Below are 57,671 nucleotides of genomic sequence, written 5' to 3' on the forward strand. Positions count from 1 at the left end.
ATAAACAGGAATTCCTGCTGGTATAGAAGGAATTGAAACAATTTTTTCTTCATAAGTAGTTGCTGCAACATTAAGCTGTGCTTCTGTCCATGAGGCTAAAACCACGTTAAAACTACTAATATCCGGTTGATTTGCAGTTGAAATTCTAACCTGATATGTTGCGCCTCTGTTTGTAAAACTTCCTTGCTTTGTCCAAAAACGAATTTCACCATTGGAAGGAGTTAAAAATTGAGGCGTAATCAGGAAATATTCTGCTGTAACTCCGACAGTACTATTTAATGCCGGATTTACAAAAGCGCCTCCACTAGCTAAATAACCACCTGCCGGAGTTGGTGACCAGTTATTAGTTGGTGCAGTTGCCAAATTACTATTAACTGCCCAGGTTCCCGGAATGCCACTTTCAAAATATTCTGGCGGAAGCTGACCATAACTTAAATTAGTCATGATTAGGAAAAACAAAGCAAAAATTCGCTGAAGAACTATTTTGCTCATAGCCCCATTTTCATTAACATAGTTTTTTTGAAAAATACCATGATTAACTTTTGGAAATGTAGTCTCAAAAAAGGGATAATTTTTCTGCATTTTTAAATTATTTTAGTTGTTGGTGTTAATTTTAAGTTCTTTTTAAACTCTTATCCTTTTTTGAAAGATAAAAGGCTATTTTGAATCAAATAATACTGCTTTTTGAAGCAAAATTCATTGCTTTTTTTAAATTATGAAATCATTTGCGAATCGCTCGTAGCCCTTGATTTCAGTAATAAAGACAATAAACAGGTAATGCTTTTAATTTGCTTACACTAAGATACGCAAACAATAATTGAGGAAAAACCGTTCTACTTTATAATTTACTGAATTTATAAAGTATAAAAGGAAGATTTGAGGTAAAAATTGAAGAAATTAAAGACCTAAGCGTCTTTACTTTTTTGATTTTGGAGTAGGTAAATTTGACTTTTAATTGTCTCGATTTCCTTCCTTTTTCTTTTGATAATTACGTAGAAAAACAGAACAATCAAAATTAAAAGTAGTAGTAAAATTAATAATAGGTAGTAAAATTTAGTTGATAATTCCGCTTTCTTGGTTTTAAGTTCTGATTCTTTATCGCCAATAGATTCGCTTACAGAAATACGCTCTGTATTTTTAATTAACTTTTGAGTGGCTACAAATTTTAATTGGTAAACTTTAAATTTATCCAATTGATTTAAAGCCAGATAATTTTCGGCCAAGCCTCGATAAATTTCCTGATTTAATATTAAATCATCTACATCTGAAGAAAGATTCAAGGCTTTATTTAAAGCTACTACAGCTTCAGTATTCTTTCCTTCAAGTGTAAAAACTTTGGCAGAACCTTTCAAGGCAAAAGCTTCCAGACTTTTAGCATTTGCTTCTCTGGCAATTTCAGCTGCCTGCACAAAATTTTCTAAAGCCAATTTATTATTCTTCATCAACAGATAACAATTCCCTTTATTGTAAATGGCAATGCTCATCTTAGTAGCAGATTCCGATTTGTCCTTTACCTTCATTAACTCAGCAATACCACGGTCTATATAGGTTACAGCTATCGCACAGCTTAGCTTTTCCTTGTAAATAAAACCTCTGACAACATAATTTTTTCCCAACTCCATGTGAATGGAATCTTTATATGGATATTCTGCAATCAATTGTTCAGCCTGATCTAAATACTGTATCGATTTATCATAAACTTTCAGCTGATGGTATTGGATTCCTGTTTTATTAATGATGTTTATTTTAAGCAACTTATCATTGGAAAGAGGCAACAACTCCGATGATTTTATAAGATACTCGACTGATTTCTCGTAATCTCTTTTAGCAGAATAAGCATCCGATATTAATTTATAGCCCTTTATTTTATAATCAACATTGTCTCCGGATTGTTCAACAACCTTTCCTCCCACTTTAATTACATGATCGGGTTTACTATAAATTTCATTGGTGGCGACTTTAAGAATACTGTCCAGCTTTTTATAGTTTTGGGCATGTAAAGGAGCAGCTGTCAGCAAGCCAACAACTAATACACACATCCAAAATTTAATTTTGCTGATAGCCATTATTCTAAAAGATTATTTTCTTTTTCCTGATTTAATAATTCAATAAATTTCACAGGTGATATGCCCGTAATCGTTTTAAATACAGTCGCAAAACTACTGTGTGATGAAAAACCACAGTTTTCGGCCAGATAGCTGATTTTATAATTGATGAAATTAGGATCTGTTTTTAGTTTTTCGATAATATAATTAACCCGTAATTTGTTTATGTAAGTATTGAAATTGACATTATAATGGGTGTTTATAATTTCAGATAGGTATTTTGTATTGGAATCCAGTTGACCTGCTAAAACGGCAAGCGAAATATCTTTATTGATAAAACGTTTGGAGCTTTCAAAGCGTTTTAACTTGTTTAATATATGCTCTTCTGTTTCTTTTAAAATCACATGCTTCTTAGGCTCACTCTTTTCAAGTTTTTTATCTGTAATACTAAAACTAGTCATGAGATTGCTTCGGGTTATTTCAATATAATTGATGATTTCAACTAACCTTTTCTTGTTTGCCGCTATTTTTTGCCAAAAGAAAAAGCTTATCAGTATCACAATTAAAAAGAGCCCGGATACTATATAAATTATTTTGATGTATTTGGATTTTTCATCAGAATAACCATCCGCATATTCATCCGAGATAAGGTTAAAACTGGTATTTATGGCTTCCTGCTCCTGACCTTCTGCTTCGCTTTGCAATTCAAAAAACTTCGAATTTATCAGTTTGTAATTGGCCACATCATTCGTTGCTAAATAAATTTCACTTTGCAGCTGATTGACTTTTATTTGCGAGAAAAGATTGCCAATTCGCTCCACATAACTCATCGCTTCCTTTGACAATGTAATGGCTTCTCCGTATTCTTTTTTTAGAAAATGAACACTTGCCAAACCATTCAGAACATCAATTTTAGCATATACATTCTCTACATTTTGCTGATTAAGATTACTCATTGCAAGTTCAAATTGCTTTTGAGCCAATGCTAAATTTTTCTGTTTCAAATACAATTGGCCTAAGGCGATGTTGTAATTTAACGCTATATCCTTGAAATCTTTTGTGATTTTAGCAACTGTAGGTTCCTCCTTTTTTAGCTCCTCAATTTTTTCCTGAAGTTTGCTTTCATCTAACAAAAACTTTGATTTTTCAATTGCAATTGCAACTTCTAAATACAATTTTAGCTTGTCATCAGACACAACAGTGCTTTCAAGTTTCTCTAAAATTTTCTTAGACTGCTTGTCAAGTGTCAGGTTTCTTAAGAGTGCTATTTTTGAAATATCAATATTGATTTTTTGCTCTTCTGTTAAATAGTCTCTGTAATTCTTCTCTTCATAAAGAAAATTTAAAGCACTACTATAATCGCCTTTTACGATATAGGCTTTAGAAATTAAATAATTGATTCGCGATTTATTACTGTCTGAAGTATTGGTTTTACTCAAAAGATATTGTGCAATTTTGAGTGCCTGATCAGGATTAGAATAAATTAAATTCTCAATATCATCTGCTAAATAATACTTATTTGAGGTTTGCGCATTAATTGTACTATGGATGACTCCAAATAAAAATAGGATATGAAAATATCTGTTAATAGGGGTTAGATATTTCATGCTTTTTAATTAACGCTGAATGTATGTTTTATAAAGGTTCAGCAAATATATATAATAATAGAAGATTTTTAAAGTGTTATAACAACAAAAAGCCCTCCCCAAAATGAGAAGGACTCTTTGCCCTTTAAAAACACCCTATGAAAAAACTTTCCTTTTATACTTAAAATACCCTATATTAAGTTTAAAAGCTTATAACCAAATCGTTAGCGATTTTAGTTTCTTTTAATCACTTTTACCACTTTTGAATTTCCATCAACAGTAGTAACTTTTACCAAATAAGTCGAAGAAGTTAGTGATGATAAATCAATCTGAACTTCATTCAAATTTGTTTTTCTATCCAATACCATTTGTCCGATTAGATTATAAACACTCACATTAGCAATGCCGTTTGCATAACTAAGTGTCAGAATTCCCGAAGTTGGATTTGGATAAAAACTAAAACTTGCATTGTCAAAACCAATAACGCCTAATTCAACAGTTACCGTAACTGCTAATGGTGCACTAGGACATCCTGAAGCTACATTTACAGCATAATAAATTGTTCCGCTGATTAACACTGTAGTAATAGCAAGAGGATTAACTTGTCCCAGTGCATCAGCTAAAGAACCATACCAAATCACATTCGCTGGACTAACTACTAAATCTTCTAAAGTAGCATCGTTTAAATCTGTTACGGAAATTATTTGTGTAGCATTTCCGGTTGGAGTAGCCGCTGAATTTATAGTCAACTCTAAAGTTTCTGTATGACATCCAACTGTTGAAGTATAGGTTCCACCAATTGTATAAGTAGCTCCGTTTACTGACCAAGTGTATGTATCACAAGCTGTAATGGTAGTTGTGTTTGTTGTACTTGGTGTAATAGTCAATTCTAATGTTTCTGTATGACATCCAACTGTTGAAATATACGTACCACCTGTTGTATAAGTAGCTCCGTTTTCTGACCAAGTATAGGTATCACAAGCTGAAATAGTCGTTGTGTTTGTAGTACTCGGCGTAATAGTCAATTCTAATGTTTCTGTAACACATCCAACTGTTGAAGTGTATGTTCCACCAGTTGTATAAGTAGCTCCGTTTACTGACCAAGTATAGGTATCACAAGCTGAAATAGTCGTTGTGTTTGTAGTACTTGGAGTAATAGTCAATTCTAATGTTTCTGTAACACATCCAACTGTTGAAGTATACGTTCCACCTGTTGTATAGGTAGCTCCGTTTACTGACCAAGTATAGTTATCACAAGCTGAAATAGTCGTTGTGTTTGTCGTACTAGGAGTAATAGTCAATTCTAAAGTTTCTGTATGACATCCAACTGTTGAAGTGTATGTTCCACCTGTTGTATAGGTAGCTCCATTTACTGACCAAGTATACGTATCACAAGCTGAAATAGTCGTTGTGTTTGTTGTACTTGGAGTAATAGTCAATTCTAATGTTTCTGTGTGACATCCAACTGTTGAAGTGTATGTTCCTCCAGTAGTATAAGTAGCTCCGTTTACTGACCAAGTATACGTATCACAAGCAGTAATTGTAGTTGTGTTGGTTGTAACTGTATTAACAGTTGCTATAACAGCTACTCTAGGAGAAGCACAAACTTCAGTAACATTCCATTCAAAGAAGTTATTGTAACTCGCGTCTGGAGTACCATCAAAACTGTTTACCGAACCTGTAAAGGCAATAGCGCCTGATGCTGTAGGAGTTGCTGCAGGGAAACTGCTTAATTTTCCAATCACGTTAGTAGAGCTCAGTCCATTAGTTGCCAATAATCTGTAACCCGTACCTGCTGGAATATTATAATCTAATACAACGGTATTGGATATCGAAGCAGAAATAGCTCCGGTATTAGTTGCCGGAGTAAATGTCACTGCAGTAGTTCCTGGAACCTGAACACCGTCTTTATACAATTTAATTGTAATTGGAGCACCTGCATCTGCAGCGCCTAAAGTTTGTTTCGGATATACTTTCACCGAATTTAAACGCACATTAGTAGCTGCATTAAATACAAGTCCGCTAAATGGTGACGTCTGCGTTGTAGTTCCTGCAAATACTTTACCCGCAGTATACGTAGAACTTGATTCTGTAGCAACATAATAAGTAGTTGTGTCGGCAACAGTAGGTGAATAAGTTCCACCTGTTGCTAATGAAACACCACCAGTTGCAACAGCATACCAATTGATAATTCCTGAAGCAGCCGTAGCCGCTAAGTTTGCTACACCAGGTCCACAAATTGCAGTTGGTGTCGTTGCATCAATTGCATTAGTAAATGTTATTTGAACCGGAGTCGAGTTAACCATAACAGGACCAAAAGGACAGGTTACTGTACAACGGTAATAAGTATTTGCTGTTGGTGTTGCCACATAAGTTGCAGCAGTAGCTCCTGAAATATCAGTATAATTAGCACCACCGTCTGTTGAAGCCTGCCATTGATACGTAATACCTGCACCAACTTGAGTGTTTTGTATACTCAACGCCACTGTTTGTGTACCACATAACGTTACTGGTGTTTGAACATTTGAGAAAGTTAATGCTGTTTGCGAAGTAGAAGATACTGTTGCTGCCTGTGAAAGCGTTAAAGTAGTTCCGCTAATGGCAGATACAGTAGTTCCTGCCGGAATACCAGTTCCTGTCACTGTTAAACCTACAACTATAGCAGCATTAGCAGCCTGTAAAGTAACTGTAGCAGATCCTGAAACTATTCCTGTACTACTTGAATTCTGTAGTGTTACAATTTGAGTTATTGTTGTATCAGCAATTGTATTTCCGGGATTAACTGTAGTACAATTTGGTGCTGTAGCATAAGCAAAGTTTCCTGTAAAGCTTGCACCTGGAGTAGCTGTTATTGTATTTACAGTATTAGGAGCTCCTGCAGTATAAACTGAAGTATTTCCAAATACATTGTCATAAGTTCCTTGGTCTGCAGTAGCTTGAACCACAAGACTTCCGTTGGTAACACCTGAATGTCCTACTCTCACATTGAAGTCAGTTAAAGTTCCTAAAATACCGACTCTTTCCACTGTCCATCTTGCTGCACTTAAGTTAGCAATGTTAGCAGTTGCTGTTCCTGAATTGGTATTGAAAGCTTCTACTTTGAAATCAGCACCACCGGTTACCGCTAAAGATATTGGTGAATAAACACCATCTTTTCCAACCGGATAGACCAAATAATTATTTGAAGCTGAAGTTGTCGCTATTCCTCTTACTAACGGACCGTTGATATAATTCGTGTTACTAAAAGTACCCGTAATGAAGCCATTAGATGACAAATTTGGATTACCCACATATAGCGGAGTAGCTGTTGAAGTATTAATCACCCCTGTAGTCATTGTAAGTGAACCTACTCTAAAATTAGGCATAGTAACCGTTACACCCAAAGCATTCGTATTATTTACATTCAAAGAGTTAAACGAAGCAAAAGCCAAACTGGTATTCAAATCGTTATAAAATGCACCACTACCAGAAACAATTTGTGGTGTTGTTGTTGCTACTGCCGCTCCATTTGAATAGTTGGCAAAGTTAACCGCTGTAAATGTTTGAAGGTTTGAAACTCCGTTGTTTTCAACATCACCACCAAAATAGATTGGAGTACCAGATCCAATTGGTCTTAAGAATGAACTTCCTGAAGCAATGCTAAACTTATTTTGAACGTTTAAGATTCCGATACTTTTACAAAATCTGTTAATCGCATCGGGCGCGTTGATTGTAAAATTACCTACAGATAAAACTCCACCTCCAGCAGCAAAGTTTGTATAAAAACCATTTGTAGTAACCGGAGCTTGATCTGTCGATACACCATCTCCAATTTGGATAGTATGATTAAGACCAGTTGCTTTGTGTACCGCTGAACTATAAACAAAAGCATAACTGCTTGCGTTACTGTCATATATTGTTATGGTTGCCGGAGCAACGATAGCGCCCGTAGGAGGCAAAGACAAATCGATTCTTGCACCGTTAATAGCAGTAATTGTTGTACCCGGTTGAATACCAGTTCCCCCAACAATTTGACCAACTTGTAATAATGGATTTGCAGCCGGTAAAACAAGTGTTGAACAATTTGGTGAAGCTCCTGAGAAGTCAACTGCGACTTGAGTTGTAATTGGTGAAGTTGTCAATCCGGATAAAGGCTGAGAGATAACAATCCCTCCTATTCCATTCAAATCAAAGCCCATGCTAACGATAGTCGTTCCTGCCTGGATTCCGTTACCTGAAATTACCTGACCTACTGCCAAACCACCAGAGTTAACATGTGCGGTATCAATATCAATCACATAGCTACCATCATTCATTGAAGCAAAATTTAAGACTGCTCCCGCAGCAATATCAGCTGTGATTCCTTGTGATATAACTAAGGTGATTGGAGCATTTGAAAGTTGACCGGCAGTTACAGAAACAATGGTTGTTCCGGGAGCAATTCCGGTTCCGGTTACAATTTGCCCTACACCATAAATAGCTTTGTTGCTATTGAAACCAGACATCACAATGGTTGCTGTACCTGTAGTAGCAGCTGCATTAGTTGTTTTGCTAAAAGTACCTGTAGCTCCATACGTATTTACCGGGAAAGTAGTAACCGAAGTTGCTGTAGTTTGTACTGCGTTATTGATAAGTGGATCAACAATCGTAATCGTCCCGCCTGTCAAATTGATTGAAGAAGTTTCTATTTTGAATAAAGAAGCACCTTGACCAACACTATTTGCAGCAACACCTCCGGCATTACCATCAACAACAATGTTACCGCCAGTATGGTTGAAAGTGCTCACTAATCTGTGGATTACATTACCATTAACCGTAAGTAAACCTCCTGAAACTGTATTTGTTCCTTCATTTGCAAAAACGGCATTGTTGTTTGTACAACCAACTGTTAAATCTCCTGAAGCATTAACTAAAGTTCCGCCTGCTGCAATAATAACACCCGCAGCATTATTTGCAGCTGAGTTAATGGTCACTGTATGTCCTGAAGCAATAGTCACAACATCCCCACAACCCGGAACTCCACTTGGAGACCAAGTCGCAGCATTATTCCAGTCGCCTGAAGCAGCCGAAGTTTTAGTTGTAGCAGCTTGTAATGAAGCCGCTCCGATACCTACATAAAATGGTGAAGTTGTTAAGTCGGCATCAGCGATACTTTTTCTTACTGCAAAAGGAGAAGCTGTACCGTTAACTTGTGTTCCAACTACAGCACCTGAGTTCATCACTCTTGAACTACCATCCAATGCACTGTAAGCACCAACGGCATAAAGTCCTAAAGTATAAGTCCCTGCAGCACTTACATAAGTACTTCCTGTTTTAGAAACTGTCCAGTTTCCATCATATCTATCGGTAACAGTATAAGAACCGTCTACTACAGAAAGACCTGTAGTCATTGTAGTAGCATCTGCATAGCTTATTGCTAATTCACCTGCTGTTGTAGCACCGCTGTTTACCAGAAATGCCCATCTGTTTTGTCCTGTTGCACTTAAGAACGGAAATAATACTGTACTGTTTGGATTATAATCAGTTCCCGGATCAATAACAGTTCCCATAGCTGATGTAGTATACCATCTTGAAATTTGTCCACCTATGAAACCATTACCTAAAGTACAGGTAAAATTACCTGAAGACATTGCGGCAAAGTTTCCGATATATATTTTATTAGCACCAAGCCCTACTCTGGCAGTGTTTAATCTTAGAATATTTTTGATTCTAACATTGTTTAGTTGCCAATCGATATTTGGAGTAGCCGTACTTGTATTATTAATTACCAATTGATTGATAATACCGGCAGTATTAGTTGTACCAGTAGCAACGACAGTACCTCCGATAAGACCTGTACCATCTGAAACGATAGTCTGAAGTGTAGAGCCAAATAAATTAAGTGAACCAATACCGACACCAGTATTTCCAACTGACACATCTAATCTTCCACCTGACGCTAAGTCAATATTATGACCTACTTTTAATGACTTTCCGTTTGTACCTTCATATACGTTAAATCTAGCACCCGAACCACTAACTAATAAGTCGTTGTTTACTGTGAATTCATCTGAAACAGTTCCGAATTGCAATACAGCTGCAGCACCGGCGATATAAAGATTGTTTGCTCCTAAATTTCTGCTGTCAATCGTTACTGTATGACCTGCATTAATAACTACGTCATCCGCAGGAGAAGGCACATAACCAAAATCCCAGGTTGCAGGGTTTGTAAAATTACCTGTAGCAACTGAAGCAATCTCATTTCCGCCAGCTCGTGAAACTACTGAAATGTTATCGATAGCCGCAGGAGGATTCGTTCCGCCGCCACTACTATTAGACCACATAAAAATTAATCGAGCCGTTGTGCCTGCAAAACTTGGTGGGATAAACCCAAATGCATTTTGAGTAATACCATTTCCTGCCGCACTATTATATGTAATTGATGTAGCTCCAGTAATAGTAGCCGGAACTGTTAATTGAACATCAGTACCTGTTGGTGTCACCGAAGTAGGTGCTACAAAAACCTGCCATGCTGTTCCCATTGCTTTCCAATTGAAAGTTAAAGCAATGTTGGTTTGACCAGCCGGAATCACAATATCTCTGTAGAAATAAACGGTTCTTGCTCCTGAAATCCCTGCACTTGAATTGGTTTCTCCATTATCTAGAGATACATAAGCTGAATTTCCTGTTATGGCACCCGAATTTACAGCGGTTCCTACTACCCATTTAACAGCACCAATTCCTTCATTGGCAACTGTCCATCCATTAGCTGCAAAAGTGCTGCCTGAATTAAATCCACCTTCAGCAGCTGGATTAATAAGTGTGGTTTGCGCCTGCATTCCCGATATTGAAAATACCGTCATTAAAATTAGTAAGGCAAAACCGTTTAGTAATTTGTAATTGTTAGACATAAAATATAAGTGTGTTAGTTAATTCGGAAATAAAATTATATAAATCATATCTATTATAATAAGGTAGTTCTTTTCAATTTAGCGAATTTTAAAAGTTAAAAACCTGCGAAACAGCCATGGGTAAGCCCCATAATTCAATAGAAATTAAATAAAATAACGTTTTTTTTTAAACCGTTAAAATTGAAGGGTTTTAGCGTATAAAAGAAGTAGTAATATGGTAATTATATAATATTCACCAAAAATTTTATAACAAGATTATGGTAATTAAACAACACATTTGTATTACATAATAAGTGTTTTATTTGTCAAGAGAAGAATGAAAATCACCAAATACTACTTTGGTACTAACAAATAACATTTGAGACTATTATATAAAACGTCCCGAGGATATCGGGACGTTTTTTTATGTTAAAGTGACTATCAAAATAACCTTTGGGGAAGACTTATTTGATTAGTATTTTTTTAGTGACAATACCTTTATCCGTATTTACTTTTACAATATAAGTTCCTGTACTTAACTCAGAAACCGGCAGTTGAATAAGTTTTTGATTTTGTTTGCTTGCTGTCCAATTCATCATATTTTGCCCTACCATATTGAACAATGCAACCGATTTCACAGTGGTTTCCTCCAACTCATTTTTGATATTTATCATGTTATCAGACTGTGAATTGGTAACTTCAATTCCGTAGTTTATTGTATCATCTTTTAGTGATCGAAGTGAAGTTGGGCTATTCGTAAATCGCAATGAAAATCTGTTCTCAAAGGTTCCAACGGGTAAACTGACTTTAAAGTTTTGTGTTTTAATACTGTTATAGGTATTGTCTTCGCTGTCATAAATGTATATCTCATAACGATCATTGAAATTTTCCAGTGAATCGAGTCCGAAAACAACAGTTCCGGCAGTAGCGTTTTTAACACCCAAAGGATAAATATTATTCGGATTAAAATAACCATCGCCGCTAATGTTTAATTTATTAGCTCCGTTAATGAAATACATATCATTAGTAGGTGTTTCGATGCTTAAACCATCATAACCCGCATCATATGCTGCAGTGGCATGCTGGTTCATAAAGCCCAACAGGATTTGTCTGTGATAATTGTCCTTTGAAGTATATCCCAGTTTTATTTTTGTAAATTGTTCCTGCTCAAAACTGTCAGGCGTATTATTATACATCGGATCAATAACCGAAGTTCTTCCTCCTCTATCCATTTTGAACATCGCATAAGAATTGACTGCATCATCTTCTTTAATAAATAACCTTTGACCATTATTGAATGTAATTGTTCCACCACTAGTTGAACCCGTTACAAAGAATCCCTGTCCAACCGGAATAAATCTTTTTGGTGTTTTACTGCTTGAACCCGCTCCACTTATCCCTGCCGGAGCAATTGGTGCTGTTCCACCTGTTTTTGTATAAGTAGCATAACCTCCCTGATATTGAATAGTCGTGTGCGAAGGATTCGTGTTATAATGCTCCCACAGATATAATGTTCCTGTTATACTTGAAGCATTGTCATCAATAAACTGATTGGCATCAATAGCTGATGGATAAGGATTTCCACAAAGGTTGAGATTATTTGGTCCAACCGTTGAAGTAATAGTTCCATTATTAGGTTTACCCACAAAAGTATAATTTTGATCAGCCGCTGCCGAACCACATCCTTTCATAGTGTAACCTTGTCCCGGTAATAATGTTCCGTTAGGACCAACCTGTGCCCAATTGGCATAGTTATTTGTTGAGTTTTGGAATTTAAATATCCAATAGCTGCTTAATGTTATAGGTGTCGTTGGGGAGCCATTTACTCCAGCTGTCCATTGTAAATTCTGTATGTTGTTTACATCAGTTGCATCTTTCATAACTCCGGCTACCGTAAATCCGTGATTAATTGTTGTATTGTTTATGGAGCTCACAGGAGAAGACCAATAGTTATAATTGTATTTTATAGACTGCCCTTGTTGATCTCTTTCCAGAGAACCAATACTGTTAGCATCCAAATCGCTATCAGTGGTTTGTATTAATTGAGACTTGCCTTGTAAATCAATTTTACCATCTAATTTTAAATAATGTGAAATCTCTATTTTACTGTCATTGGAAACCGTCAGTGTGTTATTATTCACCACCAGACCCAGTAATTTCTTGTTTCCTGTAGAACTCAAATTATGGCTGGTTTTGACAATACCCCAATCAATAGGTGTAACTCCATCCACAATTGACAGACTATTCGGAAGATATAAACCAGAGCTGTTTGCCCATGCTGCGCCGTTTGACCAAAGGTCATTTGTGGCAGTTTCATATGGTACTGGTGAAGATTGCAATGTTACAGTTACTTTATTTGGCACAAATAAAGTTCCTCTATTCGTATTTGATGAATCATCGTTAACATAAGTTGCTATAAAGGAATTCATAGAGTAATAAGCAATAAGATTACTCCAGTTTAAAGTACTTATATCATTTTTTGTAATTGTCGATGACACTATGCCTCCTTTTGTTCCGGTTCCGTTTTGAAAAATTTCCTGATTCATTATGAACCTCAGCTCATTCAATGTCAGCGCTTTATCCCAAAGCCTAAATTCATCGATATCACCTTTAAAATAATTTCGGGTATCTGACTTGCTTCTGTATTCTGCACCAATAGAGAAAGTATTGACATTGGCGGAAGGACTTGAAGAAGCAACAGTCGAATCTAATACACCGTCAATATATAATTTTACAGAACCTCCTGAATAGATGATTCCGATATTATGCCATACTGAAGTTGGTAATACTGTAGCAGAAGTTACTGTAGTTCCACCTGTCCAGGACACATTAATTTTGTTGTCTGTAGACAAATATACTCTGTAACCAGTGGTTCCATCATATTTAGAAGCAATCGTTCTATCATTGGATAACGTATTTTGACCTGTTGGCCGTACCCAAAACATCATCGTAAATGCATTGCTCAAATTGTTTACTGCATCAAATTTAATTCGGTCATCAACACCATCCAATGATACATGTCTTGAGGCAACCGTTTCATGAGCTACACCGAAAGTAAAGAATTTTGTACCATCAAAATCATACAGCGCTTCCTGATTCGCACCATTAGTATTTAAAAAAACAGCTTCAACATTTGTGGTAAAAGAGGCATCATCAGCTACTAACATAACGTAAGCATCATTACCTGATAAAGCAGGCAGGCCGCTCAAATCAGAAGTTGCTACAGCTGCTTTTGTAATTCCAACATTTCCACCTGTTTCTACAATTTTCCATTTTTTATTTGGAACATCAATAAGGGTTGTAACATTATTTCCTCCAAAAGTGACACTAATATCGCTACCCGAATCATTCATATTTCCTCCGTTCTCACCCCAAACCAAATATTCTCCATCAGTATCAAATGTATTGGTATTGGCAGTATTGGTTGAGGCGATAGTTCCCAATCCGATGGTTACAACTGAATTGGCAACTCCGTTTTTTGATTGTTTCTGATTTAGTTTAGAGATATCATCTCTACCGATACCCGCTATATTATAATTGTATCCGGCATTAGTAGCAGTGTTCCAAAGGGTAGTTCCTGTAGAACTTAAATAATTTTGCGAAGTTCCATTGGTACCTAAAGTGATACCATATTTAATCGCCAGATAACTTTGTATTTTTGCTCTTTCCGTAGCATCGTTTTTTCGGGAGCTGAAAGTTATGATTTCAGCCACTCTTCCATCTAAGCTTCCATCCCAACCTTCACTTCTTCCTATCCAAAACTGGCTGTTATTGACATTTCCATACGTTGCCGTATTTACTTCTGCAGTACCTACGCTATTTTCATTATAGCACAATTGCATTCCCGTGTTTGCCGTATTATTTCTCGCATTGATAATTCCGGCTGAAGAATAAGAGGCTGTTGTACTAACCTCACCTACTCCATATTTTGCACTGGTTCCCAATCCATAAGCCAGTACTTCATTGGTAAATCTTGTGGTAGAATTTCCATATCCAACACCAGAGGTATCCAACTCATTGATTTCTGAAACCTGATCGCCACAAAAAATATCCATACATGACAAACTTGCCGTCACAGAAACATCCGGTACAATCACGACAAACATATCGTTGGTGTAAAATCCGGAAGCTCCTCTTAAATATTGTCTTGAGGAGTCAGTATCCGTATAAACCTGGGAAGGTAAATTATAGTTGTTTGTAAAATCAACAACCGCATTAAAGTTTAAGTTATTGGAAGTATTGTTTTTATATACTGGTGATCCGACGGCGGCTGGTTTTATAGCGTTTGCTCCTCCAGCCTGAGTATACCAGGTAGAAACATTTGAATTATCGCTGACAGTAGTCGTTCCGTCAATCAAATCAGCTCTCAACCAAAGTTGTAAATCGTCCAATACACCTCCCGGACCATTAGTATATACTATGCCTGTTCCCTGAACACCAAAAGTGTATGAACTTTCATCACAGTCTATATTAGCTATAGTGATAGTAGCTGTTCTTGTGCCTGCGGCACTCGGATTAAATGTTATTGTAAAAGTAGTGCTGTTTCCGGCTGTAACCGACAAACCAGGGTTTGTGGTTACGCTAAAATCAGCAGCATTTGCCCCTGAAATAGTTGGATTCGATAAAGTTAAAGTAGAACCTCCGGTATTTTGTATTGCAAAAGTTCTAACAACAGTTCCGGAAGAAAGTTCCATAGAACCAAAATCTGTTCCGTCAACTGTTGATGGTGTAACGTCTCCATTGCTGATGCTTGTTGCATTTCCCTGTATATTAATTTCAGGATTGCTTCCTGTTCCGCTAATAGCAAAGTCATAAGTGTTTTCATCAGCATCACTATTAGCAATACTCAGGTTAGCAGTTCGTACACCGCTTCCGCTTGGGGTAAAAGTAACTACAAAAGTCGTACTACCTCCATAAACCACTGTTGAAGCTGGTAAAGTTGTCACCGAGAAATCGGCAGCATTGGTACCAGAAATGCTGATAGCACCAACACTCAAATCTCCTGCGGCAATATTAGCTATTGTAAATGTTTTGGTCAACGAACAAGTTGCCCCGGTAGTTGTGCCTAAATCTGTCCAGTCAGTAGTTGAAGGCGATGCATCTCCATCGGCAATGGTATTACCATTACCACTCACCGTAATTTCCGGTACTAAAGTATAGGTAAGTTTAACTTGTCCATTAGCTCCAACACCACCTGTGAATAAAGAAAATATAAGTCCGTACGCACCTCCACCTGCTCCACCAGGAGATATTCCTGGAGATCCATTTCCGACTAGTGCAGATCCATTTCCACCATCTCCACCGCCAGCTGGTGCAGTACCTCCATTATTATTTGCACCTGAATTTCCTGCAGCTGCTGTTCCTGCAGATGAACCACCACCGCCACCGATGATAAGTATGGCTGAACCATTGGCACCATTTCCTCCTGAATATTTTGTAGTTCCTATTGAAGCAGCAGCAGAACCTCCTGCCGCACCGGCTGTACTGTTATTGGCAACACTGCCTCCACCTTTGGCAAGAATAGTCGTTGCCGTATCAAACCAGGAATCACCTCCTGCAGCAGTAGTCGTAGCGCCTGTACCTACTGTAACCGTATAGGTATTTCCGGGAACAACAGTTACTAAACCGCTTGAATAAGCGCCACCGCCACCGCCACCACCGTATCCGATTCCATTTATGGTACCTCCTTTTCCACCACCACCCCAGGCTTCAACGGAAACCTGTGTAACACCGGCAGGCACCGTAAAGGTTGTACTTGTTGTGTAAGTTTGTGTAACTACCTGTCCCCTACCTATGGTAAATGATAGTAACATTAGGACAAGTAAAATTTGATTGTTCTCAGCTGTAAGTAGTAAATTTTTCATAAGCCTGACCATTTTAGTTTACAATTCATTATTTAAATGAAATTTTGTTTAAACTTTCATTTGTTTGTTGAGACGTTGTAAAAGTAGGAATGAATTTATATATTACCGATAAAATAGCATATTTAATCGATGAAATACACTATTTTGTAATATAATAGAATTTTTTTCTTACAATTTAAATAAAATATTTTATCGATAAACTTTAAACAAATTGAACAAAAAAAAGACTGCCATTTTCGACAGTCTTTGAACAAAATATTTATATTTAATGAAGAAACAACCTAAATAACTTAATTAAAACTCCTCGATAAATATACTACGGGGAGTTTTTTATCTTCCTTGCAAAGCCACCGCAATTATTGCTCCCACTTTTGCGTTGTTTTTTATCAAAGCAATGTTGGCTTCCAGACTTTCGCCTTCCGTATTATCAGCAATGAATTTTAATAAGAATGGAGTTACGGCTTTACCTTTGACACCTTGTTTGTTAGCTTCATCAAGTGCTTTTAGAATGTGTTTTTCAATAACTTCAGGTTCCATTTCATATTCCGCCGGAACCGGATTGGCAATCAACACCGAACCGTTTAGTGCTAAATCCCATTTGGTGCTTAAGAGTTGGGCAATTTCATTTGCGGTATCCAAACGAAGCGGCGATTTATAACCACTTTTGGATGAATAAAAACTCGGGAATTCGTCCTGCCCGTAGGTAACTACCGGAATACCCATAGTCTCCATATATTCCAAAGTAAGTCCAATATCCAATATCGATTTTACACCTGCAGCGATTATCGCTACATTGGTTGTCGCCATTTCGGTCAAATCAGCCGAAATATCCATTGTATCTTCAGCTCCACGATGCACACCACCAATTCCACCTGTGGCAAAGACTTTAATTCCGGCCATCGCAGCAATACGCATTGTAGCTGCTACTGTTGTGGCTCCCGGTAATTGTTGCGAAATCACATAAGGCATATCGCGTAAGCTTACTTTCCAAACGTCTATGGTTTGTGCAAAATAGTCAATATCATCTTTAGACAAACCTATCAAACACTTGCCGTTTCTAATAGCAATCGTAGCCGGAACAGCACCATTTTGTCTCACCACCTCTTCAACAGCTGCTGCAGTAATAGCGTTTTGGGGCCAAGGCATTCCGTGTGAAATAATAGTGGATTCTAAAGCCACAATAGGCAGGTTTTTATCCAAAGCATGTTGCACTTCGGGACTGATACTGATATAATCGTTTTTAATCATTATAATACGTTTTCTTATGTTTGTGTAGTGCTGAAGGTGTTAGCGATGTGTCAACAGTACCTTTTCTTTTTAGTGTTTCCAAAGCTAATGTGTGTCCCAATTGCAAGCAAGTCATTTCATCTTCCTCATTCACATAGCCAAAAACCCAACCTGCTAAAGCGGCATCTCCGGCACCGGTGCTGTCTACAATTTGAATTTGCGGCACCGACAAATCGATGCTATGTTTGGCTGTATATACTACGGAACCTTTTGCACCCTTTCTGAGCCAAATGGTTTCCACGCCTCTGTCAAAAAGGGAAACCAACAACTGTTCTTTTAATGTATCATTGCTGCACATTGCGACCAATTCCTCTTCATTAGGTGTAATCATAAAAACACCTTTTAAATCTAAAGTTGCTAATCTTGCAGCCTTGGCAACCGAAACAGGTTCTATGATAAGTTGCTTGTTGTGATTTTCTGCAAAATGGATTAACCATTGTATAGTCTTAATGTTCAGATTGGTATCGATAATCAATATATCAAAACTCTTGATATACTCCGTTTGCGTTTCTAAATAGGCGACTGAAATATACTTCCCGCAATTATCCTCGCAGACCGCCACATACAAATTGCCATCGGGTTGCAGTATGGAAACATATTTACCGGTAGCATCATTGGCTACTATAGAATGACTGCAGTCAATACCACTTTTATCAAAACTACTTTTTATAAACATCCCATCAGCGTCATTTCCAATAGCCGTAATAATAGCAGGATTGACTTCTAAAAGAGCCAAATGCTGTGCAATATTGCTAATTACGCCACCTATACTCGTTGTTTTCTGAGCAGGATTAGATGATGCCGGGATGATGCAGTTGTCACAGAAATACAACTCATCTACTAAAGAGGCACCTATACAGAGCACAGTTTTGTTCATAGAAACAAATGTAAAGAAATTTGTGAAGTGTAATTCGACTTCTAAAATTATCTTTTACGAGTATGACAATTGTCATTTATTAGCTAAAAAAGGTGAATTACTTTTGGTATCAAGAAAAGATTCAGCATGTCAATTTCATTAGTACAAAAATATAACGTTCCCGGTCCGAGATATACCAGTTATCCAACAGTTCCTTATTGGGACGAAACTTCTTTTTCGGCTGCAAAATGGAAACAAACCTTAGTGCAAAGTTTTGCCGAAAGCAATGCAGCCGAAGGCATCAGTTTGTATATTCATCTTCCTTTTTGTGAAAGTTTGTGTACCTTTTGTGGTTGTCACAAACGCATCACCAAACGCCATGAAGTAGAGCATCCGTATATTAAAGCAGTGTTAAAAGAATGGCAATTGTATTGTGAGTTGCTTCCTGAGAAACCCATTATCAAAGAAATACATCTCGGCGGTGGAACGCCAACTTTCTTTTCACCTGAAAATTTGGAGCAACTAATTAAAGGAATTCTTAATAGAGCCAAGATTGCCGCTGATTATGAATTTAGTTTTGAAGGACATCCCAATAACACGACAAGAACGCATTTAGAAGTACTTTATACATTAGGTTTCCGAAGAGTAAGCTTTGGTGTTCAGGATTATTCCGAAAAAGTGCAAACCGCTATTCACAGAATTCAACCGTTTCACAATGTCGCTAAAGTAACGTTTTGGGCACGTGAAATTGGCTATACTTCTATTTCTCATGATTTGGTTTTTGGTCTGCCATTTCAGACTTTGGAAAATGTGATTGATACCATTGAAAAAACCAATTCACTTTCGCCCGATAGATTAGCTTTTTACAGCTATGCTCATGTACCGTGGATTAAAGGCAACGGACAACGCGGTTTTAAAGATGATGATGTTCCAAAAGATGATGCCAAACGATTACTGTATGAAGAAGGAAAAAAATTACTGGCACAAAAAGGCTATCACGAAATTGGCATGGATCATTTTGCTCTGGAAACTGATAGCATGTACAAGGCTTTTAAAGAAAATAAACTGCATCGCAATTTTATGGGGTATACCGCTTCCAAAACGAAACTGATGATTGGCTTGGGTGTTTCTTCGATAAGCGACAGTTGGTATGCATTTGCCCAAAACGAAAAAGAACTAGAAACTTATTACGCTCGACTAAACCAAAACGAATTACCGGTATTCAGAGGACATGTATTGACACAAGAGGATTTAATTATTCGTCAGCACATACTCAATCTGATGTGTCAATTCAATACTTCCTGGAAAAAAAAGGAAAGCTATTTTTGCCACTTACCAATAGTCTTATCCCAACTAACCGAAATGGAAAATGATGGGTTAATCATCTTAACTCCGCATACGCTAACCGTAACCGAAAAAGGCAAACCTTTTGTGCGCAACATTTGTATGGCTTTTGATTTACGATTAAAACGTAACGCTCCCAAAACCCAATTGTTTTCCATGACGGTTTAGTTATTTTAGTATCTTTAGTTATTAAAATATAACGCTGTTGGATTATCTTGTTTACTTTATATTGCTAGCCTTGTTGGCCGAAATCTTAGGCACTGTTGGTGGTTTTGGCTCTTCATTGTTCTTTATTCCGATAGCGAGTTACTTTCTCGATTTTCATTCGGTGTTGGGAGTTACAGCATTATTTCATGTATCGAGTAATCTTACCAAGATTAGTTTCTTTCGTAAAGGATTTGATAAAAAACTCATCGTTAGTCTGGGAATTCCGGCGGTACTTTTTGTAATTATTGGTGCCTATTTAAGTCAATTTATCACTACTAAGTGGCTGGAAATAAGCTTGGCCTTCTTCTTAATCGCATTAAGTGTAACTTTCCTTATTTTTAAAAATATTGTAATCAAGCCTACCACTTTTAATAGCATCAGTGGCGGTATTGCTTCGGGTTTTATTGCCGGATTAATTGGAACCGGTGGCGCCATCAGAGGCATGACTTTGGCAGCATTTAATCTGAGAATGGAAGTCTTTATTGCAACTTCTGCCATTATTGATTTGGGAATTGATAGTAGCCGAACAGTAGTTTATGGACTAAATGGCTATATCCATAAAGATGATTTGTACCTTATCCCTATTCTCTTTGTGGTAAGCATTGTTGGGACTTATATCGGAAAGAAAATATTAGAAAAAGTGTCCGAAGAACAGTTTAAGAAAATAGTTTTGGTATTGATTTTAGTCACGGGAATTATAACTGCAATCCGTGTTTTTCAAACTATTTAAAAAAACCACGTCTTGCAACGTGGTTTCTTCAATTAACTTAAAACTATTTATTCAAATGCGAATAAATTTCATCTTTCATGTACAGTAATTTGGCTTTGAGTTCGTGCACAAAATTATCATTGGCAATTTCTGAGCCCATATTAATTCGGTGTATATGATGCTCGACTTCGTGATACTCATCAAACAATTTCCTGAAATTTTCATTGGAAACTTTTAAATCGTGAATTTTATCCTTGTGCTCAGGGAACTCGTGTAATAAATCGTGTTTTTCCATACTATCTCATTTTGGTTAAAGATTCTTATTTATGACAATTGGCCGCAGCCTGAACGAATAATTGAACATTACTTGGCGATATATAAGCAATGTTTAAGTCCATTCCTCTGAGTACAAAGAGCACTCCAATCACTACGGTAACTAAAGGTACGACTTTTTGTAATTTGTTTCGAAAAGGAAAGCTTAAAAAATTAGTAACATACACTACTGCACTCATCAACGGCACAGTTCCCAATCCGTAAAGCAACATATAGACTGTACTTAAACCAACATTTTGCATGGCGATAGCACCGAATAAGGCTGCATAAACTAATCCGCAAGGCAATAAGCCGTTGAACAATCCTATGGTAAAAAGCGCATCCGGAGTTTTTCTTTTGAACTGTTGACCCAAATTGGTTTTAACTTTAGAAATCAGTTTATAAATCGGTCTTGAAAAATTGTAACGGGCAAATATCTTTTCAGGTACCAAAGCCACTGCAATCATCAAAACGCCGACAACTATAGAGATGCGTTGTTGCACTCCAGCCAAATACAATCCTCTGCCAAGCAATCCAAAGAGAAAACCCAAAGTAGCATATGACGTTAATCTTCCGGCATGGTATACCATAATTTGAATTACTTTTTTGACTGGATTATTCACGGAAACAGGCAGCATCATAGCAATTGGTCCGCACATACCAATGCAGTGCAAACTGGAGATTAAGCCGAAAATGAAAGCTGTATAAAGCATGATTTATTGAAAATAAACTTCTTCCTTGTTCAGATAAGTTTTTCCGTTATAGGTCCACTCCACCGTAATATCCCAAAGACCGCCCACCAGATTCTTTTTAGGTATGAGCAAATCAAAACCAGATAATGTAATTGGGATAACAAAATCTAATTTTTGGTTAGACGGTCTGTACAGGGATACTTTTCCTTTAATTTTTTGGGTATCCAAATCCTTCGGGAAACTAACTATGATTCCTTCAGAGGTATTGCTTATTTTAACTTTTTCGGACAACGCATTAGCATTGTTTACGTATTCAATATCTTTTTGAACCGTGGCTTCCTTTTTATAATACTCCTCGGTGACTAACTCATTGTCATACTTGCTGTCCGATTGCACCCGGAATACAAAAAATAAAATAAAACTCATGAACAGCGCAAAGGCTATTACGATTCCTGTTCCCCAATTAATTTTTTTCATACCTTTAAATTTGTGCTAATCGAAACTTCGCGGTCCTAAGAAGTTAGTAGTTTCATTGTCGATTAACTTGTTATCATTATACACTTCCAATACTAATTTGGTTTTGTCGCTTTCAAGCACAGCTTCCTGAATTTCTATGAACAGCGTTCCTTCGGTAATGCCTTCCCTTGACACTTTGAAATAACGCGGTCCTACCATTTTAACTTTGCCTTTCGGCGATACTAATTCTATATGCACTTTATCAAAATTGATTGAAGTTTTATTGACAATTTTGAACGTATATACATTGCTAATTTTATCACCTTTGTGTTGAAACAATTGTCCCGGAAGGCGCAATACGGTTGCTTCAACTTCGTTTCTTAAAAATAGCATTCCGATGAAAACACCCAACAGAATTGCAAGTATTGCTACATAGCCTTTCATTCTGTTGGTAAAGACAAACTTTTCCTTTTTAACAATTTCATCTTCACTGGCATAACGGATTAATCCTTTTGGCAAGCCAACGTTTTCCATCATGCTGTCGCAAACATCAATACAGGCAGTGCAGTTCACACATTCTAATTGTGTTCCGTGACGGATATCGATTCCCGTCGGACAAACATGCACACACAAACTGCAATCGATACAATCGCCTTTACCTGTAGTGGTTCTGTCTTCATTTTTATTGAATTTGGCTCGACCGATTTCTTTTTCACCACGAACGTGATCATAAGCGACATTAATCGATTTGTTATCCAATAAAACACCTTGCATACGGCCATAAGGACAAGCAATAATACATACTTGCTCTCTGAACCAGGCGTAGATAAAATAGAATACGGCGGTAAAAATCAATAAAGCAATGAGCGTTGATGTATTATTGGCAGGTCCTTCACTAACTAACAGAATTAATTTATCGCTGCTGATTAAATAAGCCAAAAACACATTGGCTATCCAAAACGAAATCACAAAAAAGATAAACCATTTGGTCAAACGCTTTCTAATCTTTTCCGCATTCCATTCTTGTTTGGCTAAGCGTATTTGTGCTCCACGATCGCCGTCTATCCAGAATTCAATTCGACGGAACAGCATTTCCATAAAAATGGTTTGCGGGCAAAACCAGCCACAAAAAATGCGTCCGAAAGCAACCGTAAACAATGTTAATCCAACCACACCAATAATCATAATGATTACGAAGATGTGAAAGTCTTGTGGCCAAAAAGGAAATCCAAACAAATTAAAACGACGTTCCAAAACGTTGAACATCATAAACTGATGATGATTCACTTTAACAAAAGGCGCGGCAAACAGGAACAACAGCAAGAAATAACTCAGCCATTTTCTGCGTTCATACAACTTTCCTTTCGGAATCTTTGGAAAAATCCAGGCTCGCTTTCCTTTTGCATCGATAGTACTGATACTATCTCTAAAACTATCATCTTCTTCGTTGAGCATTATTTGGAGATATTAAGAACTTATTTATTCGCTACTTTGATGGTATCTATTGCTACAGCTTTTGTTGCTTCTTCTTTCCATTCTTTAGCTTCGGCTTCGGTTGGTTTTGGTTCCTTTGGATTTGAACCCTGAAGCGATAACACATAGCTGGATACTTTTTGAATGTCAGATGGTTTGATAGACGCTTTCCAAGATACCATTCCTTTTCCGTCTCGTCCACCTTCCATGATAGTGTTGAATACGTTTTTGATACCTCCACCGTTTATCCAGTATTGATCTGTTAAGTTGGGGCCGATTTGTCCTCCACCATCGGCGCGGTGACAGGCAATACAGTTGGTTTGGAAAATCGCTTTACCTGCAGCAAGGCTTGGTGCATCTGTTAACAATGTTACTTTGTCTTTGTTCATCGTATCAGGAGCCGTTTTCAAATAGGCATCTACAACTGCTTTAGCTTCTCTAACCTCGGTCAGATATTCCTGATCTTGGTTATAATCTCCCATAACATGAAAGCGCACTAAATATATTCCCGCGAAAATAATGGTTCCATAGAACAAATAAACCCACCAAGGCGGCAACACATTATCTAACTCACGTATACCGTCGTAGTTGTGATCTAACATCACATCGGCTTCTTCCTCAATGGTTTTGGTGCGAGTCAGCTTTTTCATGATGTTTTTATAGAAAGCACTTTCGGTAAACGGTACCGATTGCGCTTCATTCAGTTGTTTCTTTTGCTCTTCTGTCAGCAAATGATACGTCACATTATCAACTGCACTGATGACCATTTCGATGGCAATTAACAAGAATAGAAACACGACTAAAAATAGCGATACCATTGGGTATCTAATAAATGCCGGTTGGTTACCCGAGTCGATAAAATATTCCAATGCTGCAAAAACACTGGCAAAAATCAATGGTACTCTTACATATGCAGGGATTAATTTTTTCATGATTGTAAACTTTTGGATTATTAGTCTTTGAATGGCATTTCGCTTAATTCCTGAATCGTTTCTTTTTTATAGGTATACACCCAAAAGAACAATCCAACAAAAAAGGTGAAACAAATCAACAGCGAGATGATGGGATAAATAGCCACTCCCGAGATGGTTTCTAAATTGTGTTTTACAAACTTTAACATGGCTTTCTATTTATTGTTTTTTACTTTAATATCGGTTCCTAAACGTTGCAAATACCCAATCAAAGCGACTATTTCTCTGTCTTTCATTGGCACAAAAGCAACACCTTTTGCAGCTGCTTTGACTTTACTGGCTTCGTATGATTTAACAAAATCAGGATCGTTGTATAGGTTTTTCTCAATAGTTGAAGCCTGCTTTTCGATACTTGATTTAGCATTGGCAATGTCAGCATCGGTATAAGGAACACCAAGTGTTTGCATTGTTTTCATTTTGGCTTCCGTATTAGAATAATCCATAGCTTGATTGTCGAACAGCCATTTATATCCCGGCATTATAGAACCTGGCGAAGTACTTTGCGGATTCCACATATGATTGAAATGCCAGTTGTCATTGTACTTTCCGCCTTCTCTGTGCAAATCCGGACCGGTACGTTTAGAACCCCATAAGAATGGATGATCATAAACATACTCTCCCGATTTAGAGTAATCACCATAACGCACTACTTCTGAACGGAACGGACGAATCATTTGCGAGTGACAACCTACACAACCTTCGCGGATGTATAAATCACGACCTTCTAATTCAAGTGGTGTATACGGTTTTACCGCTGCAATTGTTGGAATATTAGATTTTACCATAATCGTTGGTACAATCTGAATAATACCTCCAATTAAGATGGCAACGGTAGCCAGTAAAGTCAGCTGAATTGGACGTCTTTCCAACCAAGGGTGGAATTTTTCTCCTTTTAATCTTCCTGTGGTGATTTTGGTCAATTCGGCAGCTTCAGCTAATTCATCTTCAACTGTGCTTCCTTGTTTAACTGTTTTTACTACGTTGTAAATCAATACAATCATACCAATTAAATATAAAGAACCACCGATAGCTCTCATCCAATACATTGGCATAATTTGCGTAACGGTTTCCAAGAAGTTACCATATTGCAAGGTTCCGTCCGGTTTGAATTGTTTCCACATAGAAGCCTGAGTAAATCCGGCCACATACATTGGCAACGCATACAACACGATTCCGAGAGTTCCGATCCAGAAATGGAAATTGGCCAATTTTTCAGAATATAAAGTTGTTTTAGTTAATCGCGGAATCAACCAGTAAATCATACCGAAGATTAGGAATCCGTTCCAGGCCAAGGCACCAACGTGTACATGCGCAATAATCCAATCCGTAAAGTGAGCAATAGCATTTACATTTTTAAGCGATAACATCGGCCCTTCAAACGTTGCCATTCCATATCCGGTAATCGCTACGACGAAAAATTTCAAAACCGAATCCGTACGCACTTTATCCCAAACACCACGTAAGGTTAGCAAGCCGTTGATCATTCCTCCCCAAGACGGTGCAATCAACATAATTGAGAAAACTACTCCCAGATTTTGCGCCCAATCCGGTAAAGAAGAATACAATAAATGGTGTGGTCCAGCCCAGATATAGATAAAGATTAAAGACCAAAAGTGAATAATTGACAATCGGTAAGAATAAACAGGTCTGTTAGCAGCTTTTGGCACAAAATAGTACATCATTCCCAAGAACGGTGTGGTCAGGAAAAATGCTACTGCATTGTGTCCGTACCACCATTGAACCAAAGCATCCTGCACACCGGCATAAACTGAATAACTCTTTAGGGCAGAAACAGGTAATTCTAAACTATTAAAAATATGTAACACTGCAACAGTTACAAACGTGGCGATGTAGAACCAAATGGCAACATACATATGACGCTCTCTACGTTTGATAATCGTACCAATCATGTTGATACCAAAGGCCACCCAAATTAAAGCGATGGCTATATCAATTGGCCATTCTAACTCGGCATATTCTTTTGAAGACGTATAACCTAACGGCAAAGTAATGGCTGCTGCCACTATGATTAACTGCCATCCCCAAAAGTGAAGGTTACTTAAAAAATTGCTGAACATACGGGCTTTCAGCAAACGTTGCATAGAGTAATATACTCCGGCAAACATGGCATTACCCACAAAAGCAAAAATTACAGCGTTAGTGTGTAAAGGTCTCAATCGCCCGAAACTCAAAAACGAAACACCGTCCGTTAAGTTAGGAAACAAAAATAAGACCGCGAGTAAGAGTCCTACTAACATTCCTACCAGTCCAAAGACAATCGTGGCGTAGATAAACTTCTTTACAATTTTGTTGTCGTAATAAAATTGTTGCATTTCCATAATTAAATTGGTTTTTGTTCTTCTTTATTTGTTGTTGTTTTGGATTTTGCTTTTACAAGCTCATCATCAAAAAGCATTCTGACTGATGGTGTGTAGTCATCATCATACTGGCCGGTTTTTACTGCTCTTAAGAAAGCATACAAAAACGCAATTGCTACGATGATACTTATGGATATTAATAGATAAATGACACTCATACCTCTAATTTGTGTAAGCAAAGTTACTGTTGGGGTTATTCTTAAAATATGATATTTATCATACCTGCATTTTTATTTTCTGGCGAAATAATTACTCATAATCGTTACGAAACTGACAATCGTAATGGTGCTCAATGGCATAATGATAGCAGCTACTATCGGCAATAAGTTGCCACTGACGGCAAAACTCAAACCCACAACGTTATATAGTAATGACAATCCAAAACTCATATAAATTGTCTTCATCGCATTTTTAGAATAGCCTAAGAAGAACGCAATCTTTTCAAATTGGGATGCATCCAAAATTCCATCACAAGCCGGAGAAAAAACATTTACGTTTTCGGAAATAGAAATTCCAACATTGCTTTGCGCCAAAGCTCCAGCATCGTTGAGTCCGTCGCCAATCATTAATACGTTTTTGCCTTGTTCTTGCAAGCTTTCGATAAAAGCTAATTTCTGTTCCGGTTTTTGGTTGAATACCAAATTTGTACTTGGTGGAAGCATTTTTTCTAAAATTTTACGCTCTCCGTCATTGTCTCCGGATAGTACAATCAGATTGTATTTTTTGGCTAAACTTTCGAACAGCTGTTCTAGTCCTTTTCTATATTGATTGTTAAAAATATAGCTGCCTTTATAAACGCCATTGATTTCAACATGGACTTTAGTTTTCTTATGGGTGTTTTCGCTCATGTGCTGCAAAAACTGGGAAGAGCCTAACTTGACAATATCATTTTCGAATTCGGCAAAAACCCCTTTTCCAATAATCTCTTCAAAACTTTTTGTTTCCAATTTATCCTGATGCGGAATAAAATCATACAATCTTCTGCTCAATGGATGGTTAGAACCTTTGAGTGCATTCTTTAATAATTTTAAATCGAAATCACTTAAGACATCGCCTTCGTAAGTTATTGAAGTCTTTTTATTGGTTGTTATGGTTCCGGTTTTGTCAAAAACAATCGTATCAACTTTAGCCAATTGCTCTATTACAATAGCGTTTTTGAGATAGAGTTTTCTATTTCCCATAATGCGTAAAACATTACCCAAGGTAAAAGGAGCCGTCAATGCCAATGCACACGGACAAGCTACAATCAGTATTGCTGTAAAAACATTAAAGGCAGTAGAAACATCGATAAAAATCCAATAAATAAAAGACACAACAGCTAACAACAATAAAGCCGGCGTAAAATAACGACTGATTTTATCAGTAATGGATTTGTGTTTTTGATCTACTTTTTTCTGAAAAACATCATTGCTCCACAACTGAGTCAGATAACTTTGGGAAACCGAGAATAGCACTTGCATTTCAATGACTTTACCCAATTGTTTTCCACCGGCAAAGATTTTGTCTCCTGATTTTTTTTCGATCGGAACCGCTTCTCCTGTTACAAAACTGTAATCGATAGCTGCTTTTTCAGAAATTAAAATCCCGTCAACCGGAATAAGTTCTTGATTTCGAATTAATAACCTATCACCTTTCTCGATGTCATAAACTTGTACGGATTCTTCTTTTCCGTCAGACAAAATTTTGGTAATGGCTATGGGAAAATAGGATTTATAATCCCTTTCAAACGAAAGAAAATCATAGGTTTTTTGTTGGAATAATTTTCCCAATAACATAAAGAAAATCAAGCCGCACATGCTGTCGAAGAATCCTTGTCCGTAATTGAAAACGATATCAACCGTGCTTCTGATAAACATCACCACAATACCTAAGGCTATTGGAATTTCAATATTCAGCATTCTTTGTTTGATGCTTTTCCATGCGGCTACATAATAACCAGAAGCAGAATAAATAAAAGCCGGTAGAGAAATTAAAAAAATCAGCCAACGGAAGAAATCTTTGTATTGGTCAATCCAAAATTCATTGACTTCAAAATATTCAGGAAACGACAACAGCATTATGTTTCCAAAACAGAAAAATGCCACTCCGATTTTGTAAATCAAAGTGCGATCAACTTTCTTTTTGTCTTCGTCAAAATTCTCTAAACTGATATACGGTTCGTATCCAATAGAGCAAAGCATTTCTACGATTTCCTGCAACGAAGTTTTCTCGGGATTGTAAGTGATGCGGACTTTCTTTTCAGGGAAATTTACCTGCGAAGTATTTATTCCTGCCTGAAGTTTTTGTAGATTTTCCAAAATCCAAATACACGAACTACAGTGTATATGCGGAATGTAGAGTGAAACAATATGCGTTGCATTCTCTCTGAATTCCAATAGTTTGTCAACAATAATTTCATTGGCTAAAAAATCATATTTCCCTTTGATGTCTTGTGGTGTCGCGCCTGGTGCAACTTGAAAATCATAATAGCACGAAAGGTCATTTTGACTAAATATTTCATAGACGGTTTTACAGCCGTTGCAACAAAAATTCTTGGAATCAAAAAGAACTTCGTCTTTCCTGATAATTTCGTTACCACAATGGAAACACTGTGATGTATTCATAATTTGCTCATTTTACCTGGGACAAATTTCCAACAACAGCTAAAATTAAAATATGATATATATCATCCTTTTGAATATATTTGTATGACCAAAATTAATTTCCTCCAATGTCAAAATGTGAGCAATGTATCGTACGCCAATTCAGTTCTCTAAAAGCACTGAACAAGCAAGAATTGCTCAAAATGGCGGATTGCAAAACTTCATACACCATTAAAAAGGGCGAGCCTATTTTTGAAGAGGGCGAAGTCACTAACGGAATTTATTGTATCAAAGACGGTGTTTGTAAATTATCTAAACTCAGCTCCAACGGAAAAGATCAAATTGTAAAACTGGTAAAACCGGGTGAATTATTAGGACAACGTTCTATGATTAGCGAAGAACCGGCCAATTTGAGTGCCGTAGCTTTGGAAGATATGGAAGTCTGTTTTATTCCGAAAAAAGAAATCCTGCAGTTCTTTACACAAAACAATGAGTTCTCAATGAATGTGATGAAAACCATTTGTGGCGATTTAAAAGACGCCGATGTGCATATGGTGGATATGGCCCAAAAAAGTGTAAAAGAACGTTTAGCCGGAACATTGATTTATTTAGAAGAAACTTTTGGTATTGATACTGATGGCTCACTTCGTTTACAATTATCCAGAGAAGAATTAGCCGGAATGATTGGCACTGCTACTGAAAGCTGTATCCGATTGCTTTCTGAACTCAATAAAAACAATCTTATTGAACTTGTTGGCAAACGCATAAAGATAGTTGACAAAAACAAATTACGCCGTTTGGCAGATTAATTTCACTTAACTTATTTATACAAAAAAACCACCTAAATCATACGATAAAAGTAGTTCCTGATGTGATAACAGTTTATGTTAATCTATCAATGTTTTCTTTGTAAAGCTTTGCCCATTGTCCAAAGTTACTTTTACCAGCAGAATTTGGGATGCTAACTGTAAGGAATTTGTTTGAAACAGATTAGTGTTTAAGTCATTTTGAGTAAACAACAATTTTCCAAGAATATCATATACTGCTATTTTTGTAATAGCCATAGCTGGTGATATCACTTCCAGTTGGTGATTTGCGGTGATAATTTTAATATCATTATCGGTTACTGTTGGAATCGTTGTTCCTAATGCCTGATCAGTAAATCGCAATTCGAAACGCTGTTCAAAATTACCATTAGTGGTAACAAAAGTATAAGGCGCTTCTTTTAAATCGTGTAATGTGTTCGTAGCTTTATCTAATAAATACACATTTTGATTAGTAAATATTCCATCAAAATTATCCAGGTAAATTGTTAGTGCTCCGTTAAGAGTTGTGCTGTATGCAAACGGAATAACATCTGCTTCTGAAAATGGCAAACTTTTTCCTTGTATGGCTAAATTATCGGCACCAACCTTAGTGTATACGGAAACTGTATTGCCTACAGCCATTGTTTTACCATCATATAACGAATCAAAATCATTAGTTGCACCTTGTACATAACCTACTAACATTTGGTTGTATGCTCCTTGAGGACTTCTCAATGAAAGCCAAACACGATGTCTTTCTAATCCTTCTGAAACAGAAGTTGTAGTATTTCCTGATCCTCCGTTTTTGAAAAACTGTGTATTACTCCCTGCAATTCGCATAGCATTATTGAAAGTAGCTGAATAGGTTCCATTAGCCAAACTTGTCTTAGCTTCAACAAAGAAACCTTGTCCCGCAGCAATTTTTCCTGTTGGAACTATAGAGGTTCCTGGAGCTGCAGTCCCTACACTACCTGTATAATTATACTTTGCATAATCATTAATAGTATAGGCATTATTTGTAATTGCTGTGTTATGTGTCCAAAAATAAAGTGTTCCGTTTATAACGGTGCTATTAGCTGCTATAAATGAATCGGCATCAAGTCCGGATGGATAAGGATTACCTATCAAATTGTAAGCTGTTGTACTTTTTAAAATTGGAGTATTGATTACGCCATTTCCTGGAGCACCGACAAAACTGGTTTGTACAATTTGTGTTGGAGCATAAGTTAGACCACTTGGTGCTCTTCCGATGTAACCAACACCTTGTGCCATAGTAGTTGCTCCGGTTTGATATACATAAAGGTTAGTCGTTGGACTAAAACTATACATCAATGAATTTGTTGCCAATTGACTTAAAGTAGCCGACACTACCGGTGACGACCAATACGTATAATCATATTGTTTTAGTGGAGTGGTTTTTCTTTTGTATGTGATGGCTCCCAAATTTGCCGCAGTATTATTTGTTTGCACCAAACCTGCTCCATCCTCAAAGGTCAATGTTCCTCCTCCAGTAATTTTTACATCATCAGTTACGGTTAAAGTATGCCCTGAATTTATTACTACATTAGCTGAACTCACCTGGCAGGAACAACCTGTTAAATCTGAAGTTGAAGAAAAGTTATTAGTAAAAACTATTTTTTGTCCACTTACAGGTGGAGCACCGGTTGACCATGATGTTCCGTTCCAGGTATCTGTTTGTGCATTAACTGTGACAGTTGTTGCCGGTGAGATACATCCCGATGAATTTTTTGCAGTTACGCTATAAGTTCCAGAAGATACCGAGGTAAAAATACCTGTGGTATTTGTATATGTTATACCATTTGTGCTGTAAGTCATTCCTGCACCCGTTGGTGAAGTAATCGTTATTGTTCCTGTTGCAACTGTACAAGTAGGCTGAGTAACGGTAACAACTGGTGTTGATGCAGCCAAACCGGAATTAACCACAACAGTTCTCTCTGCTACCGTAATAGGATTTCCTGAAAGTGACGATTTCATGTAAACCTGATAAACATAAGAACCTGCAGTACCTGATGCTGTTAAGCTATAACTTGGGCTACTCGAGTATGTAGTTCCACCTACTGGAAGACCAGTCCCAAAAAACGAATAGGTATAGGTTCCATTTGGTGGCGGTGTAGCTAAAAGATTAATGGTGTTGCTGGTACAAACTGGTGAATTAGAAGTCAAACTACCAGTTCCACCCAAATTTAAAAGGGTTGTAAAGCTTAGGTCTGCACCTGCACCTCCATTACAACTGGCTAATAAATTTGTACCAATATAAATACGTTCAGAAGCATTACACGATCCACCGATTACATTTCCTCCGGTTTCAACAGTTAATGAAGAACCGTCTCCAAGTGTTAATCTATTATTACCGGGAGAAAAATCAATTGAAGCATTGTTTCTGATTATAAACTGAATAGCTCCCAAGCAAGTCAGGTTTAAATCGGCATTCATATTAAGAGTTGTGGCAGTAGTTCCATTTCCAACATACACAATCGTACAACCACTAAATGAGCTGCATGTCAGTGTACTTGCGTTAACAGTTGTCCCTGTAATCGTACATTGTGCTTTTAAGCTCAATGAGAACAACAAAACTAAAATAGATAGTAAAAATGATTTCATAATTAGAGTAACCTACGTAAATTATACTTGAATAGATTTGAGACTGCGAAAATACCTCATCAATTACTTACGAAAAATTTTTGTCGTTGTACTGCTTGAAAAATCTACGAATAACACTTTCAGAGATTTGGAAAAAAAAATGTAATCCAAATTGTACTTTTGTTTTTTTTGAAACAATTGTTAAATTGTTGATTTTAAACGTGTTTTTTTACTTATTTAGATAAAAAACGCATAAAAAATTTGGATTAAAATATGAATTTTAACAAATCAATTAATTACATTTGATTTATGATTTTCTTAACATTTATTTTGAATGATTAGAGCTTTACTATTCAATTTTATTAGAGAGAGGAGATACTGCAGAATATTATTATACGCTGTTGTCTTGTTTTGCCCTAAAATTAATGCTACTACTTTTTATGTCAATGACAATTCAATCAAAGGAGATGTCTATACTACAGCCATTGGAAATGATTCTAATGATGGCACTTCTCCTGACAAACCTAAATTAACTATCCTTTCAGCATATGAAATAGCAAAAGAAGACGATACTATTATAGTTGATATCGGAAACTATAATGAAATCTCACTAAAAGGCGAATTCTCATTTGAAAATACCAAGAAAATTAAATTTTTGATAGCTAGTCTTTCTGATGAAATCTTTTCAAAAATTCCTTTACCAATAAACGAAAAAGTTTCCCCAACTGATTTCTATGTAAAAAATGACAAGCCTATTGATCGTGAAGCCTACTTACGAAATTTACAAAATAGTGTAGATAAGAAATAATTGCAATAGGATGAAAACTTGGTTTAAATATATACATATATTTATAGTATGTGTTGGTTTTACGACCCTAGCATATGCGCAACCTGCGAATGACGCTTGCGCGAATGCTATTCCTATTACAGTTGGTGTCGGAAGTTGTAATTCTACCCTTTATACCAATGTTGCTGCTACAACAGCTAGTGATCCTGCCACTCCGGCTTGTTGGTCTCCTAACAGTTTAAGTCACACCGTTTGGTTTTCATTTGTTGCTACTTCAGCTGACATTGAAATTTCCACCAATTTTGGAGGAACTTTAGCCAATACTCAATTAGCAATATATAGCGGTACTTGTGGTTCCTTAGCTCAAATTGGATGTCAGGAAGATATTAACACAACTGGTGGTTTGTTACATTCAGATGTTATTCTGCATGGCCTTACTATTGGGAATACATATTATATGCTTGTTGATGGTAATGGAAATACTACCGGAACTTTTGGTATATGTGCCCAACAAGCGTTGCCTATAGGGCCAGCATTACCCGTTCAGGATTGTGCCACAGCCCAAACTTTATGTAGTGTTGGCAATGTTACTGTTCCAAATGGTGTAGGTGGTGTAGGAACAACAACTGAAAATCCAACTTGCTTTGGTGCACCTGGTGAACGTTCTTCAAATTGGTATACCTTTACGGTTGCTACTTCGGGAACTTTGGCATTTACAATTACACCTACGGCTGTGATTGATTATGATTTTGCTGTATTCAATACTTCAACATCATGTCTAGGAACTGAAATAAAATGTAATTGGAGTCCTAATACGGGAGGAACCGGGACTACTGGATTAGGATGTGCCGGTGCGCAATGTGAAACTACTTTTACTGTAACCGCAGGTCAAACCTACACTATATTAGTTGATCGATATACCGCAACTTCTTCCGCTGGATTTACTTTGAATTTTGCCGGTACCACCGCTACGTTTGCAAGTCCCAATCCTACTTTTACTAATACTACCGTTTGTGTTGGAGCGGCAACTCAATTTACCAACACAACTAATGGAAACTTCACCTATAACTGGAATTTCGGTGATGGTTATACCTCAAACTTAGAGAATCCAAGCCATACATACGCCGCAGCGGGAACTTATACTGCAACTCTTTTGTTAACAGCTGTTCCTGGCGGATGTCAGAATGCCATATCACACACTGTAACTGTGAATCCAATTCCAACTGTTGATGCTGGTGTTGGAGGGACAGTATGTTCAGGGAGTTGTATTACTTTGGGAGGTTCAACCAATGCTGTTGGATCCGTTGGCACAACTTCTTTTACAAATGGCGGAACCTATGCAATACCTGATGGTAGCGTAACAGGAGTTTATTCCCCTCTTACTACAACTGGTTTGTTTCCGACAACTATTACGGCGTCTTCCATCGCTTCGGTTTGTATAAACATGACTCATACATGGGACTCAGATTTAGATATTTATCTGCAATGCCCTGATGGAACCCGCGTAGAATTATCAACTGATAATGGTGTGGCCGGAATCAATTACACCAATACTTGTTTTTCTCCGACTGCATCCGCTTCGATAACTACCGGAACATATCCTTTTACTGGTAGTTGGCTACCCGAGCAATCTTTCAATGTTTTAAATGGATGTACTGCTAATGGTACTTGGCAACTTTTTGTTCAGGACGATTTAGGTGGTGATGCGGGAAGTATTTCGGGCTGGACTATTACCTTCAACAATAATTTACCTGCGTTTACATGGTCTCCTACTACGGCGATGACAAATTCAACAACGTTAACTCCATCGGTTTGTCCAACCTCGGATACTACTTATACATTAACTGCAAATAACGGTGTTGGATGTACAGCGACTGATACTGTGACTGTGACTGTTACTCCGGCACCTACAGCTACTATTAGCTACGCCGGAACTCCATTTTGTACTTCTTTATCTACAGCACAAGCTGTTACTTTAACAGGAACCGGAGCCTATACCGGTGGCGTGTATTCTTCAACTGCCGGACTGACTATTAATCCTGCAACAGGTGCTATCACACCTTCGACTTCTACTCCGAATACTTATACTGTTACTTATACCATAGCTGCTAGTGCCGGTTGTCCTGCTGTGGTGGCCACAACTACTATAACCATTAAACTATTGCCTACAGCTAACATATCCTATGGAACACCGTTTTGTTCTTCTATAGCAACTGCTCAGGCTGTGACCTTAACAGGAACGGGTACTTATACTGGAGGAGTGTATTCCTCTACCGCCGGACTGACTATTAATCCTGCAACTGGCGCTATAACGCCTTCGACTTCTACTCCGAATACGTATACCGTTACTTATACCATTGCTGCTAGTAGTGGGTGTGCTGCCGTGGTAGCCACAACTACCGTAACCATTACTGCTTTGCCGACAGCAACTATATCGTATGGAACTCCGTTTTGTTCTTCTATAGCAACTGCTCAGGCTGTTACTTTAACCGGAACAGGAGCTTATACCGGTGGAGTATATTCTTCAACTGCAGGACTGACTATCAATCCTGCAACTGGCGCTATCACACCTTCGACTTCTACTCCGAATACCTACACTGTTACTTATACTATCGCTGCCAGCGGTGGCTGTCCTGCTGTAGTAGCGACAACTACAGTAACCATTACTGCTTTGCCAACGGCTGCTATTTCCTATGGAACTCCGTTTTGTTCTTCAATAGCAACTGCTCAGGCTGTTACTTTAACCGGAACAGGAGCTTATACCGGAGGAGTGTATTCATCCACTGCCGGACTGACTATTAATCCTGCTACAGGTGCTATCACACCTTCTACTTCTACTCCGAATACGTATACTGTTACTTATACTATTGCTGCCAGCGGTGGATGTCCTGCTGTGGTAGCTACAACTACCATAACCATTACCGCTTTACCAACGGCAACTATATCCTATGGTACTCCGTTTTGTTCTTCTGTGGCTACCGCTCAAACTGTGACTTTAACCGGAACCGGAGCTTATACTGGTGGCGTGTATTCTTCAACAGCCGGACTGTCTATTAATCCTGCTACAGGGGCTATAACGCCTTCGACTTCTACTCCAAATACCTATACTGTTTCCTATACCATTGCTGCCAGCGGTGGCTGTCCTGCTGTGGTAGCTACAACTTCGGTAACCATTACCGCTTTACCCACAGCAACCATATCGTATGCAACGCCATTCTGTTCTTCTGTAGCAACTGCTCAGGCTGTGACTTTAACAGGAACGGGAGCCTATACCGGTGGCGTGTATTCTTCAACTGCCGGACTAACTATTAATCCTGCTACAGGTGCTATCACACCTTCTACTTCTACTCCGAATACGTATACTGTTACTTATACTATTGCTGCAAGTGGTGGATGTCCTGCTGTGGTAGCTACAACTACCATAACCATTACCGCTTTACCAACGGCAACTATATCCTATGGTACTCCGTTTTGTTCTTCTGTGGCTACCGCTCAAACTGTGACTTTAACCGGAACCGGAGCTTATACTGGTGGCGTGTATTCTTCAACAGCCGGACTGTCTATTAATCCTGCTACAGGGGCTATAACGCCTTCGACTTCTACTCCAAATACGTATACCGTTACTTATACCATTGCTGCCAGCGGTGGCTGTCCTGCTGTGGTAGCTACAACTACCATAACCATTACTGCTTTACCAACTGCAACTATATCGTATACAACTCCGTTTTGTTCTTCTATAGCAACTGCTCAGGCTGTTACTTTAACCGGAACAGGAGCTTATACCGGTGGAGTATATTCTTCAACTGCAGGACTGACTATCAATCCTGCAACGGGAGCAATCACTCCTTCGGCCTCTACTCCGAATACGTATACCGTTACTTATACCATTGCTGCAAGTGGCGGATGTCCTGCGGTAGTAGCTACAACTACAGTAACTATTAACCCAATAGTAACACCAACGATAAATTGTGGAGTTTCCACCACTACTTCTGTTCAATTCACTTGGACAGCAGTTACCGGTGCTACCGGTTATAACGTTTCTTATCAGGTAAATGCTAATCCAATCGTAACTATTGGTGCCATAGGCAATGTTTTAAATTATACTGTAAATAGTTTAACTCCGGGTGATACTGTAACAATCACTCTAACACCAACAGGAGGCGCAGGTACTTGCTTTGCTTTTAGTACGGCAACCTGTACCGCTGCCAATTGTAATCCACCATCTGCTTCAATCAGTTATGCCGGAACTCCGTTCTGTTCCTCTGTAGCTACCTCTCAGGGAGTTACCTTAACCGGAACAGGAGCTTATACCGGCGGAGTGTATTCATCTACTGCCGGACTGACTATTAATCCTGCAACAGGAGCAATCACACCTTCAACTTCTACTCCGAATACCTATACTGTTACTTATACCATTGCTGCAAGCGGTGGCTGTCCTGCTGTTGTAGCGACAACTACAGTAACCATTACTGCTTTGCCTACGGCTGCTATTTCCTATGGAACGCCATTCTGTTCTTCTGTCGCAACAGGGCAAGCAGTGACTTTAACCGGAACAGGAGCTTATACAGGCGGTGTGTACTCCTCAACCGCCGGACTGACTATTAATCCTGCTACAGGTGCGATCACACCTTCGACTTCTACTCCCAATACGTATACCGTTACTTATACCATTGCCGCTAGTGGTGGCTGTCCTGCCGTAGTAGCTACAACTTCGGTAACCATCACAGCTTTACCAACAGCAACTATATCTTACGGAACTCCGTTTTGTTCATCACTAGCAACAGGACAAGCTGTGACCTTAAACGGAACTGGGGCTTATACCGGTGGAGTATATTCCTCAACCGCAGGACTCACTATTGATCCTGCTACTGGAGCTATTACCCCTTCGACTTCTACTCCCAACACTTATACTGTTTCCTATACTATCGCTGCCGGTGGCGGATGTCCTATCGTGGTAGCTATAACTACCTTGACCATCACTGCTTTACCAGCGGCATCCATATCTTATGGAACTCCGTTTTGTTCTTCTTTAGCTACTGCACAAGCTATTACTTTAACCGGAACAGGAGCTTATACCGGCGGAGTGTATTCATCTACTGCCGGACTGACTATCAATCCTGCAACAGGAGCAATCACTCCGAGTACTTCTACTCCGAATACTTATACTGTTACTTATACTATTGCTGCGAGTAGTGGCTGTCCTGCCGTAGTAGCTACAACTACTGTAACTATCACTGCTTTGCCGACTGCAACTATATCGTATGCGACGCCGTTTTGTTCTTCCTTAGCTACAGGGCAAGCTGTGACTTTAACAGGAACCGGAGCCTATACTGGTGGAGTCTATTCTTCAACAGCCGGACTGTCTATTAATCCTGCTACAGGGGCTATAACGCCTTCGACTTCTACTCCAAATACGTATACTGTTACTTATACTATTGCGGCAAGTGGCGGATGTTCTGCCGTGGTAGCTACAACTTCGGTAACCATCACGGCTTTACCAACAGCAACTATATCTTACGGAACGCCTTTCTGTTCTTCTCTAGCAACTGCCCAGTCTGTTACTTTAACCGGAACCGGAGCTTATACCGGTGGAGGGTATTCCTCAACTGCCGGACTGTCTATTAATCCTGCAACGGGTGCTATCACACCTTCAACTTCTACTCCAAATACGTATAACGTTACTTATACTATCGTTGCCAGTGCAGGATGTCCTGCCGTAGTTGCCACAACTTCGGTAACCATTACTGCTTTACCAACAGCGACTATATCTTACGGAACGCCTTTCTGTTCTTCTCTAGCTACTGCGCAATCTGTGACTTTAACAGGAACCGGGACTTATACAGGAGGCGTATATTCTTCAACCGCAGGACTAACTATTAATCCTGCAACAGGAGCTATAACACCTTCAACTTCTACTCCGAATACCTATACTGTAACGTATACTATCGCTGCAAGCGGCGGCTGTCCTGCTGTGGTAGCTACAACTACTGTGACCATTACTGCTTTGCCGACTGTTACTATATCGTATGGAACTCCGTTTTGTTCTTCTTTAGCTACTGCACAAGCGGTGACTTTAACCGGAACCGGGGCTTATACCGGTGGAGTATATTCCTCAACTGTCGGACTGACTATCAATCCTGTTACTGGAGCTATAACGCCTTCGACTTCTACTCCGAATACGTATACTGTTACTTATACTATTGCAGCAAGTGGCGGATGTGCTGCTGTGGTGGCAACTACTACAGTAACCATCACGGCTTTACCAACGGCAACTATATCCTATGGTACTCCGTTTTGTTCTTCTGTGGCTACCGCTCAAACTGTGACTTTAACCGGAACCGGAGCTTATACTGGTGGCGTGTATTCTTCAACAGCCGGACTGTCTATTAATCCTGCTACAGGGGCTATAACGCCTTCGACTTCTACTCCAAATACGTATACCGTTACTTATACCATTGCTGCCAGCGGTGGCTGTCCTGCTGTGGTAGCTACAACTACCATAACCATTACTGCTTTACCAACTGCAACTATATCGTATACAACTCCGTTTTGTTCTTCTATAGCAACTGCTCAGGCTGTTACTTTAACCGGAACAGGAGCTTATACCGGTGGAGTATATTCTTCAACTGCAGGACTGACTATCAATCCTGCAACGGGAGCAATCACTCCTTCGGCCTCTACTCCGAATACGTATACCGTTACTTATACCATTGCTGCAAGTGGCGGATGTCCTGCGGTAGTAGCTACAACTACAGTAACTATTAACCCAATAGTAACACCAACGATAAATTGTGGAGTTTCCACCACTACTTCTGTTCAATTCACTTGGACAGCAGTTACCGGTGCTACCGGTTATAACGTTTCTTATCAGGTAAATGCTAATCCAATCGTAACTATTGGTGCCATAGGCAATGTTTTAAATTATACTGTAAATAGTTTAACTCCGGGTGATACTGTAACAATCACTCTAACACCAACAGGAGGCGCAGGTACTTGCTTTGCTTTTAGTACGGCAACCTGTACCGCTGCCAATTGTAATCCACCATCTGCTTCAATCAGTTATGCCGGAACTCCGTTCTGTTCCTCTGTAGCTACCTCTCAGGGAGTTACCTTAACCGGAACAGGAGCTTATACCGGCGGAGTGTATTCATCTACTGCCGGACTGACTATTAATCCTGCAACAGGAGCAATCACACCTTCAACTTCTACTCCGAATACCTATACTGTTACTTATACCATTGCTGCAAGCGGTGGCTGTCCTGCTGTTGTAGCGACAACTACAGTAACCATTACTGCTTTGCCTACGGCTGCTATTTCCTATGGAACGCCATTCTGTTCTTCTGTCGCAACAGGGCAAGCAGTGACTTTAACCGGAACAGGAGCTTATACAGGCGGTGTGTACTCCTCAACCGCCGGACTGACTATTAATCCTGCTACAGGTGCGATCACACCTTCGACTTCTACTCCCAATACGTATACCGTTACTTATACCATTGCCGCTAGTGGTGGATGTCCTGCTGTGGTAGCTACAACTACCATAACCATTACCGCTTTACCAACGGCAACTATATCCTATGGTACTCCGTTTTGTTCTTCTGTGGCTACCGCTCAAACTGTGACTTTAACCGGAACCGGAGCTTATACTGGTGGCGTGTATTCTTCAACAGCCGGACTGTCTATTAATCCTGCTACAGGGGCTATAACGCCTTCGACTTCTACTCCAAATACCTATACTGTTTCCTATACCATTGCTGCCAGCGGTGGCTGTCCTGCTGTGGTAGCTACAACTTCGGTAACCATTACCGCTTTACCCACAGCAACCATATCGTATGCAACGCCATTCTGTTCTTCTGTAGCAACTGCTCAGGCTGTGACTTTAACAGGAACGGGAGCCTATACCGGTGGCGTGTATTCTTCAACTGCCGGACTAACTATTAATCCTGCTACAGGTGCTATCACACCTTCTACTTCTACTCCGAATACGTATACTGTTACTTATACTATTGCTGCAAGTGGTGGATGTCCTGCTGTGGTAGCTACAACTACCATAACCATTACCGCTTTACCAACGGCAACTATATCCTATGGTACTCCGTTTTGTTCTTCTGTGGCTACCGCTCAAACTGTGACTTTAACCGGAACCGGAGCTTATACTGGTGGCGTGTATTCTTCAACAGCCGGACTGTCTATTAATCCTGCTACAGGGGCTATAACGCCTTCGACTTCTACTCCAAATACGTATACCGTTACTTATACCATTGCTGCCAGCGGTGGCTGTCCTGCTGTGGTAGCTACAACTACCATAACCATTACTGCTTTACCGACGGCAACTATATCGTATGGAACTCCGTTTTGTTCTTCTCTAGCAACTGCTCAGGCTGTTACTTTAACCGGAACAGGAGCTTATACCGGTGGAGTATATTCTTCAACTGCAGGACTGACTATCAATCCTGCAACGGGAGCAATCACTCCTTCGGCCTCTACTCCGAATACGTATACCGTTACTTATACCATTGCTGCAAGTGGCGGATGTCCTGCGGTAGTAGCTACAACTACAGTAACTATTAACCCAATAGTAACACCAACGATAAATTGTGGAGTTTCCACCACTACTTCTGTTCAATTCACTTGGACAGCAGTTACCGGTGCTACCGGTTATAACGTTTCTTATCAGGTAAATGCTAATCCAATCGTAACTATTGGTGCCATAGGCAATGTTTTAAATTATACTGTAAATAGTTTAACTCCGGGTGATACTGTAACAATCACTCTAACACCAACAGGAGGCGCAGGTACTTGCTTTGCTTTTAGTACGGCAACCTGTACCGCTGCCAATTGTAATCCACCATCTGCTTCAATCAGTTATGCCGGAACTCCGTTCTGTTCCTCTGTAGCTACCTCTCAGGGAGTTACCTTAACCGGAACAGGAGCTTATACCGGCGGAGTATATTCATCTACTGCCGGACTGACTATTAATCCTGCAACGGGAGCAATCACACCTTCAACTTCTACTCCGAATACCTATACTATTACTTATACCATTGCTGCAAGCGGTGGCTGTCCTGCTGTTGTAGCGACAACTACAGTAACCATTACTGCTTTGCCTACGGCTGCTATTTCCTATGGAACGCCATTCTGTTCTTCTGTCGCAACAGGGCAAGCAGTGACTTTAACCGGAACAGGAGCTTATACAGGCGGTGTGTACTCCTCAACCGCCGGACTGACTATTAATCCTGCTACAGGTGCGATCACACCTTCGACTTCTACTCCCAATACGTATACCGTTACTTATACCATTGCCGCTAGTGGTGGCTGTCCTGTTGTGGTAGCTACAACTACTGTGACCATTACTGCTTTGCCGACGGCAACTATATCGTATGGAACTCCGTTTTGTTCTTCTCTGGCAACGGCTCAGGCTGTTACTTTAACCGGAACAGGAGCTTATACCGGTGGAGTATATTCATCTACTGCCGGACTGACTATCAATTCTGCAACGGGAGCAGTCACTCCGAGTACTTCTACTCCGAATACTTATACTGTTTCTTATACTATTGCTGCAAGTGGTGGCTGTCCTGCTGTGGTAGCCACAACTACCATAACCATTACTGCTTTACCAACTGCAACTATATCGTATGCGACGCCGTTTTGTTCTTCCTTAGCTACAGGGCAATCTGTGACCTTAACCGGTACCGGAGCCTATACCGGTGGCGTCTATTCCTCTACCGCCGGACTGACTATTAATCCTGCAACGGGAGCAATCACTCCGAGTACTTCTACTCCGAATACGTATACTGTTACTTATACTATTGCTGCAAGTGGTGGATGTCCTGCTGTGGTAGCTACAACTACCATAACCATTACCGCTTTACCAACGGCAACTATATCCTATGGTACTCCGTTTTGTTCTTCAGTGGCTACCGCTCAAACTGTGACTTTAACCGGAACCGGAGCTTATACTGGTGGCGTGTATTCTTCAACAGCCGGACTGTCTATTAATCCTGCTACAGGGGCTATAACGCCTTCGACTTCTACTCCAAATACGTATACCGTTACTTATACCATTGCTGCCAGCGGTGGCTGTCCTGCTGTGGTAGCTACAACTACCATAACCATTACTGCTTTACCGACGGCAACTATATCGTATGGAACTCCGTTTTGTTCTTCTGTGGCTACTGCGCAATCTGTAACTTTAACCGGAACAGGAGCTTATACCGGCGGAGTCTATTCTTCAACTGCCGGACTGACTATTAATCCTGCAACGGGAGCAATCACTCCGAGTACTTCTACTCCGAATACTTATACTGTTTCTTATACTATTGCTGCGAGTAGTGGCTGTCCTGCCGTAGTAGCTACAACTACTGTAACTATCACTGCTTTGCCGACTGCTACTATTTCATATGCAACGCCTTTCTGTTCTTCTGTGGCTACCGCCCAATCTGTTACTTTAACCGGAACCGGAGCTTATACCGGAGGAGTGTATTCATCCACTGCCGGACTGACCATAAATCCTGCAACAGGAGCAATCACACCTTCGATTTCTACTCCGAATACCTATACGGTTTCCTATACTATTGCTGCAAGCGGTGGATGTCCTGCGGTAGTAGCTACTACAACCGTAATCATTACTGCTTTGCCGACTGTTACTATATCGTATGGAACTCCGTTTTGTTCTTCTCTAGCAACTGCTCAGGCTGTTACTTTAACCGGAACCGGAGCTTATACCGGTGGAGGGTATTCCTCAACTGCCGGACTGTCTATTAATCCTGCAACGGGAGCAATCACTCCGAGTACTTCTACTCCGAATACCTATACTGTTTCCTATACTATCGCAGCCAATGGCGGCTGTCCTACTGTGGTGGCTACAACGACCGTAACCATTACCGCTTTACCGACGGCAACTATATCGTATGGAACTCCGTTTTGTTCTTCTGTGGCTACTGCTCAATCTGTAACTTTAACCGGAGCCGGAGCTTATACAGGCGGAGTCTATTCTTCAACCGCCGGATTGACTATCAATCCAGCAACGGGAGCAATCACTCCGAGTACTTCTACTCCGAACACTTATACTGTTACTTATACTATTGCTGCCAGTGGCGGCTGTCCTGCCATGGTGACTACAACTACCGTGACTATTAATCCTTCCGTGATTTCGACTTTTAACTCTATAGCTCCGATTTGCTCAGGCGAAACTCTTAGTCCTTTACCAACTATTTCAAACAATGGTATTGTAGGAACTTGGTTACCTAATTTAAATAATACAGCGACTACTACATATACTTTCACACCAGCAGTAGGGCAATGTGCTACAACAAGTACCTTAGTTATAACTGTATATTCAGTTCCACAAATAAATTCAATAGCTCCGTTATACTATTGTGATCCAAATAATGATGGGTTTGGTGTTTTTGATATGACTCAAGTGATTCCAACAATTACAGGAGGAACATCATATCCGGTAAGTTTTCACGAAACCATAACCGATGCTGAAATTGGTGGGACTTTCATTCCAAATCCTGGTAATTATTTCAATATTCATATAGACCAACAAACAATTTATATTCGGGTAGAATCAACAGAATCGTCTAGTTGTTATAAAATATTGACTTTAGAATTAATTGTAAATCCAACTCCGGAAGCAATCGAACCAGAAGATTATCATGTTTGTGATACTAATAATGATGGATTTGCCAGTTTTAATTTGACAACTGCCGCTGCTCAGGTATTTGGTTCCATAAATCAATCGACGCATTCTATAGGCTATTACACTAGTTTGGCTAATGCTCAATTGGGAACAAATCCAATAGGCAATCCTATCAGCTTTATTAATCAAACGATAAACACACAAACTATTTGGATTAGAGTTACCAATAATGCCACTGGGTGTTATGATATTGTAACATTACAATTGTTTGTTGATCCTTTGCCTTTGGCTACGCAACCAAATTATCCGCCTTATACTTTATGTGATAATCATGCTCCTTTATTCTATGAAGAATTCGATTTGGGTTCAAAAATAACAGCCATATTAATTGGGCAAACCGGAGTGAATATAACCTTCCATTTCAGTCAATCTGATGCTTTAGCAGACATAAATCCTTTACCTCTTTTATATACCAATGTTGTTCCTGCTGTGCAAACATTATGGATTAGAGTGGAAAATGCAATCTCAGGTTGTTTTGTTTTATCAACTATGGATATTCGGGTTGAACCACTACCATCACCTATTCCGCCTGACGAACCTTATACGATTTGTGACGGGAATCAGGATGGATTTGGAACTTTTGATTTGAATACGTTAACCTCCGATATATTACAAGGTGCAAATTATACCATTACGTACCATGAAACCATTGAAGACGCTCAATTAGGTAATAATCCATTGGTTAGTCCATATGATAATATCACTCCATTTGTTCAATTCATTTATGCTTCAGCAGTTGACAATGTGAATGGTTGCAGAAGTGTTATCCCAATCGAATTAAATGTAAATCCACAACCAATAACACCATTTACAGTTCCGAATTTAATTCAATGTGATGAAGATAGTAATCCTCAAAATCTGTCGATGGTATTTGATTTAACTCAGAATGATGCTGCCGTTTTAGCTATCCAACCTTTACCGGCTTCAAATTATACGGTTACCTATTATATTTCTCAATCAGATGCTATTGATGGTGATGCACCAATAATTCAGTCGACTCATTATATTGGAGATAATCACGAAATCATTTGGGTAAGAGTCGAAAATAATAATTCAAAATGTTATTCAATTGGTTCTTTCGAATTATTAATTAATCCACCTTTAGCATTAACAACACCAGCGCCATTAAGCATTTGTGATGATGATACTAATCGAAATAATCAGTATACTCAATTTGATTTAACCGTGAAAAATAGTGAAATTACCGGCGGTTTACCGAATATGACCGTAACCTATTATCCAAGTTATCCGGTTACTTCCTCGAGTGTTGCGATTCCAAATCCGACAACCTATACAAATGTATCGCCAGCTGTTCAGACATTAGGTGTTATGGTTACCAATGCCCAAGGCTGTAGAAGTTACAAAACTTTAGACATCAGAGTATTGCCAATTCCAACGCCAAGAACCACTGGAATCAACCCATTGCCTGCACAATGTGATATAAACAATACAGGTGACATGTTAGAGACTTTCAATTTGACCTTAAACGCTTCCATCATAATAAATGGCGATTCAACATTAACGTTGCATTACTATCCGACAGAGGCTGATGCTTTAGCTGACACCGATGAAATACTAAATCCAACTGCCGCTTTGGTCGGACAAAATGTATGGATTAGAGTCGAAAACAACAGAGTTGATTATCTTGGCAATCACTGTTTTGTAATAGTAGAACAACCGCTTACCGTAAATCCATTACCAACAATCATTCAGCCGTTAACTTTTGAAAATTGTGATGATAATACCGATGGACACGTACCATTTAATTTGACTTCTACTACTGTTAGTTTGTTGGGAAGCACACAATTGCCGGCAGATTATACCATTACTTATTATACAACAGCTGCCAATGCGCAAGCAGGAACGAATGCTATTGTGAATCCAACAAATTTCACGAATACGACTAATCCGCAGATTATTTTTGTCAGAGTAGTGAACAATACAACAGCTTGTTTCAACATGGGTCAAATTACACTTGTTGTTAATCCAAAACCAACTGCAACCACGCCGCCAGCTTTTGAAACTTGTGATGTTGACGGAACTAATAATGGTTTCTTTGCGTTGGATTTAAATGCCTATATCAGTGGAGTAATTGGTACACAAACCGGAGTTTCTGTAACTTTCTATAACACTCAAAATGACGCGATAAACGAAACAAATCCAATTACAAATTTAACGAACTACCAAGCTTATACCCATACGGTTTGGATTCGGGTTGAAGATGATATTACCGATTGCTATCAATTAGCACCTTTAAATATAACAGTTGAACCATTACCTCAACCTCTTATTTCTTCACCAACTAACAACATTTGTGTTGACTATGCCACCAATGTATTATTAAGTGGTTTGACTTTGGATAGTGGACTTAGTAGTATAGGTCACACTTTTATATGGTCATTAGATGGAACCGTAATTCCGGGTGCAATCGGTTCAACTTATACTGTTAATACTGTCGCGCCTGGAGATTACACTGTCGTGGCTACAAGCACCAGTTCGTTGGCTTGTGTGTCCGAAATTTCAAATACATTTACCGTAATTCAATCTGGTCCGGCGCAATTTGCTGAACCTCCATATACCTTTAGTAGTGCTTTTGATAGCAATCAAATTATAACCGTAAATGTGGTTGGATTTGGTGTTTATGAATATAGTTTGGATGATGGTCCTTTCCAAAGTAGTAATATTTTCGAGCATGTTCCTATGGGTGAACACACCATTACCATTAAAGATGTGAAAGGAAATACCAGCTGTGGTGAAATAGTTATTAGTGGTGTTCAGATAATCGATTATCCTCATTATTTTACTCCAAATGGCGATGGCATTCACGAAACATGGAATGTTATAGGATTAGAAGATCAGCCTTTTGCCCGACTCTATATTTTTGACCGTTATGGTAAATTGTTGAAACAATTAAGTACAACCGGTAGTGGCTGGGACGGAACTTATAATGGGCATATGCTTCCTGCCGATGATTATTGGTTTAAAGTAGAATACTTAGACCAGACCAAGACCAGATGGAAAGAATTTAAATCGCACTTCACACTAAAAAGATAATAGCGGAATTTGTTATATTTGGCAACACTCGAGGCGTAGCCGAATTGTATGGAGCGCAGCGGAATAAAATTATCGCTATGGAAGAATACGGGAAAATCTTATTGATTGCTATGCCTTTTTTTCTTTTACTAATCGTAATCGAAAAAGTATATGGCTATTTTAAAGGTGTTGACCACGCGCCAATGATGGATAGCATTTCAAGTATCAGCTCCGGAATGACCAATGCCGTAAAAGATGCTTTGGGATTGAGTATTGCGATTATTTCCTATGAATGGATGGTTTCTCACTTGGCTATCATTCATATCGAAGCTACGATACTGACGTATGTAATTGCCTTTTTTGTCATTGATTTTTATGGTTATTGGGGACATCGATGGGCGCACCAAATCAATTTTTTCTGGAACAAACACGCTATTCACCACAGTAGCGAAGAATTCAATTTGGCTTGTGCGTTGCGTCAGCCGATTTCAAGTTTTGTAAATCTGTTTACTTTCTTATTACTGCCCGCAGCACTTTTCGGAGTACCATCAACTGTGATTGCCATTTTGTTGCCGATACATTTGTTTTTACAATTTTGGTATCACACGCGTTATATTGGCAAGCTTGGTTTTCTGGAAAAATTTATGGTTACGCCCTCACATCACCGAGTGCATCATGCTATCAATCCGGAATATATGGATAAAAATCACGGACAAATATTTATCTTTTGGGATAAATGGTTTGGCACTTTTCAGGAAGAATTAGATTCGGTTCCACCGGTTTTTGGCATCACAAGACCAGCGCATACATGGAATCCAATCAAAATTAATTTTCAGCATTTATGGCTTTTGATTAAAGATGCTTATCATGCCGAAAACTGGAAAGATAAATTCACGATTTGGTTTAAACCAACCGGCTGGCGTCCAAAAGATTTTGATGAAAAATACCCAGTTGATAAAATTACCGATGTGTATCGTTTTGATAAATACGGAAATCAACATTCACAACTTTTGATGTATTGGTCATTGGTACAATTGTTCACCACTTTGGGATTGATAAGCTATCTTTTTGGAAACATTGGAACAATCGGTTTACCCAATATTTTTGTCTATGGATTATTCATTTTCCTAACAGTTTACAGCTATACTGAACTGATGGATACACGTAAACTCTCCATTTTCTGGGAAGGATTACGATTTATTTTTTCAATGGGAATTCTTTATTTCTATGGCGATTGGTTTGGCATGTCAACCTTTTTATCCTTTTCAAATGTGCTGCTTATCATCTATTTCACTTTATCATTATTGATGAGTTCGTATTTTGTTTTTGTCGAATTCAAGAATACTCAAAACAAACTTTCTTATGATAACTAGCCAACGATTGCTCCAGATTTTTGTGGTTTTTGGAATACTGTATTCCATACTTTTACTTATCGGAAACGAGACTTTGACTTGGTATTTAAAACCATTTTTGATTCCGTTTTTGTTTTATGCTGTGGTAAAAAGCGAGCCATTTGATACCAAAAAATGGTTGCTTTTAGCTTTGTTTTTTTCCTGGGTTGGCGACTGCATTTTGATGTTTGCCGATAAGGGCGAATTGTATTTTATCTTCGGATTAGTGGCTTTCCTAATTGCTCATATCTTATTCATAGTGCTATTTACCCAACAGACATTAGTAAGTGTCAGCTTCAAAAAGCCTTTATTTTGGGTTGGTTTTGTTTGCGCAACTATTTATTTGATTAGCATACTTTCACTTTTGATTCCGACTTTAGGAGATTTGAAATTTGCCGTAACCGGATATGCATTGACTATCACGATTATGCTAAAAGTGGCTTTGAAAGGAACTTTTGACTGGGAAGGGAATTCAAAATATATTGTGCTTTTGGGCGCTGCTTTTTTTGTGATTTCGGATAGTCTTTTAGCTATTGACAAGTTTTATTCACCAATTGCAGCTGCATCTTTTTCGATAATGATAACCTATCTGATAGCGCAGTTCAGCATTACTTTTGGAATTTTGAGATTGAATCAAAAAAATAATTAGGAACACAGCATTTATTGTCTTCAGGATATGCTGTCCCGCTGTCCGCTATACTTCGGTACCGCTCCCATCGGGGTTATCTACTTCGTTTTGCTCAATTCAGGAATCTAATGCGGTAATTTATCCTTTAAAACGCCATACAAAAAAGTTCCAAGAATAGCGCCAATCAATATCAATCCGACGCTCATAAAACCTGCGCCGAGTAGTATAAAAATTGGTCCAGGACAAGCACCAACCATGGCCCAGCCTAATCCAAAAAGAATACCGCCAATCCAATAACGCGCGTTGCCTTTTTCTTTGTCTTGAATCGTTAGCAGGTTCCCATCGAAGTCTTTTAACTTATTTCTTTTTATGATTTGGATACTAACAACTCCAACTGAAATTGCTGTCATAATAATGCCATACATATGAAACGACTGGAATTGAAACATTTCATAAATTCGGTACCAGGAAACCGCTTCAGCTTTGGTTAAAACAATACCAAAGAAAAATCCAACAAGTAAATATTTTAAATAATTCATAGCTTAAAAAAGTAAGGGTAAAATATAATGTGACATAATCAAACCTCCGACAAAAAAGCCGATAACCGCTTTTAAAGAAGGTAACTGCAAATTACTCATTCCGGCAATGGCGTGACCCGAAGTACAACCGCCGGCATAACGGGAACCAAAACCAATTAACAATCCGCCAACGAGTAGCATGATAATCATTTTTGGAGATTCAAATATTTGATTTCCAAATAGCGCATCCGGCAATAATTTCCCGTTTGGCGCGTCAATTCCCATCGCCGATAATTGTTCAATAGTTTTTGGATTAATATCGACATTCGAAGCATCACTCAAAAAATGAACTGCCACATAACCGCCAATCATCGCGCCAACAACAACGGCTAAATTCCAGCGTTGTGATTTCCAATCCCAATCAAAAAAGGGAACTTTTTTTCCAACGCCTGTCATGGCACATAACGAGCGAAGATTGGACGACATTCCAAACACTTTTCCGAAATAATTAAGTAACAGCATTACTACGGCTATGAGAAAACCTGCAACCGACCAATGCCAAGTGTGAGTTAAAATTTCCATACGATATATTTTATACAAAAATAGAAATTCATTTGAACTGGGTCGATAAACTATTACTATAAATTACTTATTTTTGGTATGCTTTCATTTTTGCATGATAATTGTAAAAGCAAAATAAAAAAATATTTACCATGAAAATCAAGCCATTTTTAGTTGCAATTCTTATTGCAATAACAACCACATCCTGCGTTAGTACAAAATCTACTTTAAAAAATGTAGATGACAATGCCCCAATTCCAACATTATCAGCAAACAACACTTTTGTTCTGACAGAATACAGTAAGGACAAAAAATATGGTTATGATGCCGATTATCCTATTAATGTTTTTTACAAAAACACCAAAGACGAAAACCTAAACGCCGAACGTTTTCTAAATGCTTTAGCCGGACCAAAAGGTGAAAAAATAACATTTTCTAAAGTGGAAAGCTGTTGTCCTTTTCCAACCAAAAGAACCGAAATCGGAGCAGGCTTTCTTGATTTGTATGAGTTAAAATGGGAAGGACAAACCGAGCCGGTAAAATTATACCTAAACATTTATGAGAAAGGATATTTGCTTGTTCCCATCGGTCTTTCCATCAAAAAATAACTTAACAAACTTATTGTAAGGAATATCCAAAATATCCTTATATTAGCGTCTTCAAAAAAAAACAAAACATTTTATGAATCTAAATTCCATTCCACAAATCAAAAACCTTGATAGTGGAAATTTCTTCGTACTTGCGGGTCCATGTGCTATTGAAGGCGAAGAAATGGCTATGAAAATAGCTGAAAAACTAGTTACAATAACAGACAAATTACAAATACCATACGTTTTCAAAGGCTCGTTTAAAAAAGCCAATCGCTCAAGAATAGATAGTTTCTCGGGAATTGGCGATGAAAAAGCGTTAAAAATACTTCGTAAAGTTTCTGAAACCTTTCATATTCCAACCGTTACAGACATCCACACCAATGAAGATGCTGACAAAGCAGCACAATATGTTGATGTCTTACAAATTCCGGCGTTTTTGGTTCGTCAAACCGATTTAGTAGTAGCTGCGGCCAATACCGGAAAAACGGTCAATCTAAAAAAAGGACAATTCATGAGTCCGGAAAGCATGAAACATGCGGTTCAAAAAGTTTTGGACTGCAACAATCAAAATGTAATAGTTACCGATAGAGGAAGCATGTTTGGCTATCAGGATATGATAGTTGACTTCCGTGGAATTCCAACTATGCAACAGTACGCGACAACCGTTTTGGATGTTACCCATTCGCTACAGCAACCAAATCAAACTGCTGGTGTAACCGGCGGAAGACCTGATATGATTGAAACCATTGCCAAAGCGGGAATTGTAGTTGGCGTTGACGGAATTTTTATAGAAACCCATTTTGATCCTGCAAATGCCAAAAGTGACGGCGCTAATATGTTGCATTTGGACTATTTTGAAGGTTTGATGACTCGTTTGGTAGCCATCAGAAAAACAATCAATCAATTTTAATTAATTAGACATTTTGAAAAAAATATTATTTTCATTCATAACTTTTTTTGCCTTAACCCTAGTTGTTTCTGCTCAGGAAAAAGCAGTTAATCCAGTTAAATATACCGCACACAACAAAGGAAAAATGTTTATCTTTTGGGGAGGAAATCGCGAAAGTTTTTCCAAATCAGATATTCATTTCAAAGGTCCGGATTATGATTTTACGCTATACAATGTTCAGGCAAACGATAAACCAAAAGGCTGGAACATCGATTATATAAATCCAGCACGAATGACAATACCGCAAACCAATTTAAGAATTGGTTATTTCATCAATGACCATTATAATATTTCCATTGGAGTTGATCATATGAAATATGTTATGATTCAAAATCAAACGGTAGAAATTGGAGGAGTTGTTGGTGCATCCTATCCTGACCATGCTGGAGTTTATTTACCATCTGGAAATCATACTGTTGATTTGACAGATGGTACTTTTCTAAAATTTGAACACACTGATGGCTTGAATTATGTCAATGCTGAGTTTTCCCGTGTAGATGATATTTCAAAGATTTTTAAAATACGAAATACAGATAAATTTCAATTGAATATAACCGAAGGTATCGGAACCGGAATACTATATCCAAAAACTAATGCTACATTGCTTGGAAAAGAAAGACACGACGATTTTAATGTATCTGGATTTGGTATTTCTGCCAAGGTTGGATTAAACCTAACCTTCTTCAAATACTTTTTTGTTGAAGCTGAAATGAAAGGCGGTTACATTAATATGAACGACATTCGAACAACGAAAGATGCGGCAGATAGTGCATCACAGCATTTTTTATTTTTACAACGTATAATTGCCTTTGGCGGAATTTTCAGAATATAATTTTTTTATCAAACTCTCTTGACCTAAAACAAATCAATATGAAAAAAATTAGCTTATCAATTTTAGCACTATTATTATTTTCAATCAACGCCTATTCACAGTTTTCAGAAGGATTTGAAAACACTACAGGTCCGGATGCTTTTCCATCAACTAACTGGACATTAGATTCAGGAAACTGGGCTGTTTTTGATAATGGTATTGGTACACAAAGATGGGGAATCAATTCAGCTATTACAACTCCACCAACTGTAAATAACGGAGTTAATGCAGCTTATATAACCAGAGATAATATTGGTCAGGGGAATACTTCTGAAAATTATTTAGCAACACCACCGATAGAAGTTCCAACCAATGGTGAATTACATTTTTTCACAAGAATGTTTACCAGTGGAAATCAAGGGACTATTTATCAGGTAAAAGTGGCCTCAGTCGCTACCGGATCACAAACTAATCCTAATGACTATGTATTAGTACAGCAATGGTCAGAAGATGAATTAATTGTACCTACATCAAACTTTAATATCTATACAGAAAAAACAGTTGATTTGTCTGCTTTTGTGGGCCAATTTGTTTATATTTCTTTTGTAAAAGTATATACACAACCTACTACATCAATAGATGGAGACCGATGGTTAATAGATGATGTTGGAGTAAATGCGAGATGTTTAGCACCAACAGGATTGACTTTTTCTGCAATAACTGTAAACGGAGCAACCTTAAACTGGTTAAATCCTAATGGTGCCGGAACAACATGGGAAATAGAAGTTGTGCCTGCATCAGGAACTCCGACAGGGACTCCAACTCATACCACTTCTACATTACCATTTGTAGTAACCGGTTTACTTCCAAATACAACATACAAATATTATGTTAGAGCAGTATGTACTTCAGGATTTTCAAGTGCATGGTCTACTGCTTCAGCCAACTTTACCACCGGTACTGCTCCACCAGTTTGTGGCGGAAACTTTGTGGATTCCGGCGGTGTTGCAGGCAATTATGCCAATAATGAAAATATTACCACTACTATATGCCCTACTACTCCGGGAGATCAGGTAACGGTTACTTTTACTTCTTTTAATACCCAAAACGCAACTGATTTTTTAAGAGTATACGATGGTAATAATGCTTCTGCACCGTTATTAGCTACTTTAAGCGGAACTACATTACCACCAGCATTTACGTCTTCTGCGTCTTCAGGATGTTTGACATTTGTATTTACCTCAAATGGTACTACGACAGCGGGAGGTTGGGCCAGTAATGTCTCTTGTGCTCCGGCACCAACGTGTAGTATACCAAATGCAGTGACTAATTCGACAGTAACTTCAACTACTGCTATTATAAGTTGGACTCAACCTGCAAATCCTGACACATCTGTAGCTACAGCTTGGCAAGTTCTGGCTTTACCATGTGGTTCTGCTCCTCCGACAGCAGGTTCAACAGGATATGTTAGTGCAACTTCAAATCCATTTACTTTAACCGGATTATTACCCGTAACATGCTATGATATTTATGTTAGAGCGGTTTGTTCAGCTTCGGATAGTAGTGCCTGGTCAAGAATTACGACATCTTTTACAACACAGGCAGCACCGCCGGTTTGTGGTGGAAACTTTGTGGATTCCGGAGGTACAACCGGAAGCTATGCAAATAATGAAAATATAACAACCACTATTTGCCCAACTACAGCTGGTGATTTAGTGACGGTTACTTTTTCTTCATTTTCAATGGAAAGCTGTTGTGACAGCCTTAGAATTTATGACGGAAATAGTACAGCCGGGACTTTATTAGGAACTTATACCGGTACAGCTTTACCTCCATCTTATACTTCAAGTGCCGCAAATGGTTGTTTGACTTTTGTTTTCCAATCTGACACTAGTGTTGTTTCAACAGGTTGGGTTGCCAGTATAACTTGTGCGCCGGCACCAACTTGTAGAAAACCAACAACTATAGCAAATACATCGGTTCTTTCTACTTCAGCTGTCATAAGTTGGACACAACCTGCAAACCCTGACACATCAGTAGCTACAGCTTGGCAAGTCTTGGCTCTGCCTTGTGGTTCAGCAGCTCCAACAGCAGCAACTACAGGTTGGGTTTCTGCATCTACTAATCCTTTCACTTTAACCGGATTGTCACCTACAGTTTGTTACGATGTTTATGTTAGAGCAGTATGTTCGGCTTCTGACAGCAGTGTTTGGTCAGCAGCAACTACTTTTACAACACAGGCAGCACCGCCAGTTTGTGGTGGAAACTTTGTGGATTCAGGTGGTACAACCGGAAACTATGGTAATAATCAAAATATAACAACCACTATTTGCCCAACAACTGCTGGTGATTTAGTGACGGTTGCATTTACTTCTTTCTCAATGGAAAGTTGTTGTGATAGTCTTAGAATTTACGACGGAAATAGTACAGCCGGAACTTTATTAGGAACTTATACTGGTGGAACTTTACCACCTACATATACTTCAAGTGCGGCAAATGGCTGTTTGACTTTTGTTTTCCAATCTGACAGTAGTGTTGTACAATCAGGTTGGATTGCTAACATAACTTGTGCACCAGCTCCAACTTGTAGTAAGCCTACAGCTTTAACAAATACAACGGTTCTTTCTACTTCAGCTGTTATAGGTTGGACACAACCTGCAAATCCTGATACATCAGTAGCTACAGCTTGGCAAGTGCTGGCTTTACCTTGTGGTTCTGCGGCTCCAACTGCGGCTTCAACTGGATTTGTCAATGCAACTTCAAATCCATTCACTTTAACCGGATTATCACCATTAACTTGCTATGATGTTTATGTTAGAGCAGTTTGCTCGGCTTCTGATAGCAGTACCTGGTCAACTGCAACTACTTTCACTACACAGGCTTTACCTCCTGTTTGTGGTGGAAACTTTGTGGATTCAGGTGGTCCAGCAGGAAATTATTCAGATAATGAAAATACAACTACCACTATTTGCCCAGTAAATTCAGGTGATTTAGTTACAGTTACCTTTACTTCATTTTCAATGGAAAGTTGTTGTGATAGCCTTACAATTTACGATGGAAGTAGTGCTGCCGGAACATTACTGGGAACCTATACTGGTACAACTTTACCTCCAACTTATAGTTCAAGCTCTCCGGGTGGATGTTTGACTTTTGTTTTCGAATCTGACGGTAGTGTTGTATCAACAGGTTGGGCTGCTAATATAACTTGTGGACCAGCTCCAACTTGTAGTAAGCCTACAACTTTAACAAATACAACGGTTCTTTCTACTTCAGCTGTTATTGGTTGGACACAACCTGCAAATCCTGATACATCAGTTGCTACAGCATGGCAAGTTTTGGCTTTACCTTGTGGTTCTGATGCTCCAACTGCAGCTTCAACCGGATTTGTTAATACATCTACAAATCCTTTTACTTTAACAGGATTAACTCCTTTAACTTGTTATGATGTCTATGTTAGAGCAGTTTGTTCGGCTTCTGACAGCAGTACCTGGTCGACTGCAACTACTTTCACTACGCAGGCTTTACCTCCGGTTTGTGGTGGAAATTTTGTTGATTCAGGTGGACCAGCTGGAAATTATTCAAATAATGAAAATACAACTACCACTATTTGCCCAGTAAATTCAGGTGATTTAGTTACAGTAACCTTTACTTCATTTTCAATGGAAAGTTGTTGTGATAGCCTTAC

At 38.6% G+C, this 57,671-nt stretch carries 30 protein-coding genes (2 of these 30 only partly in view); 11 read left to right on the forward strand and 19 right to left on the reverse strand.

What is annotated here, in order from left to right:
- From GS03_RS12125 to GS03_RS12155, 7 genes are all read right to left on the reverse strand, one after another.
- Positions 1–582: the start of a choice-of-anchor J domain-containing protein gene (locus GS03_RS12125; protein WP_136152807.1), read on the reverse strand. It extends 8,193 nt beyond the left edge of the window; 582 of the gene's 8,775 nt are visible here — the first part of the coding sequence; its start codon is at positions 580–582; its stop codon lies off the left edge, out of view.
- A gap of 323 nt (positions 583–905) precedes the next feature.
- On the reverse strand, positions 906–2,039 hold the full coding sequence (locus tag GS03_RS12130; RefSeq protein ID WP_168710306.1) for a tetratricopeptide repeat protein: 1,134 nt from the start codon (positions 2,037–2,039) through the stop codon (positions 906–908).
- Positions 2,040–2,065: 26 nt separating this feature from the next.
- The gene (locus tag GS03_RS12135) at positions 2,066–3,652 is read right to left on the reverse strand and encodes a helix-turn-helix domain-containing protein (protein ID WP_136152809.1); all 1,587 of its coding nucleotides are present in this window, start codon (positions 3,650–3,652) and stop codon (positions 2,066–2,068) included.
- A 212-nt stretch (positions 3,653–3,864) separates the two neighbouring features.
- Complete coding sequence (locus GS03_RS12140) at positions 3,865–10,500, reverse strand: T9SS type A sorting domain-containing protein (protein ID WP_136152810.1); 6,636 nt, start codon at positions 10,498–10,500, stop codon at positions 3,865–3,867.
- A 443-nt stretch (positions 10,501–10,943) separates the two neighbouring features.
- Positions 10,944–16,343, reverse strand: a complete 5,400-nt coding sequence (locus tag GS03_RS12145) for a choice-of-anchor D domain-containing protein (protein WP_136152811.1) — start codon at positions 16,341–16,343, stop codon at positions 10,944–10,946.
- A 330-nt stretch (positions 16,344–16,673) separates the two neighbouring features.
- Positions 16,674–17,591: a pseudouridine-5'-phosphate glycosidase gene (locus GS03_RS12150; protein ID WP_168710307.1), complete on the reverse strand. Its 918-nt coding sequence runs from the start codon at positions 17,589–17,591 to the stop codon at positions 16,674–16,676.
- Positions 17,584–18,507, reverse strand: a complete 924-nt coding sequence (locus GS03_RS12155) for a PfkB family carbohydrate kinase (RefSeq protein ID WP_136152812.1) — start codon at positions 18,505–18,507, stop codon at positions 17,584–17,586. The genes GS03_RS12150 and GS03_RS12155 overlap by 8 nt, the downstream gene beginning before the upstream one ends.
- Positions 18,508–18,633: 126 nt before the next feature.
- Here GS03_RS12155 and hemN point away from each other — a divergent pair, with 126 nt between their 5' ends.
- Positions 18,634–19,998, forward strand: a complete 1,365-nt coding sequence (hemN, locus tag GS03_RS12160; RefSeq protein WP_136152813.1) for an oxygen-independent coproporphyrinogen III oxidase — start codon at positions 18,634–18,636, stop codon at positions 19,996–19,998.
- A gap of 37 nt (positions 19,999–20,035) precedes the next feature.
- Positions 20,036–20,767, forward strand: coding sequence for a sulfite exporter TauE/SafE family protein (locus tag GS03_RS12165; protein ID WP_246034086.1), 732 nt, complete (start codon positions 20,036–20,038; stop codon positions 20,765–20,767).
- A 43-nt stretch (positions 20,768–20,810) separates the two neighbouring features.
- Here the strand turns inward: GS03_RS12165 and GS03_RS12170 are convergent, their stop codons facing one another.
- From GS03_RS12170 to GS03_RS12210, 9 genes are all read right to left on the reverse strand, one after another.
- Complete coding sequence (locus tag GS03_RS12170; protein WP_136152814.1) at positions 20,811–21,041, reverse strand: YdcH family protein; 231 nt, start codon at positions 21,039–21,041, stop codon at positions 20,811–20,813.
- Positions 21,042–21,066: 25 nt separating this feature from the next.
- Positions 21,067–21,771, reverse strand: coding sequence for a sulfite exporter TauE/SafE family protein (locus GS03_RS12175; RefSeq protein ID WP_136152815.1), 705 nt, complete (start codon positions 21,769–21,771; stop codon positions 21,067–21,069).
- A gap of 3 nt (positions 21,772–21,774) precedes the next feature.
- Positions 21,775–22,227, reverse strand: coding sequence for a FixH family protein (locus tag GS03_RS12180; protein ID WP_136152816.1), 453 nt, complete (start codon positions 22,225–22,227; stop codon positions 21,775–21,777).
- A 15-nt stretch (positions 22,228–22,242) separates the two neighbouring features.
- Positions 22,243–23,661 (reverse strand): cytochrome c oxidase accessory protein CcoG, encoded by a 1,419-nt coding sequence (gene ccoG, locus GS03_RS12185; protein WP_136152817.1) that lies wholly within the window; start codon positions 23,659–23,661, stop codon positions 22,243–22,245.
- 20 nt (positions 23,662–23,681) lie between these two features.
- On the reverse strand, positions 23,682–24,611 hold the full coding sequence (locus GS03_RS12190) for a cbb3-type cytochrome c oxidase N-terminal domain-containing protein (RefSeq protein ID WP_136152818.1): 930 nt from the start codon (positions 24,609–24,611) through the stop codon (positions 23,682–23,684).
- Positions 24,612–24,631: 20 nt separating this feature from the next.
- Entirely contained in the window at positions 24,632–24,799 is a 168-nt protein-coding gene (locus GS03_RS12195) for a CcoQ/FixQ family Cbb3-type cytochrome c oxidase assembly chaperone (protein ID WP_136152819.1), read from the reverse strand.
- A gap of 6 nt (positions 24,800–24,805) precedes the next feature.
- A complete protein-coding gene (ccoN, locus tag GS03_RS12200) occupies positions 24,806–26,989 on the reverse strand; it encodes a cytochrome-c oxidase, cbb3-type subunit I (RefSeq protein WP_136152820.1) in 2,184 nt (727 codons plus the stop codon).
- A 2-nt stretch (positions 26,990–26,991) separates the two neighbouring features.
- Entirely contained in the window at positions 26,992–27,186 is a 195-nt protein-coding gene (ccoS, locus tag GS03_RS12205; protein ID WP_136152821.1) for a cbb3-type cytochrome oxidase assembly protein CcoS, read from the reverse strand.
- A gap of 72 nt (positions 27,187–27,258) precedes the next feature.
- Complete coding sequence (locus tag GS03_RS12210) at positions 27,259–29,631, reverse strand: heavy metal translocating P-type ATPase (RefSeq protein WP_136152822.1); 2,373 nt, start codon at positions 29,629–29,631, stop codon at positions 27,259–27,261.
- 107 nt (positions 29,632–29,738) lie between these two features.
- Here GS03_RS12210 and GS03_RS12215 point away from each other — a divergent pair, with 107 nt between their 5' ends.
- Entirely contained in the window at positions 29,739–30,419 is a 681-nt protein-coding gene (locus GS03_RS12215; RefSeq protein WP_136152823.1) for a Crp/Fnr family transcriptional regulator, read from the forward strand.
- Positions 30,420–30,497: 78 nt separating this feature from the next.
- Here the strand turns inward: GS03_RS12215 and GS03_RS12220 are convergent, their stop codons facing one another.
- Positions 30,498–33,038, reverse strand: coding sequence for a T9SS sorting signal type C domain-containing protein (locus GS03_RS12220; protein WP_136152824.1), 2,541 nt, complete (start codon positions 33,036–33,038; stop codon positions 30,498–30,500).
- 385 nt (positions 33,039–33,423) lie between these two features.
- Between GS03_RS12220 and GS03_RS12225 the strand changes: the two genes are divergently transcribed.
- The 4 genes from GS03_RS12225 to GS03_RS12240 all read left to right on the forward strand — a co-directional run bounded on the left by GS03_RS12225 (position 33,424) and on the right by GS03_RS12240 (position 50,578).
- Entirely contained in the window at positions 33,424–33,825 is a 402-nt protein-coding gene (locus GS03_RS12225) for a hypothetical protein (protein WP_136152825.1), read from the forward strand.
- A 10-nt stretch (positions 33,826–33,835) separates the two neighbouring features.
- Positions 33,836–48,559 carry a T9SS type B sorting domain-containing protein gene (locus GS03_RS12230; protein WP_136152826.1) on the forward strand — a complete coding sequence of 4,908 codons (14,724 nt, stop codon included), beginning with the start codon at positions 33,836–33,838 and terminating at the stop codon, positions 48,557–48,559.
- Between the two features lie 77 nt (positions 48,560–48,636).
- Positions 48,637–49,911: a sterol desaturase family protein gene (locus GS03_RS12235; protein ID WP_136152827.1), complete on the forward strand. Its 1,275-nt coding sequence runs from the start codon at positions 48,637–48,639 to the stop codon at positions 49,909–49,911.
- A complete protein-coding gene (locus GS03_RS12240) occupies positions 49,901–50,578 on the forward strand; it encodes a lysoplasmalogenase (protein WP_136152828.1) in 678 nt (225 codons plus the stop codon). The genes GS03_RS12235 and GS03_RS12240 overlap by 11 nt, the downstream gene beginning before the upstream one ends.
- A 104-nt stretch (positions 50,579–50,682) precedes the next feature.
- On the opposite strand, the gene GS03_RS12245 is transcribed toward GS03_RS12240, so the two are convergent.
- On the reverse strand, positions 50,683–51,096 hold the full coding sequence (locus GS03_RS12245; protein ID WP_136152829.1) for a DUF6691 family protein: 414 nt from the start codon (positions 51,094–51,096) through the stop codon (positions 50,683–50,685).
- A gap of 3 nt (positions 51,097–51,099) precedes the next feature.
- On the reverse strand, positions 51,100–51,657 hold the full coding sequence (locus GS03_RS12250) for a YeeE/YedE family protein (RefSeq protein WP_136152830.1): 558 nt from the start codon (positions 51,655–51,657) through the stop codon (positions 51,100–51,102).
- A gap of 131 nt (positions 51,658–51,788) precedes the next feature.
- Here GS03_RS12250 and GS03_RS12255 point away from each other — a divergent pair, with 131 nt between their 5' ends.
- The 4 genes from GS03_RS12255 to GS03_RS12270 all read left to right on the forward strand — a co-directional run.
- Complete coding sequence (locus GS03_RS12255; RefSeq protein ID WP_394346355.1) at positions 51,789–52,244, forward strand: 2-dehydro-3-deoxyphosphooctonate aldolase; 456 nt, start codon at positions 51,789–51,791, stop codon at positions 52,242–52,244.
- Positions 52,245–52,317: 73 nt separating this feature from the next.
- Positions 52,318–53,136: a 3-deoxy-8-phosphooctulonate synthase gene (kdsA, locus tag GS03_RS12260; protein ID WP_136152831.1), complete on the forward strand. Its 819-nt coding sequence runs from the start codon at positions 52,318–52,320 to the stop codon at positions 53,134–53,136.
- A gap of 22 nt (positions 53,137–53,158) precedes the next feature.
- On the forward strand, positions 53,159–54,007 hold the full coding sequence (locus tag GS03_RS12265) for a hypothetical protein (RefSeq protein WP_210726633.1): 849 nt from the start codon (positions 53,159–53,161) through the stop codon (positions 54,005–54,007).
- 38 nt (positions 54,008–54,045) lie between these two features.
- Positions 54,046–57,671, forward strand: the 5' end (the start) of a protein-coding gene (locus GS03_RS12270) for a CUB domain-containing protein (RefSeq protein ID WP_136152832.1). 6,070 nt of this gene lie beyond the right edge of the window; only the first 3,626 of its 9,696 coding nucleotides appear in the window; the start codon lies at positions 54,046–54,048; its stop codon lies off the right edge, out of view.

The sequence above is a fragment of the Flavobacterium sangjuense genome, assembly GCF_004797125.1.
In the GTDB taxonomy this organism is placed as follows: domain Bacteria; phylum Bacteroidota; class Bacteroidia; order Flavobacteriales; family Flavobacteriaceae; genus Flavobacterium; species Flavobacterium sangjuense.

Excerpts from the sequence above, each read along its gene's own strand:
- GS03_RS12130 (WP_168710306.1), bottom strand. The coding sequence starts at position 2,039 with ATGTGTGTATTAGTTGTTGGCTTGCTGACAGCTGCTCCTTTACATGCC.
- GS03_RS12135 (WP_136152809.1), bottom strand. The coding sequence starts at position 3,652 with ATGAAATATCTAACCCCTATTAACAGATATTTTCATATCCTATTTTTA.
- GS03_RS12140 (WP_136152810.1), bottom strand. The coding sequence starts at position 10,500 with ATGTCTAACAATTACAAATTACTAAACGGTTTTGCCTTACTAATTTTA.
- GS03_RS12145 (WP_136152811.1), bottom strand. The coding sequence starts at position 16,343 with ATGAAAAATTTACTACTTACAGCTGAGAACAATCAAATTTTACTTGTC.
- GS03_RS12150 (WP_168710307.1), bottom strand. The coding sequence starts at position 17,591 with ATGATTAAAAACGATTATATCAGTATCAGTCCCGAAGTGCAACATGCT.
- GS03_RS12155 (WP_136152812.1), bottom strand. The coding sequence starts at position 18,507 with ATGAACAAAACTGTGCTCTGTATAGGTGCCTCTTTAGTAGATGAGTTG.
- hemN (WP_136152813.1), top strand. The coding sequence starts at position 18,634 with ATGTCAATTTCATTAGTACAAAAATATAACGTTCCCGGTCCGAGATAT.
- GS03_RS12170 (WP_136152814.1), bottom strand. The coding sequence starts at position 21,041 with ATGGAAAAACACGATTTATTACACGAGTTCCCTGAGCACAAGGATAAA.
- GS03_RS12175 (WP_136152815.1), bottom strand. The coding sequence starts at position 21,771 with ATGCTTTATACAGCTTTCATTTTCGGCTTAATCTCCAGTTTGCACTGC.
- GS03_RS12180 (WP_136152816.1), bottom strand. The coding sequence starts at position 22,227 with ATGAAAAAAATTAATTGGGGAACAGGAATCGTAATAGCCTTTGCGCTG.
- ccoG (WP_136152817.1), bottom strand. The coding sequence starts at position 23,661 with ATGCTCAACGAAGAAGATGATAGTTTTAGAGATAGTATCAGTACTATC.
- GS03_RS12190 (WP_136152818.1), bottom strand. The coding sequence starts at position 24,611 with ATGAAAAAATTAATCCCTGCATATGTAAGAGTACCATTGATTTTTGCC.
- GS03_RS12195 (WP_136152819.1), bottom strand. The coding sequence starts at position 24,799 with ATGTTAAAGTTTGTAAAACACAATTTAGAAACCATCTCGGGAGTGGCT.
- ccoN (WP_136152820.1), bottom strand. The coding sequence starts at position 26,989 with ATGGAAATGCAACAATTTTATTACGACAACAAAATTGTAAAGAAGTTT.
- ccoS (WP_136152821.1), bottom strand. The coding sequence starts at position 27,186 with ATGAGTGTCATTTATCTATTAATATCCATAAGTATCATCGTAGCAATT.
- GS03_RS12210 (WP_136152822.1), bottom strand. The coding sequence starts at position 29,631 with ATGAATACATCACAGTGTTTCCATTGTGGTAACGAAATTATCAGGAAA.
- GS03_RS12215 (WP_136152823.1), top strand. The coding sequence starts at position 29,739 with ATGTCAAAATGTGAGCAATGTATCGTACGCCAATTCAGTTCTCTAAAA.
- GS03_RS12220 (WP_136152824.1), bottom strand. The coding sequence starts at position 33,038 with ATGAAATCATTTTTACTATCTATTTTAGTTTTGTTGTTCTCATTGAGC.
- GS03_RS12230 (WP_136152826.1), top strand. The coding sequence starts at position 33,836 with ATGAAAACTTGGTTTAAATATATACATATATTTATAGTATGTGTTGGT.
- GS03_RS12235 (WP_136152827.1), top strand. The coding sequence starts at position 48,637 with ATGGAAGAATACGGGAAAATCTTATTGATTGCTATGCCTTTTTTTCTT.
- GS03_RS12240 (WP_136152828.1), top strand. The coding sequence starts at position 49,901 with ATGATAACTAGCCAACGATTGCTCCAGATTTTTGTGGTTTTTGGAATA.
- GS03_RS12245 (WP_136152829.1), bottom strand. The coding sequence starts at position 51,096 with ATGAATTATTTAAAATATTTACTTGTTGGATTTTTCTTTGGTATTGTT.
- GS03_RS12250 (WP_136152830.1), bottom strand. The coding sequence starts at position 51,657 with ATGGAAATTTTAACTCACACTTGGCATTGGTCGGTTGCAGGTTTTCTC.
- GS03_RS12255 (WP_394346355.1), top strand. The coding sequence starts at position 51,789 with ATGAAAATCAAGCCATTTTTAGTTGCAATTCTTATTGCAATAACAACC.
- kdsA (WP_136152831.1), top strand. The coding sequence starts at position 52,318 with ATGAATCTAAATTCCATTCCACAAATCAAAAACCTTGATAGTGGAAAT.